The following is a 48,299-nucleotide window of genomic DNA, read 5'->3' as shown; positions in this document are numbered from 1 at the left end:
GTTAGCTCAGTCGGTAGAGCAGTTGGCTTTTAACCAATTGGTCGAAGGTTCGAATCCTTCACGACCCACCACTTTTCTGCCAGTGGCTAAACAAGTAGAAGCAAAACCAGATGGGTCGTTAGCTCAGTCGGTAGAGCAGTTGGCTTTTAACCAATTGGTCGAAGGTTCGAATCCTTCACGACCCACCACTTTTCTGCCAGTGGCTAAACAAGTAGAAGCAAAACCAGATGGGTCGTTAGCTCAGTCGGTAGAGCAGTTGGCTTTTAACCAATTGGTCGAAGGTTCGAATCCTTCACGACCCACCACTTTTCTACCAGTGGCTAAACAAGTAGAAGCAAAACCAGATGGGTCGTTAGCTCAGTCGGTAGAGCAGTTGGCTTTTAACCAATTGGTCGAAGGTTCGAATCCTTCACGACCCACCACTTTCCTGCCAGTGGCTAAACAAGTAGAAGCAAAACCAGATGGGTCGTTAGCTCAGTCGGTAGAGCAGTTGGCTTTTAACCAATTGGTCGAAGGTTCGAATCCTTCACGACCCACCACTTTTCTGCCAGTGGTTAAACAAGTAGAAGTAAAACCAGATGGGTCGTTAGCTCAGTCGGTAGAGCAGTTGGCTTTTAACCAATTGGTCGAAGGTTCGAATCCTTCACGACCCACCACTTTTTGTTCTATTCTTGAAATACTCCCTCCCTCATCTTAAAAATATCCGGTTAACTTACATTCATTAGTCAGTTCAGTCGCGTTTGTTATAGATCATGCAGTTGGCTTTACTCTTAACCTCCACATTGGTCGAAGGTTCGAATCCTTCACGACCCACCACTTGTTGTTCTATTCTTGAAATACTCCCTCCCTCATCTCAAAAATATCCGGTTAACTTACATTCATTAGTCAGTTCAGTCGCGTTTGTTATAGATCATGCAGTTGGCTTTACTCTTAACATCCACATTGGTCGAAGGTTCGAGCTCTTCATAATCCATCGCTTTTTAAACTCCATTTAGTTTCTAACAGACTTTTAGTAAGCTATTTCTGTAACTGGTAATCGATAATCAAATAAATATAGATTCAGTCACGTTAGTTTAAAATGGTGGTGTAGTTGTATTAGTCTAAATTACCAATTGCTAGAAAGTTTGTGGTCTTTATGAACCGCTAATTCTTAGTTAAAACGCTTAATCTCTTATCCTGCTGATGCAGTCGCTACTCCATTGTTTCTTAGTCGAGCAGCGAGTTTGTATATACATAGGCGGATTTTTAGCGGCAAAAATTCTATTGGATAGGTTTAAAGAGATCTTAAATTCTCTCTAATGAACTTCTTTTAAAGAGTTAACAGGGGAGCTTGATTTAGCTAACTCAGATATCATTATTGCTATAAGGGGGATGGTCTAGCAGTTTGGTGCGGCAATCCTCTAAAATTACGATTCTTTCGTTGTAACTATTTGTTTTTTAGGGTTATAGCGTCTTACTGGTAACTCGGTGTTAAATGTTGTTATTAGCCTACTGTTACTGCCTCAGCTTCTGTTTTAAATAGATTCCAACCTAGGACTTCCAGCGGTATAAATTTCAACTTAACTAATTATCTTTTAGAAAATTAACACTTTGCATAATTATTGACTAGTATTTGATTCGTTAAATGCGGATATGATTAATTAGCTGTAAGTGTTCTACCTTTGTCTGATAGACCTATTGCTAATGTTGTCGGGTTGTTAACTCGGTCATATTTTGTAGGGATAATAAAAATATCTGGGAGAAAGGGAATGAAACAAACAAAATTAACAGTGTTGGCCGCTGCAACAATTGCAGCGATGAGTTTTAGTGCTCAAGCTGATACAGAGTTTAAGTTTGGTGGATATGTTAAGGCCGATGTGATGTTCAGTGACTACAGCAACGGTGCACCAGGCTCAGGTAGTCTATCTCGCCAATTCTATGTGCCCGGCACGATATACGGTGATGCGAGCAACGGTACGCAAGTTGTCGATTTTCAGGCGAGAGAGTCACGTTTTAATTTTAAAACGTCAACTGATCTTGATGGGCATAAACTGACTGGCTTTATTGAGCTTGATTTTATGACCCATACCGATGGTAATGAACGCGTGTCGAATAGTTATTCTCCACGTATTCGTCAGGCATTTGTCAGTTTCGATAATTGGGCTGCGGGCCAAATGTGGACAACGTTCCAAAATCCAGGTGCGTTACCAGAGAACTTAGATTTCGTTGGGGCAGCTGATGGTACCCCTTTTGTACGTCAAACCATGATTCGTTACACCAATGGTGGCTTCCAGTTCTCAGTTGAGAACCCTGAAACAACCGTAAATGGTTATCGAGACCCAACCGGAAGCCGTATTACGAGCGGCAGTGGCATGGTGCCAGATTTTGTTGCGCGTTATAACATGAAGACTGAGGGCGGAATGGCGTTTACGTTTGCAGGTATCGCGCGTCAGTTAAATGTTGAAATGGATAAGGATACAGCGAACCCTGTCGATGCTTCTGAGCTTGGCTATGGTGTGAGCTTTACAGGTGTCATTCCTGTTGGGCAGGACGATATTAAGATGTCTGCGACCTACGGTGAAGGCCTGGGACGTTACATGGCACTTAATTATGTAAATGCTGGTGTACTTGATGCTAACGGAGACATTGAGACTATCGAGTCCTATGGTGGCTTTATCTCTTATCGTCATTGGTGGAATGATAAGTGGAGAACAAGTATTACAGGTTCGGGTTTTAAAGCTGAGAACAATGTTGACTTAATAGGTAATAACGTCAACAAAGACTCCTACTCTGGTTATATTAACTTGCTTTACTCACCAGTTAAGCCGTTAACGGTCGGTGTAGAGTATATGTATGCAAAAAACACGAAAGAAAATGGAATGGATGGTGAGTTAAATCGAGTGATATTTTCGATGAAGTACGTGCTCTAGCTTAGCAGAGGTCAATAAAAAGGAGGCAGTAGCCTCCTTTCTATATGCTTGCAACTTATGATTAGGCAGCAGGCATTAATTCGTTATCTCTTACATACTGCTCAAACTCAGTGCATCCGCCAACATGTTCTTTGTCTACAAAGATTTGTGGGACTGTTTCAACTGGCTTGCCTACGGTTTTTTCAAGATCCGCCTTGCTGATGCCTTCTGCGTGAATATCTACGTATTTGAATTTAAAATCATCACGTTTTTCAGTTAGTTGCTCTGCAACTTGTACTGCACGCACACAATAAGGACAACCTGGACGACCGAAAATAACTACAAACATAATAACTTCCTCAAATTTAGCTTGTGCACTTTATATCATAGCCATTGCAATAGTTCTAATCGATATTAGAGGTCATGTTAATCGTTTAACTCAAAATGAGAATTTTCGGTTTGGTAACGTCCTTTGTAATCAAAAATGGTTTCCATCAGATCCCAGCCTTTTTTTCCTTTCTTCAGTAACAATAAATCTGGTTTCCTGAAGAGGGGGGCGTCATCACAGAGTTGTTGTGGTGTTTTATATTTCTTATGTTTTATTCCTGGAGTGCGGCTATGTGGAAACACAAACAGCGCAAATACTGCGCGGACCTGTGCAGGTGTTTGCATCTTAAAATAGCGGCAGAAATCGTTGCCATCGAGATCGATATAACGCACGGTTAAGCGATCCTCTTGTGCTTCGAGGAGCATACTCTGGCACTTAAACAGGTGGTGATGTTTCTGCTGTAGAACTTCTTTTAAACGTTTATCAGGGTCGACTAAAATAGCTTGGCAATGGTGACAGACTTTGGCTGCAATATCATTTTCTTCACCGCAATTAGGGCAGGCTTTAGATCGAAAGCGAAAATCACATTGTTCCTTGTGTCCATCTCTTTCTACTAGTGCCTGACATCGACGGCCAAAGTGCTCAATAATATCGCCATCATTATCGGTGAGTCCCCAGAAGATATTGGCGAAATCGCATACAGGGCAGTGAACTTGCACAGGTTTACACTTGCTATTGGGTTTAGGTTGGCCAACTTCAGGGTAAAACAGATCATAGCCGTTGGCGGCATAATCAATAACAAGACACTCAGCCTTATTTTTATCGATTCTAAGCCCTCGTCCTACCATTTGCTGAAATAAGCTGACAGAGGCTGTAGGGCGTAATATGGCGATAAGATCCACATGGGGGGCATCAAAACCTGTGGTCAATACTGCAACGTTAACTAGATACTTAATTTGCTTTGCTTTGAAGGCATCGATTAAGGAGTCTCTGTCATCGCGAGAAGTTTTTGCTGTAATGAGCGCAACGGCTTCACCTGCAAGCTTAGTGACAATCTCCTCGGCGTGCTTGACCGTGGCCGCGAAAATAATAATACCCTGCCGATGTTCTCCAAGAGCGATTAATTGCTTCACGATAGCTGTGGTTGCGCGGCCGCAATGATTGAGAATCGAGTTAACCTCTTTTTCATTATATTCGCCAGTGGCTGATGCGGTTAGCTCACTAAAATCATATTGGGCACTAAGTCCGTCAAACATCTTGGGTTGACTTAAGTATCCTCGCTTAATTAAAGGGCGCATCGGCAGCTCGAATATACACTTCTCAAAAACAGGCTTTTCAGTGTCGCCTATCTTGCCGTGATAGTGGTGGCGATAGATCCAACCTAAATCTAAGCGGTAAGGAGTCGCTGTTAAGCCTAGCAACCTGATCTTACTGTTTTTTGATTTAAGGTGAGTGAGCAGTTGTTGATACTGACTACCTTTATCCGGACTAACACGGTGACACTCGTCAATAATCACTAAGCTGTATGGTTCATCGAATTGCCCGGGTTGTTTTGTTGCAGACTGAATGCTGGCAACCACGGTTTTGCCGTCTGTGGATTTTTGGTTGAGGCCTGCCGAATAGATCTCTGCCTTTGTGGTGAGTAAACCGACCTTTTCGGCATTTTGGGCAACGAGCTCTTTGACGTGGGTGAGAATGAGTACACGGCCTTTCGCTATTCGTGCAAGCTCGGCGATGACAATACTCTTTCCCGCACCAGTCGGTAGCACGAGAACCGCAGAGTCAGAACTTGCTCTAAAATGGCTAATGGCCGCGTCTACAGATTGCTGTTGATAATCTCTCAGTTGCACTAAACGAACCCAATTAAAAACGATGTTATTGCCGAAATGATCCCATATTTGGTTCAATGCGATAAGCAAAATCTTGGCAGATTTTAATATTGTTGTCCTTGAGGTGAAAAGGGGATAAAAAAAGCCCCTCAATGAGGGGCTAGGGAGTCGAACAATAGAAATTGTTAACTGGCTGAGTGTTTATTCACTGCGGTTTAGACGGGTCTCAATCAATGTGTCGATAACGGCAGGATCTGCTAGTGTCGATGAGTCACCTAAATTGCTCACCTCATTAGCCGCAATCTTGCGAAGGAAGCGACGCATGATCTTGCCTGAACGAGTCTTTGGTAGGCCGCCAGCCCATTGAATAAGATCTGGCGTTGCTAGCGCGCCAATCTCTTTTCTAACCCATTGGCGCAGCTCTTGACGCAGCTCTTCGGTTTCAACTGTGCCTTTGGTTAAGGTTACATAGGCGTAGATCCCTTGTCCCTTAATGTCATGTGGGTAACCTACTACTGCTGCTTCGGCGACAAGCTCATGAGCAACTAATGCACTTTCGACTTCTGCTGTACCTAAGCGGTGGCCCGATACGTTAATCACGTCATCGACGCGACCAGTGATCCAGTAATAACCATCTTCGTCACGTTTTGCACCGTCACCGGTAAAGTACATGCCTCTAAAGGTTTTAAAGTAAGTCAATACAAAGCGATCATGATCGCCAAACACGGTGCGCATCTGTCCCGGCCAAGAATCGAGGATAACTAAGTTTCCTTCGTTAGCGCCTTCGACGATATTCCCCATGTTGTCGACAAGAGCGGGTTGAACCCCAAAGAATGGGCGAGTTGCCGAACCTGGTTTGGTATCAGTGGCACCCGGCAGCGGGCTGATCAAGATGCCGCCGGTTTCTGTTTGCCACCAAGTATCAACAATAGGGCACTTCTCATGGCCGATAACATCGTTGTACCAGCGCCATGCTTCAGGATTAATCGGTTCACCCACCGAGCCCATAATACGTAATGAGCTACCGTCAAAGCCTGCAAATTGCTCTTTTCCTTCAGCCATTAAGGCGCGAATAAGCGTAGGCGCCGTATAAAGAATATTCACTTTATGGCGGTCAATCATCTCCCCCAAACGGGCTGGACTTGGGTAGTTTGGTACGCCTTCATGGATAAGCACTGTCGCGCCGTTGGCTAAAGGCCCATAAACCATATAAGAGTGACCGGTGATCCAACCTACATCCGCTGTACACCAATAAACTTCATTTTCTTTATAGTCGAACACATACTCGTGGGTCATAGCGGCATAAACCATGTAACCACCCGTGGTGTGTAACACACCTTTAGGGTTACCTGTAGAGCCCGAGGTATAGAGAAGGAACAGTGGATCTTCCGCCCCCATCTCTTCGGCAATACAGTGCTCTGATGCAGTCTCCATTAATGATTCCCACCAGATATCACGACCTTCAACCCAGTTGATATCGCCGCCGGTTCGCTTCATCACGATAACCTTTTCGATGCAGTTAACATCTGGATGCGAAAGGGCTTCGTCGATATTGGCTTTTAATGGAATGATCCGGCCACCGCGTACGCCTTCGTCAGCAGTGATAACGACTCGTGAATTTCCGTCGATAACACGAGAGGCGATAGAATCAGGTGAAAAGCCACCAAAAACAACAGAATGGATAGCACCGATACGAGCACAGGCAAGCATGGCAATTGCAGCTTCAGGTACCATAGGCATGTAAATGGTGACCACATCGCCACGGCGTACGCCCTGACTGCGCAGCGCATTAGCGAACTTACAGACTTGGGTGTGCAATTCGCCATAGGTCAGTGTGCGTTGATCGTTTGCATCATCGCCTTCCCAGATAATTGCCAGTTTGTCGGCATTGTTTTCAAGGTGCCTATCTAAACAGTTGGCTGATGCGTTGAGCGTGCCGTCATAGAACCACTTGATAAAGAGGTTGTGGTCATCGAAAGAGGTTTTCTTTACCTTAGTAAAAGGTTTTATCCAGTCGATTCGGTTACCGTGTTCTCTCCAGAAACCTTCAGGGTTTACAATCGACTCCTGATACATTTTTTTATATTGTTCATCGTTTACAAGTGCGTTTGCAGCGATTTCACTTGGTACTTTATAGAGAGACTGCGTGCTCATTGGGCTTCCCTTATCTAATAATGCGTAAGCTGAGTATGGATTGGGAGAGGGCTCTTTCTCTATTAGACCTTGGTCTAGTAATTAAATATCCTTATTTTTTAGTTGCTTGTAATTTTAATTCGGCTGGATTTCATTCGTTTTTTACCGCAAAATAGGTTAAAAAAAAAGAGAACTCTATGAACTTGACCGTGTTGGTTGGCTCCATTGCCATCGTTTATGTGTTGCTGTTGTTTCTTCTCGCTTGGGGCGCGGAGCGATGGTTTGGCGGGATCACAAAGCGGATCCAGACCTGGGTCTACGGTTTGAGTCTAGCCGTATACTGCTCTTCATGGAGTTTTCTCGGTACCGTTGGTCAGTCGGCGCAAGACTTATGGTCATTTCTCCCTATCTTTATCGGCCCCATCCTAATTTTTACATTTGGCTTTAGCTTGCTACGCAAGATGGTGATTGTGTCAAAAGCGCAAAATATCACCTCAGTCGCCGACTTTATCGCGGCCCGTTATGGCAAGTCTCAGCTTCTAGCTGCGATTGTGACGCTTATTGCCCTGTTTGGGATCATGCCTTATATCGCACTGCAGCTAAAAGCCATGGTGTTTAGTCTTAACCTTTTCCAGCCCGATGGTGCCTTGTTTGATGGCGGGGTTGTCTCACTGATTATTACCGCTATCTTGGCTGTTTTTGCCATTTTATTTGGTACTCGCAAGCTTGATGCGACCGAGCATAACCCCGGTATGATGCTGGCTATTGCCTTTGAGTCGCTTGTAAAACTTGGGGCATTCTTACTTGTAGGAATAGTGATTAGTTTTGGTGTGTTTGATGGCTTTGGCGATATTTGGCAGCAGGCCAACGAGCGAGAGTTAATTAATGCCCCCAATATCCGCATTGAATCGCTGATGCCAGAACTGTTAGTGGGAATGGCTGCTTTTTTGTGTATGCCACGCCAGTTTCACGTGATGATGGTGGAGTGTGAGAATGAGAAAACCATCTTAAAGGCGCGTTGGTTATTTCCTCTCTATCTGCTGTTGTTTGGCATATTTGTCGCCCCTTTGGCTCTGGCTGGCAAGTTATTGCTGGGCGATGCAGTGGCTGCTGACACTTATGTGATTAACTTGCCACTTGCGCTTAATCAGCCTTGGCTTGCCGTTGTCGCGCTCTTAGGTACACTCTCGGCGGCAACTGGCATGGTGATAGTCGCGGTGGTGACCATTAGTGTCATGGTGAGTAATGAATGGCTGGTGCCATTGATGCTGCGCACAGGGCAAATAAAAGAGAAAAATTTTAGCCAATTTTCGCAGCTACTATTAAATGCGCGGCGCCTAGCGATTATGTTAATTCTGGGCTTTGGTTACTTCAGTTATCTCTCCTTTATGGATAACGATTCCTTGTCATCGTTAGGAATGTTGTCTTTTGGTGCCTTTGCACAGCTTGCCCCTGCGCTGATAGGGGGGATGTATTGGAAACATGGCAATCGAGGTGGCGTATTTTTGGGTCTTGGTGTTGGCTTTAGTTTGTGGTGTTATATTCTGTTGCAGGGGGCTATCGATTCTCCAGCAATTGTTACCACAGATTTTGCACTGCTTGAATCAATTACTCCTAATGTGCGTGACATTTTAATTGCACTACTGGCAAATTGTGCTTGCTATATGTTGGGCTCAGTTTGGTTTAGAGCAGGAGTTGCCGAGCGTATGCAAGCGAGTGCTTTTGTGACGCCAGGTCAGCTAAAAAAAGATACCAATCGTAAAAGTGCGCCTGTTTCACAACAGGATTTACTTATTTTAGCCAGTCGCTTTGTTAGCCCAACACGAGCTTATGAAAGCTTTTCTGCGTTTTCCGAAGAAGCGGTAAAAAGTGATAGTTGGCATAAGGCTGCATCGCCAGAACTTATCGCTCATACCGAACATATGTTAGCCGGTGTCTTGGGCGCATCTAGCGCCTCTCTCGTTCTAGACTCCGTACTTCAGGGCCGTGACTTGGCCCTAGATGAAGTGTTTAGCCTTGTTGATGAAGCTTCATCGAAAATTATCTTAAGTCAAGATATGCTGCGCGGCGCGATTGAACATGCCTATGAAGGCATGAGTGTGGTCGATAAAGATCTAAACCTCGTCGCATGGAACTATAAATATGCCGAGCTATATGACTACCCTGAAAACTTCCTTCAGGCGGGAATGCCTATCAGTGATGTGGTGCGCTTTAATGCTACCCGAGGTTTTTGTGGTGAGGGAGAGATAGAGGAGCAGGTGGAAAAACGCGTACAACATATGCGTAATGGCACACCTCATGTCTCTGAGCGACAACGTAAAGATGGCAAGGTGATCAAAATTCAAGGTAACCCTATGCCTAGCGGTGGTTTTGTGATGACCTTTACCGATATTACTCAGTACCGTCAGCAAGCAAAGGCACTCCAGCAAGCCAATGAGACATTAGAAGCTAGAGTTAAAGAGCGTACTTATGAGCTATCTATGCTCAACAGCCAACTTTTAGAGGCAAAGGCGCAAGAAGAAAACGCCAATGCTTCTAAAAGTCGATTCTTGGCTGCAGTGGGTCATGATCTAATGCAACCTTTAAATGCGGCTAGGCTGTTTACCGCTTCTTTATCTCAGTACCCAAATCTGGATCAGGAGGGAAAAACGACTCTTAACCATGTCAATAGCTCGCTGAAAATCGCGGGAGAGTTACTTACCGACTTACTTGATATCTCTAAGCTTGATTCCGATATGGTGGAAGTTAATCGGCGTGATTTTGCCATTGCCGATTTAATCGATGGATTAGCCGTCGAGTTTGATGCTATGTCCAAGGATTGTTTGATTAAATTCAGTTTTGTTTCTAGTTCGGTAACCATCAACTCAGATCCGAGCCTGCTGCGAAGAGTGCTGCAAAACTTTCTCACTAATGCCTATCGTTACGCCAAGGGAAATAGAGTCCTGCTAGGCTGTCGTCGCCGTGGTGAAGAGCTTGAAATTCAAGTCATAGATACCGGTTGCGGTATCGATGAAAGTGAAACGTCAGAGATCTTTAAAGAGTTTAAGAGACTGGATAATCCAGAGAGTAAGAGCGTCAGTGGATTAGGACTTGGGCTAGCTATTGCCGACAGAATTAGTCGGGTGTTATCCCATGAGATAAATGTGAGTTCGGAGCTTGGCAAAGGATCAATTTTTTCAATACGTGTCCCCATTGGTAAAAAGAATACCGCTCCTAAGCCTAAAAAAGTGCCTTCGCTATTACAGCCTCTTGCTGGGGTAAAGGTGCTGTGTATCGATAACGAGGAGGCTATTTTAGCAGGCCTTGAAAGCCTATTGAGTCGCTGGCAATGCGAGGTGATTTGCGCAAGCGATCTGGCCGATGCACGTATTAAGCTCGGCTTAAAAGGCGTCGCCCCCGATATCGTGCTTGCCGATTATCATTTAGATCATGGGCAAAATGGTGTTGATGCCATGGATGGAATAAGAAACCTTTATGGAGAACACTTACCCGGAATTCTAATTACCGCGAACACCCAAAAAGAGTTAATCGATGACATGCAACGCCGAGGGTATCATTACATGGCGAAGATGGTGAAGCCTGCAGCATTGAGAGCCTTGATCTCAAGTTTAGTGAAAAGAGGCTAGGGTAAAACTCAAAGCGCGGCATAATAAAGACACGGTTTAAAGCGTCTTTATTATGCCGGCTAGGAACTATTCAACTTTCACCGGAGTAAGACCTTTATCCCGTGCTTCAACTGCAGATTCGACATCGAAGCCACCGGTTTTCCAACTCTTTGCTTCTTCAGGGTTAAAAGATTGATTTTTCCAACTTTGAGCACTTTCTAAATTAAAGCCAGCATTGGCCCATCCGCTAGATTGCTCCGCGTTAAACCCTGCACCTTTCCATGCTTGTGCTTGTTCAGCGTTAAAACCAATCTCCTTCCAATCAGCAATGTCTCTTTCTGACATACCTTTCCATGTGGCAGGTGAAGATGCGCAAGCACTTAGGGCTAAAGCAATGAGTGCGATACCGAGTTTTTTCATGTCGCTTTCCTTTGTTTTTAAATGATTTTATCTATCTTTGTAAACTGAAATATAACTGCTCGCTGACTGTCCAAAACACATTATTTAACGTTTGATAACTTAGACATTCACTATTGAAGATAGTAGGTGAACATAGACTCGACAAGTTACTGACACCAAGGCAGGAAATAGAGAAAGCCCAAACTGGCATGGCGATAACCTGGTAAAAACATCAATTTCTACTTGGTATTTTTCAAACCTTGACCCGCTTAGTTTTTGATGGATATACTGAACAAATTATTTTTTTTGTAAAAAATATAAAACAAGAAGTAACCGATTACTCAAAAGGAATGAAGATGTCTGAGCCACGCTGCAACTCTTATTACAACGCAACGATTAATAATGAAACGGATTATCCTGAGTTAGAGGGGGCGCTTCGGGTTGATGTAGTGATTATTGGTGGGGGTTTTACTGGTGTGGCTACGGCGTTAGAGCTTAGTGAAAAAGGCTACAAAGTCGCGCTACTTGAGGCCAATAAAATTGGTTGGGGCGCAACCGGACGCAATGGCGGACAGGTAACCGGAAGCCTATCTGGTGACGAGGCGATGACTAAGCAGCTTCGTAAGCGTATTGGTAGCGATGCAGAACAGTATGTTTGGAATATGCGTTGGCGTGGGCATGAGATCATTAAACAACGAGTAAAAAAGTATGATATCGATTGTGACTTAAAGTTTGGTCACCTTCATACGGCGTACAAGGTCAGCCATTTAAGAGAGCTTGAGAAAACCTATGCCGAAGCTTGCCTTAGAGGTATGGAAAGCGATTTAGCTATGCTCACTAAAGCTGAGCTAGCTGAGTATATCGGCACGCCTCTGTATCACGGTGGACTGCTTAATAAACGTAATATGCATCTGCACTCAGTTAATCTCTGTATTGGTGAGGCGAGAGCCGCAGCAGGTCTTGGAACACAGATCTTTGAACACTCAGCGGTGCTTGATATTGACGATGGCGCCCTAGCAACAGTAACAACGGCCAAAGGCAAAGTGGTCGCCAATCGTGTGGTCATAGCTGGTAACGCGTACCATAGGCTGGCCCGTAAAAAATTACGTGGGATGCTATTTCCTGCGTCCTTGGGGAACTGCGCCACGGCGCAACTAGATCCTGAGTTAGCACAAAGCCTGATCCCAAGAGATGTAGCTGTTTATGATACACGTTTTGTCCTCGACTATTATCGCTTAACGGCAGATAACCGCCTGATGTTTGGGGGAGGGACCAATTACTCCGGACGCGACTCAAAAGATGTTGCCGGAGAGCTAAGGCCAGCGATTGAACGCACTTTTCCGCAATTGAAAGGTGTCGACATTGAATTTGGTTGGACAGGAATGGCGGGCATCGTACTTAATCGTATTCCTCAGTTGGGTAAAGTGTCGCCAAATGTCTATTACTGCCAAGGTTATTCAGGCCATGGTGTGGCTACATCTCATATTATGGGCGAAATTGTGGCAAATGCCGTAGCTGGGGAGTTGCAAGAGTTTGATTTATTTGCACAGATGTCTCATTACCGTATTCCACTTAATGAGTGGTTTGGTAATCAAGCATTGGCGCTGGGTATGATGTACTACAAGGTGATGGAAAACTTTCGATAAAGTGACATAGATAAAGCTGATGTAAATGTCAGTCATAAAAAATCCGCTGCAATAATTTGTCAGCGGATTTTTTACAGTCGAAGCTAGCAAAGTAAGGGGGACGCCGACTTAGAGGTCGACCTTCTCCATCTCCAGTTGTTGCAGGGCTATTACTGCTTGGGTGCGGTTTCTGACCCCAAGCTTTCTAAATATCGCGGTTGCATGGGCTTTAATGGTCGCTTCCGAGACCTCTAGGTCATAAGCGATCTGCTTATTAAGCAGGCCTTCGGCAAACATCTGTAGCACTTTATATTGCTGTGGCGTGAGATCTGCAAGTTTACTGGCCATCAAGTTAGTTTCATCTTCATTTATCTCTTGAAGTTCAACGCCTTGAGGTAACCAAACATCACCAAATAAAACGGCTTCTAGAGCTTCTGCTAAAGTTTCCATCGAAGACGACTTTGGAATGAAGCCGGAGCTACCGTAATGGATTGCGCGACTGATGGTGAGGTTATCTTCATGAGCTGAGATTACAACCACAGGTAAGTCTTGAAAATGAGTTCTTAGGTGGATCAGCGTAGAGTAACCATGGGAGCCAGGCATCTGCAGATCTAATAACACCACATCATATTCAATGTCGCTTATTTCGAGTAGGGCTTGCAGCGCATCGGCGCTATCGGCTTCAAACCATTGGGTATTTTTAAACTCAGACGATAAAGCTTGTCTTAGAGCATTTCTAAATAACGGGTGGTCATCGGCAATAATAATATTTAAATTTTCAGGCTTCATGGCTTTATAAGGTTGTGTTGGTTGCGCGTGAAGATAGTTCAATGTAACAGATAAATGACAAGGGATTCTATGGCTTTAAGCTTGAAAACTTACTATTTGTTAAAATAAGTGCAGAAGTTAGACTTTAGTCTAAAGTGGTAGTGATGAGCTTTTTAGAGATGATTGCTACGGAATGACAGCGGCAGTTATATAGCAAAGGGCTAAGGTGATAGCCCTCTGTTCTGCTTGCGCTTATCGAGAGTGATACCTGTTAATTATGGGGGGGCCAAACAGCGGTTGGCTTTCTTTGTTCATCAACGGCAACAAAGGTAAATACACCACGAATAGCATGCTCTCTCAGATCTTGATACATATCCTCCACGAAAATATTGACTTCAACTTTAATTGAAGTATTACCAACATGGATCACGCGGGCAATGAGCTCGGCTAGAGTACCTGCAGGGATAGGCTTGTTAAAATCGATTCTGTCTGAGCTTACTGTTACTAGGGTTTTGCGGCAAAATCGGGTCGCAGCGATAAATGCGGTCTCATCCATCCAAGCTAACGCTTCTCCACCAAATAGGGTGTTGTGATGATTAGTAATAGAGGGGAATACAGCTTTAATGACACGGGCTTCAGACTGTTCGATTCGAAGGGCTACGTCTTCGGGAAATTGCGAAGGAGTTTGAGTTAAAGGCATACGGCAACCTATGGTTATGCATTTGGAGGCGAGATTATAGTCGATTTTGTAATTTTATAACAGGTTGTCTTGGAGGACTGTCTGAGACGACCGTAAAGAATGGAGTTCTCTGCTGTAAAACACGGTAGGTGTAATGTGATATCTCTTGGTTTTACGGATCAACGAGTTTTGTCTACTCGATAAAATAACGGCATAAAAAAACGTACCGACTGATTGAGAGGGTACGTTTTTCTTCGAGTTTTTAAGTACTATTTTTGCTGTAAGCGCTGCATACGAGTACGTGAAGCCTTCGCCAGATCACTTAATAGCTTTTCTGAGTCTTCCCAGTGAATGCAGGCATCGGTGATGCTCTTACCGTAGGTTAGCTCTTCACCAGGTATGACTTTCTGGTTACCTTCTTCGATAAAGCTTTCTGCCATAATACCCGCGATGGCAGTTTCACCATTAACCATCTGCTGAATAATAGACTCGGCTACGTTGAGTTGCTCTTTATGCATCTTGCGGCTGTTACCGTGGCTAAAGTCAACAACCATACGCTGAGTCACACCGACGCTATCGAGTTGCGCTGCGGCTTTTCGAATATCTTCAGCGTGGTAGTTTGGCTCTTTACCACCACGTAAGATGATGTGACCAAATGGGTTACCGTGAGTGCGGTACACAGCCATTGCACCATCTTTATCTGGTGAGTAGAAAATATGTGGTGCCTGCGCGGCGCGCACAGCATCAACAGCAATATCGATATTGCCATCGGTACCGTTTTTAAAGCCCACCGGGCAAGAAAGCGCTGACGCCATCTCACGGTGAATTTGACTTTCTGTGGTACGGGCTCCAATTGCGCCCCATGTGATCAGGTCGGCAATATATTGGCCGTTGACCATATCGAGAAACTCAGTCGCGATAGGCAACTTAAGTTCAGTAATTTGCTGTAATAGGTGACGTGCTTTACGTAAGCCTTTGTTCGGGCTAAAGCTGCCATCTAAGTCTGGATCGGAAATCAACCCTTTCCAACCAACCGTGGTGCGAGGCTTCTCAAAGTAGACACGCATCAAGATACACAAATCATCTTTATATTGCTGGTGGAGCTTGGCTAAGCGCTGTGCATAGTCTAAAGCTGCTTCAGTGTCATGGATTGAGCAAGGGCCAATAATCACAAGTAAGCGTTGGTCTTCACCATTAATAATGGCTTCAACTTCATGACGTTGCTGAACTAGGTAGTCAGCGGCATCTTGTGTTAAAGGATATTCAGAAGCGAGTTGTGCAGGTGAAATTACCTTACATAAAAGGGAAGTGCGGAGTTCGTCTGTTTTAATGGTCATTCAAAATACCGAGCGTTCGTATGGGCTATCGCCTGATTACCTCGGATTATAACTAATAGTTTGGCTATGCACAGTGGCAATTGCCTTAAAAGTGAGGCTAATTTTCATAATCGCGAAAATTACTTGGTATGAAATCAAGGCTTTTTTAAAAAAGCCTTGATTCCTTGACGAGATAAAATGGTTATCGAGATTAGAACATATGGCGCTTTAATCCTGTTTCTTCGAGAATTTTTGTGGCGATCTCTTCTACCGAATGATTTGTGGTGTTCACAAAAGGTATGCGTTCTTTCTTATACATCATTTCGACCTCTTTAACTTCCACACGGCATTGACGTAGAGATGAGTAACGACTATTAGACATGCGGCTGTGGCGAATTTCGTGGAGGCGTTCAGGATCGATAGTCAGGCCGAATAGCTTATGTTTATTACGTTTCAGAGCTTCAGGCAGTTTAAGGTTATCCATGTCATCTTCGGTAAATGGATAGTTTGCCGCCTTGATACCAAATTGCATCGAAAGATAGAGACTCGATGGGGTTTTACCGCAACGGGATACCCCCAACAAAATAAGGTCAGCTTTATCCATATGCTTCATGGTTTGGCCGTCATCATTTTCCATGGCGTAGTTGATAGCATCGATACGCGCTTCATAACTTTCATTGGCTTTACCATGGGTACGGTGCAGGGCTGGTGCAGCAGCAACACCTAGTTGCTTCTCTAATGGCGCGACAAAAGTGTTCAAAAAGTCATAATCTAAGCCTTCACTGCTATAGATGATGTCTCTGATCTCAGGTTTTACGATGGAGTGGAAAACTAGTGGTCTTTCACCTGTTGTAATAAAACAATCATTTATTTGTGCTTTAACAGCTTCCGCTTTCATTTCTGTTTCTACAAATGGAATTGTAAGTGCATCAAACTCAAGTGGAAATTGAGAAAGCACTGCATGCCCAAATACCTCTGCTGTGATCGCTGTCCCATCTGAGATATAAAATACTTTACGTAACATTTCGGCCTCTTGTAGTAATAAAATTACAAATAAAATTATACATTTACGGTTCTTGCCGTGGAGTGTAAGATGCTGCTGCTCTCGTGTGAAGAGCCACACTAAAATATACTTGCGGAGATAAAAACTGTGCAGCAATACGTACTCTGGTATCAAGAATTAGGCATGGGTGACGTCAACAAGGTCGGCGGTAAGAACGCTTCTCTTGGTGAGATGATTAGCAATCTTTCAAATGCAGGTGTTCAAGTGCCTGGTGGATTTGCGACAACATCTTTTGCGTTCAATGAATTTCTTGAACAAAGTGGACTTAACCAGAAGATATACGAAATTCTAGAAGCTCTAGATGTAGATGACGTGAACGCACTCGCTACAGCAGGTGCACAGATCAGACAGTGGGTTATCGATACCCCATTCCATCCAGAATTTGAGCAAGCGGTTCGCGAAGCGTACGAAAAGCTTAGCTCTGAAACAAATGATGCATCTTTCGCAGTTCGCTCTTCAGCGACAGCAGAAGATATGCCAGACGCATCATTTGCTGGCCAACAAGAAACTTTCCTAAACGTTAAGGGTTATGACGCCGTTTTAGAAGCAACTAAGCATGTATTTGCTTCTTTGTTTAATGATCGCGCCATCTCATACCGTGTTCACCAAGGTTATGACCACAAAGGTGTCGCACTATCTGCTGGTATTCAGCGTATGGTGCGTTCAGACAAAGCTGCTTCTGGTGTTATGTTCACCATGGACACTGAGTCTGGTAACAATGACGTAGTATTCATTACTTCATCATTTGGCCTAGGTGAAATGGTTGTTCAAGGCGCGGTTAACCCTGACGAGTTTTACGTTCATAAACCAACACTAGTTGCAGGCCATAAAGCGGTTGTACGTCGTAATATTGGTAGCAAGCTTATCCAGATGGTTTACTCAGACGATGAGTCTCATGGTAAGCAAGTTAAGATTGAAGATATTGCAGCAGATAAGCGCCGCGAGTTCTCAATCAATGATGCAGAAGTACAAGAGCTTGCGAAGCAGGCGATGACTATCGAGAAGCACTACGGTCGTCCAATGGACATCGAATGGGCTAAAGATGGTAACGATGGTAAGTTGTACATCGTTCAGGCGCGTCCTGAAACTGTTCGCTCACGTGAAGATGTGCAGTTAATCGAGCGCTACCACCTAAAAACACAAGGTGACGTGGTTTCTGAAGGTCGCGCAATCGGCCACAAGATTGGTAAAGGTGTCGCTAAGGTACTTAAGTCAATCGACGATATGGACCAAATTCAACCAGGTGATGTATTAGTTACTGACATGACTGACCCAGACTGGGAACCAATCATGAAGCGTGCAAGCGCGATTGTAACTAACCGTGGTGGCCGTACTTGTCACGCTGCGATTATTGCACGTGAGCTAGGTGTTCCAGCAGTTGTTGGTTGTGGCGATGTCACTGAGCGCATTCAAAATGGTCAAGAAGTTACCGTTTCTTGTGCCGAAGGCGATACCGGTTACATCTACAGTGGCCTACAAGATTTTGAAGTGATTTCATCACGTGTAGATTCAATGCCAGAACTGCCGATGAAGATTATGATGAACGTGGGTAACCCAGACCGCGCATTTGACTTCGCTCGTCTTCCTAACGAAGGTGTCGGCCTTGCACGTCTTGAATTCATCATTAACCGTATGATCGGTATTCACCCTAAAGCCCTGCTTGAATTCAATGATCAGACTGCTGAACTTCAGCAAGAGATCCACGAGATGATCGCAGGTTATGAGTCTCCAGTTGAATTCTATGTTGAGCGTCTAGTTGAAGGTATCGCGACTATTGCATCGGCATTCCATCCAAAGAAAGTGATTGTTCGTATGTCTGACTTTAAGTCAAACGAATACGCTAACTTGGTAGGTGGTGACCGTTACGAGCCAGAAGAAGAAAACCCAATGTTGGGCTTCCGTGGTGCAAGCCGTTACATCTCTGAATCGTTCCGTGATTGTTTTGCGCTAGAGTGTGAAGCGATTAAGCGTGTTCGCAATGAGATGGGTCTTAAGAATGTTGAAATCATGATCCCATTCGTTCGTACATTGAGCGAAGCAGAGCAGGTGATTGAGCTTCTTAAAGAGCAAGGTCTTGAGCGTGGTAAAGATGGCTTACGCGTTATCATGATGTGTGAACTACCATCTAACGCACTACTAGCGGATCAGTTCCTAGAGCACTTCGATGGTTTCTCTATCGGTTCAAACGACTTAACTCAGCTGACTCTTGGTCTAGACCGTGATTCAGGGATCATCAGCCACCTATTCGATGAACGTAACGACGCGGTTAAGGCTCTACTTGCCATGGCAATTAAAGCGGCAAAAGCTAAGGGCGCATACGTAGGTATTTGTGGCCAAGGCCCATCAGATCACGCTGATTTTGCGGCTTGGTTAGTTGAGCAGGGCATCGATACTGTATCGCTAAACCCTGATACTGTTATCGATACTTGGTTATATCTAGCTGAAGCTCACGGTTAATATTATCGTGTAGTTTTTTGGCCTAAATGAAGTGTTAAATCTGCGCGATTTAACATTTTGTTAAAAACATTAAAAAAGCCGCTATTTAGCGGCTTTTTTTTGTTTATAATGAGCCACAAACTTAAGAATAACAACTGACAGAAGTAATCATGTTACCCAAGTTATCGCATCAGCAGACCCTAGAACCGACCTATCTTTCTTTTTTAACGACCCTTGAAGAGGGGGCTTTTACAGGAGATATCGATACTCGCTACAGTGCTCGCCTCGCACAGGCGACCGATAACTCTGTGTATCAGTTTTTACCTCAGGCGGTGATCTATCCAAAAACGACTCAAGATGTTCAGATAGCACTAAAGCTTGCTAGCCAAGATGAGTTTGCACAGGTGGTCTTTAGTGCAAGAGGTGGTGGTACAGGCACCAATGGCCAGTCGTTAACCCATGGCATTATTGTTGATATGTCACGCTACATGAATCAAGTCCTAGAGGTGAATGCGACAGAAGGCTGGGTAAGGGTGCAAGCGGGAGTCATTAAAGATGCTCTCAATGATGTGCTTCGTCCCCATGGTTTTTTCTTTAGTCCTGACTTATCGACATCAAATCGTGCCACATTGGGCGGCATGATCAACACTGATGCGTCAGGAGCGGGGTCATTGGTTTATGGTAAAACTTCTGACCATGTACTTGGCTTAAGCAGCATCTTGTTTGATGGCAGTGAGCTTAAAACTCAGCCATTAAATCATGAACAGCTAGGTAATATTGCTTCAGTTACAGATAACCCCTTGGGTCAGCAGTTAATTTCTAGTATTGCCGAGATCTGTAAAGATAATCGTCAACAGATCGAACAACGCTTCCCTAAATTAAATCGTTTTTTGACCGGATACGACCTGAAAAATGTTTGGGATGACACCTTAGGGCATTTCGACCTTTCGCGAATTTTAACCGGTTCAGAAGGCACGCTTGCGGTGATCACTGAGGCAAAGCTTAATATCACGCCTTTGCCCACGTGTCGCATGATGGTTAACATCAAGTATGACTCATTTGAGTCGGCTTTACGTCACGCTCCCGATTTGGTTAAAGCCAATGCCACTGTGGTTGAAACTATCGACTCTAAGGTGCTTAACCTTGCTAAAGAAGACATCATTTGGCATTCGGTATCCTCGCTGATCACCGATGTGCCGGGCAAAGAAATTGATGGCCTTAATATGGTGGAGTTTGCAGGCTCGCAAGCTGATGTCGAGCAGCGAGTCGCTAAACTTGAGGCTATGTTGACGGCTCAAATAGCTCAAAGCGAAGCGGGCTTGCTTGGCTATCAAGTTACATCCGATAAGGCCAGCATCAATACCATCTATGCCATGCGCAAGAAAGCCGTGGGCTTGTTAGGCGCTGCAAAGGGGGCGCGTAAGCCGATCGCGTTTGCCGAAGACACAGCTGTGCCTCCAGAGAAGTTAGCCGACTTTATTTTAGAGTTTAGAGCGCTGCTTGATAGTCACCAGTTACAATACGGCATGTTCGGTCATGTGGATGCGGGTGTACTGCACGTGCGACCAGCACTGGACATGTGTGATGAGCAAGATGAAATACTCCTTAAAACGCTTTCCGATCAAGTGGCTGAGCTAACTCTCAAATATGGCGGCTTAATGTGGGGTGAGCATGGTAAAGGCGTGCGCGGCGAATATGGTCCAGCGGTGTTCGGTGAGCAACTATATGGCATATTAGAAGAGGTTAAGGGATTATTTGACCCCAATAATAAGCTCAATCCGGGGAAGCTGGTGGCACCGAAAAACAGCGGTCCTATGCTCTATAATGTCGACAGCGTTAAACGCGGCGCATTTGATAGACAAATTCCAGTTAAAACCCGTGAAGCGTTTCCCGATGTGATGAACTGTAACGGCAATGGTCTGTGTTTTAACTACAGTGTTTATTCGCCTATGTGTCCGTCATTTAAAGTCACTGGCGATCGAGTACAGTCTCCTAAAGGTCGTGCAGGCTTAATGCGTGAATGGTTAAGGTTGCTTGAGGCAGAAGGTATAGATGTTAATGAACTCAGCCGCAGTAAGCCTTTAGGCTGGCTACAGCGTGCGCAAAACTCCTTAAAAATTGACAAGGAGTATGATTACTCACATGAAATGATGGAGTCTCTAAAGGGATGCTTAGCTTGTAAGGCCTGTTCGAGCCAGTGCCCAGTTAAAGTCGATGTGCCAAAGTTTAGAGCACAGTTCTTTGACCTTTATTATCGCCGTTACCTGCGCCCAGCAAAAGATTACTTAGTTGCAGGGATCGAGGACTCTCTACCATTGATGGCCTCTGCGCCAAGGTTAGTCAATGCGGTTTCTCAAAACAGCCTAAGCAAGTGGGTCATCAAGAAATCCCTTGGCTATGTTGACGCACCAGCGTTGTCGGTACCCACTTTAAAGCAACGACTCGAAGGACATGCAAGTCGTGGCTATGATTTAACGGCGCTACAGCAAATTCCAGGGTCTGAGCGCAGTCAATACGTGTTAGTCGTGCAGGACCCATTTAACACCTTTTATGAGGCTGGAACGGTTTATCACTTTGTGCAGTTAATCGAAAAGCTAGGCTTAAAGCCTGTGTTACTGCCATTTAAACCTAATGGCAAGCCTATCCATATTAAAGGCTTCTTAGATAAGTTTGCGCGCACGGCAAAGTCGACTGCCGATTTTCTTAATCAGGTGGCCAAGCTCGATATACCAATGGTCGGCATTGATCCTGCTCTGGTGCTCTGTTATCGCGATGAATATGCAGAAGTTTTAGGTGGCGCCCGTGGAGATTTCCACGTCAAACTTGCCAATGAATGGTTACTAGAGGTATTTGAGGGTAAAGCACCTCAGGAGCGAAAATCTGATTTCCCTAAGACGGAGTTTACCTGGTTTAGTCACTGTACAGAATCCACGGCAAAACCCAATACAGCAAACGAGTGGAAAGGGATTTTTGAACACTTTGGTGCAACGCTGCACACGGTGAATCTAGGCTGCTGCGGTATGGCGGGAACTTATGGCCATGAAGCGGAAAATCTTGAACGCTCTAAAGCGCTTTATGAAATGTCATGGGAGAAAACGCTTACCAAGTTACCTCAATCTCAGGTATTGATCTCGGGTTATTCCTGTCGAAGTCAGGTTAAGCGATTTAGTGGCTTTAAGCCGAAACACCCGCTTGAAGCCTTGTTGTCTTTACTGTAATTGTATGATGTAAAAAACTAGCCACTGGCTAGTTTTTTACTATTAAATACAGCAACATTATGACTCAAATGCTGAAATAGAAGAGATTTTGATGACATCGAAAAACGTACAGTTAACGCAAGCGACCGATGCAATATCTTCGCTAACCAACGATACGTCTTTATGTAGCGAGGAGGCGATATTTGAAATTAATGCCAATGGCGACTGGTTTTATAAAGATGAGAAGTTGCCAGTTAAATTCTGTAAGTTATTTAGCAGCATTTTAAATCGAATAGATAATCAATATTTCCTCATTACGCCGGCTGAAAAACTGCGGGTCGCTGTGGCGCAGCAGGCTTTAGTGATAGTGGATTATGAACGCCGATGCGATGGGTTATTTTCGATTAAATCGAGTATTAATACCGAGCACCTTATTGCAAGCTATGAGAAGTTTATTATCGGCGAAGACAGTGTTACCTTGACGCTAGATAGAGGTATTGAGGCCAAACTAAACCGTGCTTGTTTTTACCGTTTTATTGGTGAGTTTGTTGTCTGATTAGAACAAAATTGAACTAGCTAAATAGTTGAGTGTTAAGCCTGTGATTTATAGGCCATTTGGTTGAAACTAAGCAATAAACCCTCTCTAAAACTAGTTTCTTTTGGCGTAAGTGATAAGATTAGATGAAGCCCGAAAGAGCCTTGGAGGTGCTGATTGAATCGTTTGGAGAGCCTAGGTTACTTGGTGTCTCATCTTAATGTCGATCTACAAAACTTGTTAGATCAACGTCTTAAAAGATACCAATTAGATATTAAGCTGTGGCCAGTGCTGTTTTCACTCTGGCAAGAGGAGGGCGTCACTCAAACCACCCTATCTAAGCGTTGTGATGTGGCTAATTACACTATGACTCGTCTTCTCGACCAGTTGCAGCAGCAGGGATTAATTACCCGTCATCAGGATGCCGAGAATCGCCGTGCCTTTCAAATATACCTTACCGACAGTGGTAAAGCGCTTGAACAGGACTTGGTTAGAGAGGCTGAGCGAGTCAATGAAGCCTTTTTAGATAACTTGGCCGTGGATGAGCGCACAACCTTTTTGAAGCTCCTCAACAAGATAAATCGTTTTTAGCCACTTCCCTGACAATTTATTCGTAACGCTTGCACACTTGCTTTGCCTAGGCTCTAATAATGTGAACCTTTCAAAGGAGTCGTTATGAGAACGCTACTCGTTGCATTATGTGTTATTCCGCTATTAAGCGCCTGCTCGGTTAATATCAATAAATCAAAACCTAAGCCTCAACAGACTGCATCTCCTCAAGAATGTGATGCCAGTGGTAGCTTTATTCAGTCTATTAAGCTCGCAAGCGGTGCCAGCTTAGTGATCGAAGAGGGACGCCTAGAGCCGCGTTCCATAGGCAGTGTGACAGTTAAACTCTATCGTGACTTAAATGTTGGGGACTTTGCTGGCGCGGTGAGCTTTGTCCGTGATGGCACGGTCTTGAAAGCACTCTTAATTGAAAACGGCAGTAATAAGCAAAAGTTATCAATTACCACTGTGACAGCGGGTAGCGGAAATTATCAAGCAAGTCACTTAGTTTGCATCGAAGCTGATACTATCAAGCTGTGCTAGCTTTCTCTGCCCTATAAGAGAGCTAGCTGTCATTAACCAAGGGTGAGCAAGAACACAATGACGACGCCAATGGCTAACATGCTTTGTTGGATCTGCTGGCGGCTGCGGTAGAGTTCTTTCTTTCCTTGCTTTAGGCTCGCGACCAAGTTGTTTTGTTTATAAATCCGACAGATGAGTTGTTCCGTCATCGGGTCGAGCAACAGTTGTAATTTGGCGGGTTTTCCATCGTTTAACATCAGAGAATGTTCACTCTGCTGACCAAAATTAAGCTTACTCGAAACACGTTTACCGTTGATAAAAATTTGTTCTAATCCGCACCAATCACTGGCTTGCAACTCGATGTCGTCTTGGTTGAGGGCATACTTAAAAGTCACCATGGCGCGGCCTCTTTGTTTTTGTTAAGGCCTTAATTCAAGCAGAGGAAAGTGAACTTCGCCAGTGTGGTTGAGTTGATTGTGACAGGCTACTTTTTATCTATTTGTTGAACTTGATAATTGTGGTGACATAATTTTTAAAAGGTAAAAAATACCCAGCGACATAAGCTGGGTATTGATTAGTGTTTCGCTTATCTATTTTGCCGAATTTATAATGGCTCTTGCCATTTCATCGGCAACGTCACCTGTAGTACGGTTTTGTTCGTCAGATTGAGCAAATATGGTAAGCAAGGTGTTGTAGATCTCTTCAACTTTTGCCGTTGCGGCACTGGCATCGTAGTCTTTTTCAAATGAAACGTTGATGATGCCGCCAGCATTGATGACGTAGTCAGGAGCATACAAAATACCGAGATCTTTTAGCATTTCACCGTGACGCACTTCAGCAAGCTGATTGTTGGCACAACCTGCAACAATTGTTGCCTTGAGTAGCGGGATGGTGATGTCATTGATTGTTGCACCTAAGGCACAAGGAGCGTAAACATCAACATCTTGGTGGTAGATTTCCTGAGGTGCCACTACCGTTGCACCAAACTCGCTAGCCACTCTGTCTAGTGATGACTGATGAATATCGGTGACAATCAACTCCGCGCCTTCAGCATGTAGGTGACGGCATAGGTAATAACCCACATGGCCAACCCCTTGAACGGAGATCTTAAGGCCTTTTAAGCTGTCTAGGCCACGCTGATGCTTAACAGCCGCTTTAATCCCTAAATAGGTACCTAGCGCAGTAAATGGAGATGGATCGCCGCTCTTACCCTCTAAACCTGCCATATAAGGCGTTTCTTGATGGGCAATCATGATGTCAGCGGTTGAAACTCCCACATCTTCGGCTGAGTAGTACTTACCGCCTAAGGTATGAATACAACGACCAAAGGCTCTAAAGAGCGCCTCTCTATCTTGTACTTTTGGATCGGCGATAATCACTGATTTACCACCGCCCATGGCTAATCCAGCTAGGGCGTTCTTATAAGTCATACCACGTGATAAGCGTAATACATCGGTGATGGCTTCGTCGTCAGACTCATAGTTCCACATCCTACAGCCGCCAACGGCAGGGCCAAGATTGGTGTTGTGGATGGCGATAATGGCTTTTAAGCCGCTTTCTTTATCATGACAAAATACGACCTGTTCATGGTCGTCAAAAGAGATGTGATTAAAAACTGCCACTTGTTGATCTCCGCTGTGAGCATCGAATTACCACGACTATATTAATACAGTGTGGTCTGCTTGTTATATTTATTGCAGAACGATAGCATTTAGGGATACTCTCAACAAAGTAAAGATTCGGAATATTTGAGACCTATCTGGCAATTTTGCTTTCCACTTTACGTTAACGTAAAGTATTAGCTTGATTTGAACGTGATAGCTGTGCAAGGTTTTTGACTGTCTGATAGACAGGAGCAAAAATAACAATAAGAAAGGAAGTTTAAATGGCTGAACAAGCAGTAGACCAAGAACAACTAAGACAAGAATGGATTAGAACTCAGTTCCAAAAGGCAAATAAGTTTTTGGCTGAAAAAGGCATCATGCCCGATAAAGTTCACCCTGAGGAAAGCCGCTATTTAGCGCCTTATGTTGCAATCTGGAAAATCGACTCTAAAAAGCCAAACAAGAAAACATTTTGGGTGATGTCAGGCGACCTACCATCTGATTACGTTGATATTAGTGTTGCGACTACCGCTCGTGACGCAGTGCGTCATTTCTCTATGATGTGGCAGATGAAGGCTGAAAATATTCAGCGCTCAGGTTTAACCAAAGATCCTGCTCAAGCTAAATTTGCTCAGTTATTAGTGTCACGAGCCGAGAGCTTATATAAGATGCAGGCCGATGATTCTATCTGGGAACCAAGCGCTTAGCTCGGCATAGCAGTCAACTGCGATTGATAAGAGGCATCATTAAGATGCCTTTTTTGATCTCGAGATTTTGCCTGCATTACTCACCGAAATAGAAATAGCCTCGATTAAGCAGAGTTAACATGAACTCTTTTGTTGTTGAGCATTGAAATAAGAGGGCGGCTTGTTGGTTATCAAAACTCAACTTTTGAGCTAATTGAGTGACATTTTCTTCGATATCCTCTGGATATTCAAATGCTTCTCCATTGATAAATACTCGTGATGTGCAGTCGCCCTCAAGTTGTAATAACTTGAGCCCACCAATTCGGTACAAAAGCGCGCCTTGACTGATGTAATCATCAAGCTCTTCTGCGCTGTATTCCTCTTCGGGTTCACATAGATCGAGTTCAAAGCGGTTTTGGCTTAACATTTTCCCGAGCACAGCCTGATAGCTGTTTGGGCAAGAAGCAAACTCTGCAATTAATGCCATCATATGCTGTTGATGCTGGGTACTTACCTGACTCGCTTGTGTGGGTTCGCTCTCGGAGGTGAAGCGTTTTAGCCCTGTAGCGTTATCGATTAGATTATCGGCGATTTCACTAAATAGCTCTTGCTGACTCGGGGCGCGAAACCCCATGGAGTAACTCATGGCTGTGGTTATCGTTTGACCTTGATGGGGGAAGCCAGGAGGAATATACAGCAGGTCGCCTTTTTCCAATACCACATCGATAATCGGCTCAAAGCCTTCGATTAGCGGCGTAGTGGGGTCATTATTTTTAGGGGCGTATAGGCCTTTGTTACCGACGGTCCAGTGGCGCTCACCTTCACCTTGAATAATAAACACATCGTAGTTATCGATATGGGCACCGACACCACCACCTGGGGTTGCAAAAGAGACCATTAAGTCATCGAAGCGCCAGTCTGGCAGAAAACGAAAAGCATTGATGAAACCTGCTGAGTCTGGGTGCCAATGATTAAGTGCTTGGACGAGTAATTGCCAATTCTTATCGCCAAATTGATCGTAGTCCTCGAAGGGACCTTCGATGATCTGCCAGTCGTTGTCTTTGGTTATGACAACCCGCGATGACACACTGTCTTCACAAGCAAGTCCTGCGAGTTCATCAGGAGTAATAATATCTTCAAAATTTTCAAAGGCGTTTTTAATTAATAGCGGTTTTTTTTGCCAATACTGTTCGATAAAGGTTTTTGGATCGAAATTGAGATGATACATAGATGCTATGGTGCCAGAAGTTGATGAAACAGATAAAAGAAAGGCGTTAAGCCTAAGCTTAACGCCTTATTTGCCCTATTTATAGTCAATGGGCTAACTAATCGCGCGATAGCGCGTTAGTTTAATTCGTCAACAAAGGCTTCAGCACGGCCAATATAGTTAGCTGGCGTCATCTTCTTAAGCTCAACTTTCACTTCTTCTGGTAGCTCAAGACCATCAATAAAGACAGCTAGTTGTTCACCATCGATACGCTTACCGCGAGTTAGCTCTTTTAGCTTCTCGTATGGCTTCTCGATGCCGTAACGGCGCATTACCGTTTGTACTGGTTCTGCTAGGACTTCCCAGTTGCCATCAAGCTCTTTGCGCAGCTGCTCTTCATTAACTTGTAGCTTGCTGATCCCTTTCAATGTTGATTGATAGGCGATCAGTGAGTGAGCCATACCAACACCTAGGTTACGTAGCACTGTCGAGTCAGTAAGGTCTCGCTGCCAGCGAGATACCGGAAGTTTAGCCGCTAGGTGCTGCATTAATGCGTTAGCAATACCTAAGTTACCTTCAGAGTTTTCAAAATCGATAGGGTTAACTTTATGAGGCATGGTTGAAGAACCAATTTCACCAGCAATGGTCTTTTGCTTAAAGTGGCCCAGTGCGATGTAACCCCAAATATCACGGTCGAAATCGATCAAAATTGTGTTGAAGCGCGCTAGAGCATCAAACAGTTCTGCGATGTAATCGTGTGGCTCGATTTGAGTGGTGTATGGGTTCCAGTTGATGCCTAGGCTTGTTACGAAGCGCTGTGATAGTGCGTGCCAGTCAACTTCAGGATAAGCCGAAAGGTGAGCGTTGTAGTTACCTACTGCACCATTGATTTTACCCATGATTTCAACATTTGAAACCTGAGTTAGCTGGCGCTCTAAACGTACAGCAACGTTAGCCATCTCTTTACCAAGAGTTGAAGGTGAAGCTGGCTGGCCGTGAGTACGAGACATCAGTGGTACTGACTTGTAATCTCTTGCTAATGTCTTGATAGCATCAACAATCTTCTGGCAATAAGGCACAACCACTTGGTCACGTGCTTCTGTTAACATTAATGCGTGAGAAAGGTTGTTAATATCTTCAGAGGTACAAGCAAAGTGTACAAACTCGTCAATAGCAACTAACTCTGCATTATCGGCGATGCGTTCTTTAATAAAGTATTCAACCGCTTTAACGTCGTGGTTGGTGGTCGCTTCAATTTCTTTAACGCGCAGTGCGTCTGCTTCGCTAAAGTTATCTTTGATTTGATCGAGCAAAGCCAATGCAGCTTCGCTAAAAGGTGGAACTTCTTCAATTTCTGGGCAGCTTGAAAGCAGCTTTAGCCAGTTAATTTCGACTTGAACACGGTATTTGGTCAGGCCGTACTCGCTGAAAATCCCTCTTAATGAGGCGGTTTTACTACCATAACGACCGTCTACCGGAGAGATAGCAGTTAGTGCGGAAAGTTCCATTAGAAGCTCCTTGGATGAACTTAGCTTAAAATTATAGGGTGAGGCTTTTCATAGCTGTATCTACTATTGTTTTTCTAGCGAAGACAAGGTGCCTACGCTTGCCTCCTAATTGGCGCCATAGCACTGCACTGCGCATAGCCGACAGCAATAGGGCACGAATTTTTTGTTGTGTTTGGGTACGTTTTAGAAACTCTGGATTGCCAGAGATCTGTAACTTAGGACCAAGCTCACTAATGATGTCGCTATAAATACCGGCAAAATTGGCAATCACTTGCTCGTCGGTGATCTCAAAGTGACTGAGTTGACGATGGATTTGGTTGATACGCTCGCTAAGCATACCCATGGCATTAGAAGAGCGCGTCAGTTTGCGCTCCAATGCTAAAATACCCACGAGGTAGCGAGTGACCTCAACATCCTTCTGTTTTGCATCGCCAAGCTGGCTCACAATCAACTCATAGCCTTTGCGCAAAGCATATTTATCAGGATAAACATCGCTAGTGCTTTCTGGGTTGGTGACCAAAATTGATTGCAGGCTGGCTGCTAATGCCTCTTTATCCGAGTCACCATGTCTTGCAATATACTGAACTTGGGCCACAGCTTGTAAAATACCCGCAAAGGCCATCGTACGTTCAAACAGCTGATCACTCATTGATTAATCTCTTATTAGTGCGTCAATAATGCCGCCACCAAGACAAATTTCACCATCATAAAATACAGCCGACTGCCCTGGCGTTACAGCCGCAACCGGGTTATCAAACATGACACGTAACACATCATCGCTGTCATAGGTTACGCGGCAAGGCACATCTTGCTGGCGATAACGGGTTTTAACGGTGATTTGAGCGCCGTCAGCGGGGCCTTTTCTATCAACCCAATGTAATTGGTTGGCAATTAAACCATCAGACATCAGGCGAGGGTGGTTGCCACCTTGACCTACGATTAGCACATTGCGTACAAGATCTTTCTCGACAACATACCAAGGGTCTTCGTTGCTGTTCTTTAAGCCACCAATACCTAAACCTTTGCGCTGACCAAGTGTGTGATACATCAAACCTTGGTGAGTACCGATCACTTCGCCTTCGCTGGTTTCGATATTACCTGGTTGAGCTGGTAAGAAAGTTTGTAGGAAATCGGTAAATTTACGCTCACCGATGAAACAGATCCCGGTGCTGTCTTTCTTATCGTGGGTGATTAGGCCCATCTCTTTGGCGATCTCACGTACTTCGCTCTTTTCTAATTCACCTACAGGAAATAGCGAACGAGCAACTTGTTCGTGGCTTAAGGTGTAGAGGAAGTAGCTTTGATCTTTATTGCCATCGATACCACGTAGCATCTGGCTAGTACCATCGACATCGCGTCGGCGAACATAGTGACCCATAGCGATATAGTCGGCATCTAAGATCTCATCTGCAAATTCAAGGAAAGCCTTAAACTTAATCTCTTTGTTGCACATGATATCTGGATTTGGGGTACGGCCAGCTTTGTATTCGGCTAAGAAGTACTCGAACACGTTGTCCCAGTATTCAGAGGCAAAGTTAACCGTATGCAATTTAATACCAAGCTTGTCACAAACAGCTTGTGCATCTTTCAGGTCTTCGGCGGCTGCGCAATATTCATCCGTGTCATCTTCTTCCCAGTTCTTCATGAACAGGCCTTCAACCTGATAGCCCTGTTTCATTAACAGGTAGGCTGAAACTGATGAATCTACACCACCGGACATGCCGACGATGACTTTTTTACCAAGATGAGTGGGTTCGATTGACGTCATAAATCCTAAAAAAACCTTTGTGTTTACTGAATATTGCTACGAATCAACAGATCGCTGAATGGCTTATTCAGGCGAGGTGCTGGTTTCAGACCGCGGCTTTCTGCGGGGGCATATTCTATCATGCATTATGGGACTGGGCTATCTAGCAGGTCTTTATCTTTTGCCTTTATCAAGCTTCGGGACAAATATTTGGGGGGGGGACGGAGGCTGAAAGCGACATTACGGGCGGTTTTCTGGCAGAAATAACACTGATAAAGCCTAGGTTAGTCAGGCTTTAGGCGCTTGTGGCTAGCGAGGCGGTTAAGCTTAGACATATTCATCATCGATAATCTCCAATGGATAGTGCTTACCAGACAAGTAATCCTTGAGAGATTTAAGCACTAAAGGACTGCGATGAGAGTCGCTTAACTGGTCGATTTCATCAAGGCTCAACCACTTGGTCGCATTGATCGCTGGGTCCTCAGGCTTTGAGGCTAACGCTTTGTCTAATTTTACAAAAAAGGTATAGCGTACAAATGAGAGGGTGTCACTTGCACGATACTGATAGATCCCGACTAGCCCTTGTGGCTGGATAGTTAAACCTGTCTCTTCTTTAATTTCACGAATACAGGCGTCAGCTATCGATTCATCGGCTTCGATGTGCCCCGCAGGTTGATTGTATTTAAGTTGGCCATCGATCAACTCTTCTACAATAAGGTATTTCCCCTGAGCCTCGATAACGCAAGCGACAGTGGTATAGGGTCTATAACGCTCAGCCATTATGAGTACTTTTTATATCGAGCTGTTTAAACTCACCATTTCTAAGATCATCTAGACTCCATTGGCCTATTTTATAGCGGATTAATCTTAAGGTTGGAAAGCCAATGTGGGCCGTCATGCGTCGAACTTGGCGGTTACGACCTTCACAGATCTGGATCTCTAGCCAAGTAGTCGGAATATTGGCTCTTTCTCGGATAGGTGGGTTTCTTGGCCATACTTTTGGGTTGTCCATAATTTGGATTTTAGCTGGGAGAGTCATGCCATCTTTTAGTTCAACGCCTTGGCGTAGCTTCTCAAGCTCCTCATCTGTTGGCGCGCCTTCGACTTGGGCCCAATAGGTTTTATAAGTTTTCTTTTTTGGCTCAGTAAGTTGGGATTGTAACTTACCGTCGTTAGTTAGTAGAAGTAATCCTTCGCTGTCCCTATCTAAACGCCCAGCAGCATAAACACCGGGTACAGGGATAAAGTCTTTAAGGGTTTGTCTACCTTGTTCATCGGTAAACTGACACAAGACGTCAAAAGGTTTGTTAAACAGTACTATGACAGGATTGGAAACCGTTTTAGCTTTCGGCCGGCTTCTGCTGTTGGCTCTGCTCTGAGGCTTAGCGGCTGGTTTGTTGCTGGCACTACCGGAAAAGCCTGAAGGGCGAGTCTTGTTACTTTTTCTTGTCGGTGTTTTTTTTGAAAATGTCTGTGTCACGCTGCAATACTTTTCATCTTTGAATGATATTTACCTATTGTACTGTGCATTGGCTATTAGTGGAATTTGAATATTGCGTGGAATGTTTTATGATGTCGGCACCTAAAAAGTGTGATCCGCAACTAATTATTTTTATTTGTGAGAGTTGCGGCGAATAATCTTGTTGGCTTATTACGCGCAAAGTAGCATAAGTTATCATCAATAAAACAAATCGGTAGGGTTAGTTCACAACCGATTTTTTAATCTAAGAAAAACACAATAATTATTATAAAAATCATAAATTCAAATCAATGTAGGACACAAAATGAACGATAAGACATCAACGATCATCTATACCGAAACAGATGAAGCACCAGCATTAGCCACACTCTCTTTGTTACCTATTATTCAAAAGTTCACTCAAACCGCAGGCGTCGACGTAGAAACTCGCGATATTTCTCTTTCTGGGCGGGTGATTGCTAACTTCCCTGAGAAACTAACCGCTGAGCAACGCATTGGTGATGCACTGGCAGAACTGGGTGAGTTGGCGAAAAAGCCAGAGGCAAACATTATTAAGCTGCCTAACATTAGTGCATCAATCCCTCAGCTTAAGGCATGTATTCTCGAGTTACAGAACAAGGGCTATGACATCCCTAATTACCCTGACGAGCCAGCAAACGAAGCTGAAAAAGAGATCCAGGCGCGTTATGACAAGATTAAAGGCAGTGCGGTAAACCCTGTATTACGTGAAGGTAACTCTGACCGTCGTGCGCCAAGTTCGGTCAAAAAGTTTGCACAGAAGAACCCGCACTCTATGGGCCAATGGCTCCCAGAGTCTAAGTCGCATGTTGCTCACATGAGTGAAGGGGATTTTTTCGGAAGTGAAAAGTCGGTCACCGTTGCTGATGCGGGTAGTGTCTCTATTGTACTAAGCAAAGTAGATGGTTCTGAGCTTGTGCTACGAGACGGTATTGCTCTGCAAGCGGGTGAGGTTATCGACTCGGCTGTGATGAGCAAAAAAGCACTGGTTGAATTTTATGAGCGTGAAACTAATTTGGCTAAAGAGCAAGATGTATTACTGTCGCTGCACTTAAAAGCCACCATGATGAAAGTATCCGACCCAATCTTATTTGGTCATGCAGTAAAAGTTTACTACAAGGATGTGTTTGCTAAATATGGCGAGCTTTTTGAAGAGCTTGGTGTCGATGTTAACAATGGTATTGGCGATGTTTATGCAAAAATAGCCACATTACCAAGCGAACAAAAAGCTGAGATTGAAGCTGACTTGGCCGCCGTTTATGCAAATCGTGCTGAGCTTGCGATGGTGGATTCCGACCGAGGGATCACTAACTTACATGTACCAAGTGATGTCATTATTGATGCTTCTATGCCTGCAGCTATTCGTACCTCTGGTCAAATGTGGGGCCCAGATGGTCAGCTAAAAGATATGAAGGCGATGATTCCAGATCGTTGTTATGCGGGTGTTTACCAAGAGACAATTGATTTTTGCATCAATAACGGTGCGTTCGACCCAAGCACCATGGGCAGCGTGCCAAACGTTGGTCTTATGGCACAAAAAGCCGAAGAATACGGTAGCCATGACAAGACATTTGAAATTGCAGCCGCAGGTACTGTGAAGGTTGTTGACCAAACCAGTAAAGTCTTAATGTCTCACCAAGTTGAGCAAGGCGATATCTTTAGAATGTGTCAGGTTAAAGATGCGCCTATCCGTGACTGGGTGAAACTTGCGGTTAACCGTTCACGCTTGTCTGCTACTCCTGCGGTATTCTGGTTAGATGCTGCGCGTGCACATGATGCTGAAATCATCAAGAAAGTAGAGCTTTACCTTAAAGATCACGACACATCAGGTCTTGAGCTTCATATCATGTCACCAGTTAAAGCAACGCGCTTTACATTGGAGCGCGTTAAAGCCGGTAAGGATACCATTTCGGTAACCGGTAATGTTTTACGCGATTACCTAACGGATCTGTTCCCAATTTTAGAGCTAGGTACCAGTGCTAAGATGTTGTCAATCGTGCCACTGATGAATGGTGGCGGCTTATTTGAAACTGGAGCGGGTGGTAGTGCGCCTAAGCATGTTCAGCAGGTAGAGAAAGAGGGTCACTTGCGTTGGGATTCATTAGGCGAATTCCTTGCACTGGCTGCTTCGTTAGAACACCTAAGCCAAACAACGGGCAACGCAAAGGCGCAGGTTCTTGCCGACACGCTTGATGTCGCCATCGGCCAATTCCTTGACAGCAACAAGTCTCCTTCACGCCGTGTAGGTGAACTTGATAACCGAGGTAGCCATTTCTATTTGGCGATGTACTGGGCCCAAGCCGTTGCAGCACAAACACAAGATCTTCAATTACAAGCAGAGATTGCACAGTTGGCTGAAGCATTAACAAGTAACGAAGATAAGATTGTTGCTGAGTTAAATGGCGTCCAAGGACCAGCCGTTGATTTGGGGGGCTATTACCGTTTAGATGCGAGTAAAGCCAAGGCCGCGATGTGTCCGAGTGCCACACTCAATGGATTGATTACTGGCTAGTCTAGTGGAGGCCTGTTGTTACATACAGGCTTTCTTCCCTTGAAGGTGAGGCAATAAAAAAGCAGAGTAGGGTAACTACTCTGCTTTTTTTATCTCTTATCGCAATCTACACCAAGCTAAACAAGTACTTGCTCAATTTTACTTTGAACACATACTGACTTAGATAAGTATTAGTTTGTTGGCGATATTGCTGATGCGTGCATCCCTTTTGGACCTGCTTCTACTTCAAAATTGACTGGTTGGCCTGCTTTTAGAGTTCGATAGCCTTCCATTTCAATGGTAGAATAGTGCGCAAAAACGTCTTCACCGCCAGCATCAGGGCATATAAACCCGAATCCTTTGGCGTTGTTGAACCATTTAACAGTTCCGCTTGCCATACTTCCACTTCCTTCTGTTGTCTACTTCCCAGTAAGATAGTAAAACTTATCAACGAGGAAACTCCTCGCTTAATGAACAGAATGAAAGCTGAATAAGTGGTTGTCAAGGTAAAATTAACAAAAAAGCAACAAATAGTAACAAGTCGTACCTGAAAGTAATTCGATATGATTTGTTGAATAAACAGACAGAGTTACATTATCAATTGGTACAAGCCAAAACTAGAGGCTAATATTGAAATATGAGCAGAACAGAAAATATTGAGCATGTAGAAGAGAGTGTTGAATCAGAATTTAAACGTCCTTCTATGTATAAAGTGATTTTAAACAATGATGATTACACACCGATGGACTTCGTCATTGAGATTTTACAACTGTTTTTTAAGAAAGATGAGCAGCAAGCGACGGAAATCATGCTGGCAATCCATCATAAAGGAAAAGGGATCTGCGGAATTTACCCTTTTGGTATTGCCGAAACTAAGGTTGCGCAAGTAAATCAATTTGCAAGACAAAACCAACATCCGTTACTGTGTTCATTAGAGGAAGCCTGATTTGGCCGAATCTGTAGTTATTTTTTAGGGGGTGCTTATGCTAAATAAAGATCTTGAAGTCACCTTAAACCTGGCTTTTCAGCAAGCCAGAGATGCACGTCATGAATACATGACGGTTGAGCATCTGTTGTTGGCATTAATCGATAACCCAGCCGCACAAGAGGCGTTAGTTGCTTGCGGAGCAAATCTTGAGAAATTAAGAGATGAAGTCTCAAGCTTCATTGAACAAACTACACCTATTATTTCCGATCCTGAGGACGAAAAAGAGACTCAACCCACACTCGGTTTTCAACGTGTACTGCAGCGCGCCGTATTTCATGTGCAATCATCTGGCCGCAACGAGGTTACTGGTGCCAATGTTTTGGTCGCTATTTTCAGTGAGCAAGAGTCTCAGGCGGTTTACCTGCTCCGCACTGGTGATGTAACGCGTCTAGATGTGGTCAATTATATCTCCCATGGTTTTTCTAAAAACGATATCGATACTGATTCAGAACCTAACCGTATTGAAGATCAAACCGAGACCGAAGAAGAGCGTAGTATCCTGTCTCAGTTTACTGCTAATTTAAATGAGCTCGCTAAGAGCGGTAATATCGACCCGCTAATTGGGCGAACCGATGAAATTGAACGTTCTATCCAAATTCTTTGCCGCCGTCGTAAGAACAATCCCTTGCTGGTGGGTGAGGCGGGTGTTGGTAAAACCGCGATTGCCGAAGGCTTGGCTTATCGCATTGTGAAGGAAGAAGTGCCCGAGGTGATGAGCGAAGCGACCGTATACTCGCTCGATTTAGGTGCACTGCTTGCGGGTACTAAATATCGCGGTGATTTTGAGAAGCGCTTTAAAGGCCTGCTAAAAGAATTGGCTAACGATGAACACGCTATTTTGTTTATCGATGAGATCCACACCATTATCGGCGCGGGTTCTGCTTCTGGTGGCGTCATGGATGCTTCTAACTTACTTAAGCCGCTTTTATCTAGTGGTAAGTTACGCTGTATGGGCTCAACAACGTTCCAAGAGTATCAGAGCATTTTTGAGAAAGATCGTGCACTTGCCCGTCGTTTTCAAAAGGTCGATATCAACGAGCCGTCCGTCGCCGAGACCACTAAGATATTGCAGGGTCTTAAGGCAAAGTATGAAGAGCACCACAATGTGCGTTATACCTTGGCGGCTTTGAGTGTTGCGGCAAGGCTATCTGATAAACACATTAACGACAGGCATTTGCCAGACAAAGCGATAGATGTGATCGATGAAGCGGGAGCGCGTATGGCGATGCAGCCTGCGAGCAAACGTAAAAAGACCATCGGTCAGTCAGAGATCGAAGCGATTATCGCCAAGATGGCGCGTATTCCTGAGAAGTCGGTGTCGAGCTCTGATAAGGATATGCTTAAGAATCTTGAGCGTAACCTTAAGATGGTGGTATTTGGCCAGGATCCAGCGATTGAGGGGCTTAGCTCGGCCATTCGCTTGTCTCGAAGCGGACTCGGCGGGGAAAATAAACCTGTGGGTAGCTTCCTGTTTGCTGGTCCCACTGGTGTGGGTAAAACAGAAGTGACGAGTCAGCTTGCCAAATGTTTAAGTCTGAATCTGGTTAGATTCGATATGTCTGAATATATGGAAAGCCATACTGTGTCACGCTTGATTGGTGCTCCACCAGGCTATGTTGGCTACGATCAGGGAGGCTTGTTAACCGATGCGGTGATTAAGAATCCTCATTGTGTTGTCCTGCTCGATGAGATCGAGAAGGCCCACCCTGATGTGTACAACTTGCTGCTGCAGGTGATGGATCACGGTACATTGACCGATAACAACGGTCGTAAGGCTGACTTTAGGCATGTCACCCTAGTGATGACCACCAATGCGGGTGTTCAAGAAACCATTCGTAAATCGATAGGTTTTAAACAGCAAGATCATACCCAAGATGCGCTATCGGAAATCAATAAGGTGTTCTCACCAGAGTTCCGTAATCGACTCGACTCGATTATCTGGTTCAACCATCTCGATATGACCGTTATCGCTAAAGTGGTCGATAAGTTCTTAGTCGAGTTGCAAGCTCAACTTGATGATAAGTCGGTGACGCTCGAAGTCAGTGATGAAGCCCGAACGCTATTGGCGGAGAAAGGCTATGACAAGTCGATGGGCGCACGCCCAATGGCGCGAGTGGTGACAGAGCTTATTAAGCGACCTTTAGCCGATGAGATCTTATTTGGTGAGCTAGAGAAGGGCGGTGTTGCCCGTGTCGATGCCAAAGGTGATGACATTGTGATCACCACCGAGTCACTTGAGAAAGTCGCTCATTAGGCTGATATGGACTGTTAAGGGTCAATAGGTGGCATTCGCTTGTCGTTTATTGGCTCTGGTTCAAAGTGTGATAACAGTAAATTACAGACAACAAAAAGCCGGCATTGCCGGCTTTTTAATATACGTTATATAGGCTAATAACTTAGCGTGAACGGAAGACGATGCGTCCTTTGCTCAAATCGTAAGGTGTCAGCTGAACCGTTACCTTGTCACCCGTTAGAATACGGATGTAGTTTTTACGCATTTTTCCTGAAATGTGTGCCGTAACGACATGCCCATTTTCAAGTTCTACACGAAACATTGTATTTGGCAAGGTTTCAAGGATTGTGCCTTGCATTTCAATGTTGTCTTCTTTCGCCATTAATCAGTTATCCTGTTAGCCTTCAAATAATAAAAACGGGCGTATCATGCCGCAAATTCATGCTGCTGTAAAGCAAAGTTATCTAGAACACCCTCTGCTCAGCCCCGTTGTGCCTTAATTAGTAATGTTTTTTATCTCGATTTCGCTCACCCAGCCTGAATGTGTCAGAATTTGGTGAGGTCGGTAATCGCGTTTGTAGTTCATTTTTCTTGACTCATCAATCTGATAGCCAAGATATAAATATTGCTTCTTCATTATCTTAGCAATCTGGGTTTGCAGCAAAATAAGTAAACTACCTAATGAGCGTTTATGTAACTCTGGTGCAAAATAACTATAGATAGCCGACAGGCTATGAGGAAGCACATCGGTAACTGCCACACCAACAAGTTCACCATCGAGACTTAGTTCGATAAACAGTGGTTGTATCCAGGCGGCGGTGGCAAAGCTGTCGTACTGTTCAGGTGTTGCTGGGTACATAGGACCGTCACCATGTCGAGTATTAACATACCGCTCATACAGCTCATATTGCTGAGGTGTTTTATGATCGACTATCTTCCAGCTTAAATCTTGATTGTTTTTTAATGTTCTCTTCTGTCTCTTAGAGAGTTTAAATTCGTCCATATCTAGCCTAATGGGAAGGCATGCGCTGCACAGAGGACACTGAGGTTTATAGATCATGCTGCCGCTGCGTCGAAAACCGAGAGCAAGCAGTTGCTCGAACAAGCTTGGGTCGATCACATCTTCTTGTAAGACCAGTAACTGCTCTTGCTGGTTGTCTAGGTAACTACAAGGAAAAACTTTGGTTCTACCGACAGTGACGGGTCTAGATTTAGAGTTCAATGAATACCTCGGATTTGCGCCAGCAATTGGCTTTAACAGTACCATCCCTTAGATGAGCCAATAGCTTGAGAAAATCATCACGTTTAATGGATTTAGCTCCGAGGCTGTCTAGATGTGGATTCACCACCTGCGCATCGATGAGCTTAAAACCACTGCGTTGTAAATGTTGCTGTAATACGATCATAGCAGCTTTAGAGGCATTCGTTGTACGATGAAACATGGATTCACCACAAAAAACTTGGCCAATAGCCAACCCATATAGCCCGCCAATCAATTCATTGCCTTGCCAAACCTCTAGGGAGTGAGCATGGCCTTGCTGATGTAAAGCCAGATAGGCTTGTTGGATTTCGCTAGAGATCCATGTGCCATCTTGCCCAGCTCTAGGCTCGGCGCAGCCAGCTGTGACCGCGTTAAAGTCATGATTAATCGTGTAGGTCCAATCTTGTTTTTTAAGGTATTTAACTAAGCTGCGGCTGATTTTCATATTACCGGGCACAAACACCGCGCGGGGGTCGGGTGACCACCACAAAATGGGATCATCGAGGTTAAACCACGGAAAAATACCGTTGTAGTAGGCGTTGAGTAAGCGCTCGGGCCTTAAGTCTCCGCCGACGGCGAGCAAACCATTAGGCTCGCTCAAGGCTTGCTCGGGAGGTGGGAAACCTTGCTGCGTATGATTTAAATAGGACAGTGAGTTCACAATTGAGTAAGATTAATAAATATACTTATCCTTAAAGTTAGCGGAAAAAGGCTTATGTTGAAACATCATCTTATTGTTTTCACGGTTATCTGTTTATTTTTTGCTATACCGAGTTCATTCGCTGCGCCCTATGACCGTAATCAGGCGGTGCCAGTGGAAAAAGTGGAGTTCGGACAGGTCATCTCGGTGCGTAATATTACCGAGAAACAGCTGGTAGAAGATCGCAATACTGGCTGGAAAACCTTCGGCGGCGCCTTGATAGGTGGCGTTATCGGTCATCAGTTTGGTGGCGGCTCAGGTCAGGATGTGGCAACGGTTTTAGGCGCACTATTGGGCGCTGGAGTGGCTAATCGATATGGCGATAGCTCCTATTATCAAGAGCTAAGGTTAGTCGAGATGATGATTGCTCTAGATACTGGCGAGCAGGTGATGGTGCTTCAAGATTTAGATCCCGGCATGATATTTAATGTCAACGACGAGGTTAGGGTGGTTTACCTGAGAGGGTATGTCAGGGTCGATCGTCAGATGTAGCTATGACCCATCAAATCGTCTCTCAATCATAGAAAAGCCGCTAACTTAGCGGCTTTTCTATCTCTTAGGACTCATAACCAATAGCAACGTAACCATAGCTATAGCCGTAAACACACTTTAGTTGCCAATTAATCGCAAAGATTTATACGACTGAGTAGGCTGATTGATTGAGCTGGCGTATGGTGGACTCGATAATGTCTAGCTGCTCTTCAAATAGCTGCTCATCGTGGGCGCCGCCAATGCTGAGGCGAATGCAGTTATCATGGTTGTTAAAGTCATCACCATTGCGAATGAGTATGCCTTTTTGCGCTAAGGCGGTCACCACATGGTGGGCCTTGAGTGGCGCCTTGAGTTGCAGCCAGCCATTGAGGCCACGCCAATTTTGTTTGAGCCGAAGTCGCTTTCCCATATCGATGCACAGTGCTTGTCGAGCGGCTACCTGTTGCTCTCGTTGTCCCATGAAATTGCTATTTTCGATGATCCTGCAGGCAAGCTCGGTGTTGAGTGGTGACACCATCCAGCATTGACTATAAACCGCTTTTTTGATGGAACCAATAAACTTACTGGGAATGAGCATGAAGCCCTGTCGCAATCCGCCACAAAACATTTTCGATAAGCTAGACAGGTAAATTACGCACTGCTCATCCTCATTGCTAGCTTGGTCGAGTGACCACATAGGTGTATGCCATTCATCAGGCAGACAGTAGTTCACATCATCTTCGATTATCACGACTTGATAGTGTCTAGCTAAAGCGATAATCGCCTCACGTTGATGGTTACTGTATTGGATACAGGTAGGGTTTTGATTATTTGGCGTCAAATAGAGCACCTTAGGCTTAAACTGAACCATTTTTTGCTCCAGTTCCGTTAAATCTAGCCCTTCATCAGTCAATGATACGGGGTGGGCTCTTAGTCCTAACTGCTCTGCTGCGGTATGGATCCCGGGGTAGCAACTTGCTTCGCAAAGTAATGATTCTCCTGCGTGCATCAAACCGTTTAGAATCGAAAAGATCCCCTGTTGTCCACCATGGGTAAATACAATTTGCTCGCTCATTTGCTGGATATTACGCCTGTGTAACCATTGGCTGAACTTGCGCTGATGCTCCGGCAATGGCTCTGCATGATATTGCATCAATTGAGTCAAACGCAGTGGTGTCTTGGCGAGTTGAGCGAGAGCATCGCTTAAAATGGCTGTCTGGTTAGTGAAAGGCTGTTGGCAGGTGGCAAAGTTTACTCTCTGATCCGCAGCTTGATAATCGCTGGGCTTGACGAAAGTTCCGGCTCCTACTTTCGCTTGTACATATCCTCGTTGCTCGAGCAGTGCATAGGCTCGGGTAACAGTGCCGACTGTGACGCCTAATTTGTCGGCGAGCAACCTTTGAGGAGGCAACTTGGCATTTGCCATGAGAGCCCCGCTTTTTATGGCATCTTCTGCCGCCTGTGCGAGGCGTAAATACTTAGCACCTGTGTAACTTTCTAAGTCCGGACTCCAAATTGTACCCATGACAATAAAACCATTGTGTTCGAATTTGTATTGATTATTATGCAGATCTAGTTTGAATTGTGTCAACTATTGTATGCATACAAATGGTTTTATTGTTAAACGCGAACGTTAGCCGTGTTTGATACGAAATAGATGCAAGAAAGTGGTTTGAGTCAAATAGTAGAGGTGGGTGATGGATAATATGTGGGCTTTAATGATTTCAGCGGCAATATTTTGCGCAACCATGACGATGACCCCTGGGCCAAATAATATACTGCTGGCAACATCGGGTGCCAATTTTGGTGTTAGGCGTACATTGCCCCACCTAATAGGGATCCGAGTTGGCCAGACACTGCTGCATGTTGCGATACTTCTGGGCTTAGGTAGTGTCTTTGAAGCTTGGCCTGTTATGCATCAAGTGCTGCAATTTGCTTCGCTAGCTTACTTATTGTTTCTAGCTTATAAAGTATTAACTTTGCCAGTGGATGAAGAGGTTTCAGTTGCGAATCGCCAACCAATGACAATTAAAGAGGCTGCATTATTTCAATGGGTAAACCCTAAGACCTGGATGGCAACAATTACCTTGTGCAGCGCGTTCACCATTGGAGGAGAAGCTTATTGGTTGAGTGCTATCGCTGGAGTATTAATTTTTAACATTGTCGGCTTTCCGGCGTCATTTACTTGGGTGATTTTAGGGGCGGCGATTCGTAATAAGCTTAATACGTCAAGTAGAAGAAAAGGCTTTAATTGGTGTATGGGCGGGTTACTGTTGGTGACGATTCCTATGGTTATTCGCTAATGTTTTTCCATATAAGTGCAAAACATTAGCACGGTCGCCACGAACTAGCCACACGCTAGGCTGTATTTACTGCAGGAGGATGGGGGGGGCTATATACCTGTATATGGATTTATTGGCTAATCTTAAGTAGGAAGTTAAGCTGGAAATTTTAATATCGTCTAGTGAGCCTATTGAGGAAACTTAATGTTATCAAAAGAAAAGCTAAAGCAGATGCATGGCAAGGCATATGTTGCATCCTTTGAAAAAGAACAGTCTCAATTAAGATTAGCTCGCCTCATCCACTCACTAAGCGTGTCTAAAAATCATAAGGTTGCCGACTTTGGCTGTGGCAGTGGGATGCTTGTTCCCTTGCTTGCAGATAGAGTCGATAGCTATACAGGTGTCGACTTTTCGGAGCAGTTTATTGAGGCCGCTAAGCGCAAGAACCAGCACTCAGGCTCTAACATTAACTTTGTATGCGCGGATATTTTAACATTTTGCTCAGACAACCAAGCCGTTTTTGACTTGGCCTTTGCCATGGACTTTTCAGAGCATGTGTATGACAAAGAGTGGCTGGATATTTTAAAGGCGATCAACTCCTCTTTAAAAGAGGGCGGTAAGCTTTACATTCATACCCCTAACGCAGACTTCTTTCTTGAGATGATGAAGAAACATAACTTCATAGTTAAGCAGTTTCCTGAACATATAGCGGTGCGGGATCTTCAGAGCAATTGTGATTTATTGAAAAGTGCAGGCTTTGCCATAGGCAAATCTGAGTTGATTGCTCATTACAATGTTTTAAAGGTGCTACATCCCATCTCTTTTGTACCAAGAATAGGCCGATACTTTAAAGCTAGAATATTTATCGAGGCAGTCAAAGACTGTGTATCGCTAGAGAGTCGCTGAGCAGTGTGTCTTGTCGCTGCCTATTGGTATTATTCTGTTAGCCAAACTCAAAGCTCTCACCACTCTCAAGCCAAGTGGGGTATTTATGCATTATTGTTTTAAAATCATTGCTTTCAATATGCGCATTTAGCCAGCGCTGTACATTTAAATAGCCGCTATTATCAAACCAAGTTCTATCTACCGAAGCGAACTGGCGGATAAAGGGATAGATGGCGTAATCGGCGATAGAAGGGTTACTGCCTAATAGCTGTGGATGCTTTGACAATAAGCTTTCAAGTTGGCCGATAAATAACTCCCCTTGCTGACGGTAGTATTGCTCACTATGTTCTGGGTGCCTATCGGCATATTTATACTTGTCTAACCAAGGTTTAAATTGATTATCGTTGGCATGAATAAGTGCTTGAGCGATCTCCTGTTGCTGTGAATTATGACTAAGCAATAGGTCGTGAGGATCACTTTTCATTAAAGCCCAACACATGATCTCTATACTCTCTTCAATCACACTCCCATCTTGTAAAATCATAATTGGCACAGTGCCTTTGGGTGATGCGACAAGCATAGCTTCAGGCTTATGTTTTAGCACTATCTCTCTAAGATTAACTTTTTGACCAGATAATAAAATACCTAAACGAGCCCGCATTGCGTAGGGACAACGTCTGAAAGAGTAGAGTATAGGCAGAGACATAAGCAGATCTTAATTAGCTGTGGATGTGTCGCTATTTTCAACGTTTAACTGTTAAATAACAATCATTAATGTTAATGAAAATGGCAGACTGATTTGTGATTAATACTTGTTGAAACTTCCCCTGCTAAGTAACCCTACATTTTGTCCCTGTTTGTGCTTGTGTGATCCATGTAGACTTTGCGCTCTGTTTTGACGGGTTGCGCAAATTTCCCCGTCAGTATTAACCGCACTGAAGATTAAGCTTCAGCTCGCCGTAAAAAGGGAAAAAGATGTCAAAAGTCGTTGTCTGTGCCATGTATAAATTTGTGACCCTGCCAGAGTTTGAAGCGCTGCAAGCACCATTATTTAGGGTAATGGAAAGCGCTGGAGTTAAAGGGACGTTATTGTTAGCCAAAGAGGGATTTAACGGAACGATCGCAGGTTCGAAGACTGCTATTGATGCGCTTCTGGCATGGCTTGGGGAGCAACCCGGTTTAGACAATATTGTTTATAAACTCTCTTTTGATGAGCAGATGCCATTTTACCGTACTAAGGTAAAGCTCAAAAAAGAGATAGTGACTATGGGCGTCGAAGGTATTGACCCTAATAAAGTGGTTGGCACTTATGTGAAGCCAAAAGATTGGAATCAGTTGATATCCGATCCAGAGGTCATCTTGGTGGATACTCGTAATGATTACGAGGTCCAAATCGGCACCTTTAAAAACGCCATCGATCCAGAAACGGCAACTTTTAGAGAGTTTCCTGAGTATGTGAAACAAAACTTGGATCCGGCAAAGCATAAAAAAGTCGCAATGTTTTGTACTGGCGGGATCCGCTGTGAGAAATCAACGGCCTATTTAAAAGAGCAAGGTTTCGATGAGGTATATCATCTCGAAGGTGGGATCTTAAAATATCTAGAAGAAGTCAAGCAAGAAGAGAGCTTGTGGCAAGGTGAATGCTTCGTGTTTGATAACCGTGTAGCGGTTAACCACAGTCTAGAGAAAGGCCAATACAATCAATGTAATGCTTGCCGTATGCCGATCACCACAGAAGAGATGGCTCTAGAGAGTTTTGCCCAAGGTGTGAGTTGTTTACATTGCATTGATAAGATCAGTGATAAGCAGAAACAGCGATTTATGGAGCGAGAGCGTCAAGTGCAGTTATCAAAGCGGCGAGGGGAAGTTCATATTGGTAGTGATGTCAGCCAAGTGATTGAAACACGTCGTGCCAGCAAAGCACGTGTGAAGCAAGCGCAAAATCGCCAAGGTACATAAGCCGTTAGCAAATCTTTGTAATAACGCTTAATAAGAAGTCATCAATATTTAAAGGCAGCTGTATGGCTGCTTTTTTTATTTGCAAAATCTACTTTTTCCTGAGGTCTGACTGTGCTATTTTGCACGACTTTTTTACCGTTTGAGGGATAGGGAATGTTTGTAGGTTTTGACTACGGTAGTGCTAACTGCGCTATTGGTGTTATTGAAGGCGGCGAAGTGCGCTTGGTTCCCTTATCCGGTGACGCTAAATACTTAAGCTCAACCCTGTATGCAATGGATCGAGAGTTGATTGCTGAGGCTGTACTTAATCAGTTACCTCAAGCAATGCGTCCTGAATATGCAAGGGCGCGCGCCGCTCAATTAAGCCGCGCGCAAGCGGCACGTCGAGAGCTTGATTTGTTACCTAATGAACAAGCGGTATTTGTTGGCGAACAGGCAATTGAAGCCTATTTGGATATGCCTGATGAAGGGTTTTATGTTCGCTCACCAAAATCTTTTCTTGGTGCAACGGGCTTAAGAGACAACCAAATTGCCCTGTTTGAAGATATTGTCACTCTAATGATGATGCATATTAAGAAGCAAGCTGAAAGCAACTTTGCACCCACGCAGAAAATCACCCATGCAGTGATAGGACGCCCAGTTAACTTTCAAGGCATTGGTGGCGAGCAGAGTAATCAGCAGGCGGAGGCGATCTTATCACTTGCTGCCAGCCGTGCGGGTTTCACCGAAGTCGATTTTCTATTTGAACCTTTGGCTGCGGGGATGGACTATGAGGCTTCACTCGATGAAAACCTCACTGTACTGGTAGTTGACGTCGGCGGTGGTACAACGGACTGCTCTATGGTCAAAATGGGACCAAATCATATTGATAATCGTGATCGAAGCGCCGATTTCTTAGGTCATAGTGGACAGCGGATTGGTGGTAATGATTTAGATATCGCATTGTCTATGGCATCTTTTATGCCACATCTTGGCTTGGGGAGCTTGATGGTCAACCAACTGCCGGTTCCCAGCAAACCTTTTTGGAATGCGGTAGCGGTAAATGACATCAGTGCCCAGCGTGATTTTAGTGCTTTGGCATCGAAGAAGTTAATCGAAGACTTGATAAAAGATGCGCAAAAGCCAGAGCTCATCGAGCGCTTGTTAAAAGTACAAAAACAGCAGTTAGGCTATAAACTGGTGCGCAGCGCTGAGCAAAGTAAGATTGCGCTATCTAGCACGCCAGAGGTGGATACTCCGCTGGAATATATCCAAGGTGATTTACATGCTAGGGTAAGCGAAAGCGATTTTGAAACTGCGATTACGATCCCTTTGTCAAAGGTTGAGGCTTTGATGCGAGAAGCCCTTGACCAAGCGGGTGTGATGCCAGACCGTATTTATGTGACAGGCGGTACGGCGAGAAGCCCTGCTATCTATAAACGCATCTCAGGTTTGTTCCCTGAGATCCCAATCGTTGTTGGCGATCACTTCGGTAGTGTGACCGCTGGTTTAACACGTTGGGCGCAACGCGTGTTTGCTTAGCCCGGGTGTTATAACCTGAATGTTATAACTTTAGTATCGCTTCGCTTTAATTATGTAAAGCTAGGGGCGGGGAGCTCAGGTAAACTATGCATCGATTTGGTATGCGTTTAGGTTTAGAGAGTCATTGAATCATTACCTTAAGGAATTGGACATGAAAGGCTTAAGAAAAGGGCTGTTAGTCAGCTTTGGATTGTCACTCGCTGCAACGTTTGCGTTAAGTGGTTGTGGCGATGATGTGGGTAAGGTGAGTTTAGGCCTATTTACCACAAAGGATGTGATTATCGATGCTAGGCACGATCCAAAAATACCTGGGGTCACATGCCATATTAGCCGTATCGAAGCGGACTTAAGTCTTGCTGACCCATCGGATATGAGTATCTCATGTCGTCAAACAGGACCGATCACCGCAGCTGAGATTGCCAATATCGACAAGAGCAAAAATGGCGAAGTGGTGTTTAAAGAATCTTTAAGCATTTTATTTAAGTCGCTAAAAGTGCGCCGAATCTATGATGCTGAGAATCAAACCCTGTTGTATCTGTCGTATTCGACCAAAGAGACCAATGGCAGCCATAAACATGCGCTGTCGACAGTACCGCTTTATGGTACGCAGGCGTGGATTGCGGGTGGTGCAGTTAACACCCACTGAGTTGATTAACTCACAGCATGGTGAGATTAGTGATGCATTAAAAAGGGCGAATATTATTCGCCCTTTTTTTAATATTCTTATAGAAGCGTTATTCGTTAATCAGCGCCGTGGCACTGCCAGCTACTGAGTCGTACACGATCTTAATATCGGCTTGTTGCCTGTCTTTTATATCGCCAAGAGTACGTAGTACATAAGTACATTGGGTTTCCCCATCGGGGTTAACCTCTGCCTGATGACGGTAGGCTTGGAAGTCGCTATCGTTATTGACGCTCGACAGAGATACCGATGCGGGATCCTCTTGCAGTGTATTCCAAAGATCGACGCAGCCTTGTTCACCTTTACCGATATTTTTAGGTTTGCTCATCGGGTTGCCTTTATCTATTCCAAGTGGGTAACCATGGCTATTCATATCGAGCTTTCCACCTGCGTAATCCGGTAGATCATTCAACGCACCATTGCCATTGATGAGCTGCCATTTGGTATGGGAGAAGGTGATAGATTGCTGCAGTGCCGCTGCGGTTGCTTTTACCCGTGCAACTTCGGCTTCTCGCTTAAGGTCGACATATTTGGCGGCTGCGATAACAGCTAAAATACCTAGCACAATAATCACAATGACAAGCTCGATTAGGGTAAAACCTTTGGAAGTGTTAGGGCGCGGCATCAAAAATAATCTCTAGAATTAGGGCGTCTACGTCATTTAATAATAAAGTATTTACTCTAATAGCTAAAATAAATAATCT

At 44.5% G+C, this 48,299-nt stretch carries 41 protein-coding genes and 5 tRNA genes; 23 read left to right on the top strand and 23 right to left on the bottom strand.

From position 1 onward, the window contains the following. Nucleotides 1-112 precede the first annotated feature (112 nt). From L1D44_RS18195 to L1D44_RS18170, 6 genes are all read left to right on the top strand, one after another. Nucleotides 113-188: transfer RNA gene (locus L1D44_RS18195), tRNA-Lys, on the top strand. A 41-nt stretch (nt 189-229) separates the two neighbouring features. After that, nucleotides 230-305, top strand: a tRNA-Lys gene (locus L1D44_RS18190). 41 nt (nt 306-346) lie between these two features. Next, a tRNA-Lys gene (locus tag L1D44_RS18185) sits at nt 347-422 on the top strand. 41 nt (nt 423-463) lie between these two features. After that, nucleotides 464-539: transfer RNA gene (locus tag L1D44_RS18180), tRNA-Lys, on the top strand. Nucleotides 540-580: 41 nt separating this feature from the next. Continuing rightward, a tRNA-Lys gene (locus L1D44_RS18175) sits at nt 581-656 on the top strand. A 1,092-nt stretch (nt 657-1,748) separates the two neighbouring features. Next, the gene (locus L1D44_RS18170; RefSeq protein WP_239892716.1) at nt 1,749-2,909 is read left to right on the top strand and encodes a DcaP family trimeric outer membrane transporter; all 1,161 of its coding nucleotides are present in this window, start codon (nt 1,749-1,751) and stop codon (nt 2,907-2,909) included. Between the two features lie 61 nt (nt 2,910-2,970). Here the strand turns inward: L1D44_RS18170 and L1D44_RS18165 are convergent, their stop codons facing one another. From L1D44_RS18165 to acs, 3 genes are all read right to left on the bottom strand, one after another. Continuing rightward, nucleotides 2,971-3,237: a GrxA family glutaredoxin gene (locus L1D44_RS18165; protein WP_220769725.1), complete on the bottom strand. Its 267-nt coding sequence runs from the start codon at nt 3,235-3,237 to the stop codon at nt 2,971-2,973. A 77-nt stretch (nt 3,238-3,314) separates the two neighbouring features. Next, complete coding sequence (locus L1D44_RS18160) at nt 3,315-5,066, bottom strand: DEAD/DEAH box helicase (protein ID WP_239892715.1); 1,752 nt, start codon at nt 5,064-5,066, stop codon at nt 3,315-3,317. Nucleotides 5,067-5,246: 180 nt separating this feature from the next. Then, a complete protein-coding gene (gene acs, locus L1D44_RS18155) occupies nt 5,247-7,199 on the bottom strand; it encodes an acetate--CoA ligase (RefSeq protein ID WP_239892714.1) in 1,953 nt (650 codons plus the stop codon). A 176-nt stretch (nt 7,200-7,375) separates the two neighbouring features. On the opposite strand from acs, the gene L1D44_RS18150 reads away from it, so the two are divergent. Next, nucleotides 7,376-10,804: a PAS domain-containing hybrid sensor histidine kinase/response regulator gene (locus L1D44_RS18150; RefSeq protein WP_239892713.1), complete on the top strand. Its 3,429-nt coding sequence runs from the start codon at nt 7,376-7,378 to the stop codon at nt 10,802-10,804. A gap of 66 nt (nt 10,805-10,870) precedes the next feature. On the opposite strand, the gene L1D44_RS18145 is transcribed toward L1D44_RS18150, so the two are convergent. Next, nucleotides 10,871-11,203, bottom strand: coding sequence for a hypothetical protein (locus L1D44_RS18145; protein WP_239892712.1), 333 nt, complete (start codon nt 11,201-11,203; stop codon nt 10,871-10,873). Nucleotides 11,204-11,538: 335 nt separating this feature from the next. Between L1D44_RS18145 and L1D44_RS18140 the strand changes: the two genes are divergently transcribed. Beyond that, the gene (locus L1D44_RS18140; protein ID WP_275660528.1) at nt 11,539-12,828 is read left to right on the top strand and encodes an FAD-binding oxidoreductase; all 1,290 of its coding nucleotides are present in this window, start codon (nt 11,539-11,541) and stop codon (nt 12,826-12,828) included. A gap of 108 nt (nt 12,829-12,936) precedes the next feature. Here L1D44_RS18140 and L1D44_RS18135 read toward each other — a convergent pair whose 3' ends face one another. The 4 genes from L1D44_RS18135 to L1D44_RS18120 all read right to left on the bottom strand — a co-directional run bounded on the left by L1D44_RS18135 (nt 12,937) and on the right by L1D44_RS18120 (nt 16,594). Continuing rightward, on the bottom strand, nt 12,937-13,596 hold the full coding sequence (locus L1D44_RS18135; RefSeq protein ID WP_239892711.1) for a response regulator transcription factor: 660 nt from the start codon (nt 13,594-13,596) through the stop codon (nt 12,937-12,939). 250 nt (nt 13,597-13,846) lie between these two features. Then, entirely contained in the window at nt 13,847-14,275 is a 429-nt protein-coding gene (locus L1D44_RS18130) for an acyl-CoA thioesterase (RefSeq protein WP_239892710.1), read from the bottom strand. Between the two features lie 248 nt (nt 14,276-14,523). Beyond that, complete coding sequence (locus L1D44_RS18125) at nt 14,524-15,591, bottom strand: 3-deoxy-7-phosphoheptulonate synthase (RefSeq protein WP_220769733.1); 1,068 nt, start codon at nt 15,589-15,591, stop codon at nt 14,524-14,526. A gap of 190 nt (nt 15,592-15,781) precedes the next feature. Then, a complete protein-coding gene (locus L1D44_RS18120) occupies nt 15,782-16,594 on the bottom strand; it encodes a pyruvate, water dikinase regulatory protein (protein ID WP_220769734.1) in 813 nt (270 codons plus the stop codon). Nucleotides 16,595-16,720: 126 nt separating this feature from the next. Between L1D44_RS18120 and ppsA the strand changes: the two genes are divergently transcribed. The 5 genes from ppsA to L1D44_RS18095 all read left to right on the top strand — a co-directional run bounded on the left by ppsA (nt 16,721) and on the right by L1D44_RS18095 (nt 23,893). Continuing rightward, a complete protein-coding gene (gene ppsA, locus L1D44_RS18115; RefSeq protein ID WP_220769735.1) occupies nt 16,721-19,090 on the top strand; it encodes a phosphoenolpyruvate synthase in 2,370 nt (789 codons plus the stop codon). A gap of 149 nt (nt 19,091-19,239) precedes the next feature. After that, nucleotides 19,240-22,287: an FAD-binding and (Fe-S)-binding domain-containing protein gene (locus L1D44_RS18110; protein WP_239892709.1), complete on the top strand. Its 3,048-nt coding sequence runs from the start codon at nt 19,240-19,242 to the stop codon at nt 22,285-22,287. A 91-nt stretch (nt 22,288-22,378) separates the two neighbouring features. After that, a complete protein-coding gene (locus L1D44_RS18105; protein ID WP_239892708.1) occupies nt 22,379-22,822 on the top strand; it encodes a DUF1285 domain-containing protein in 444 nt (147 codons plus the stop codon). Between the two features lie 156 nt (nt 22,823-22,978). Next, entirely contained in the window at nt 22,979-23,392 is a 414-nt protein-coding gene (locus L1D44_RS18100; protein ID WP_220769738.1) for a MarR family transcriptional regulator, read from the top strand. 84 nt (nt 23,393-23,476) lie between these two features. Then, the gene (locus L1D44_RS18095; RefSeq protein ID WP_239892707.1) at nt 23,477-23,893 is read left to right on the top strand and encodes a PliI family lysozyme inhibitor of I-type lysozyme; all 417 of its coding nucleotides are present in this window, start codon (nt 23,477-23,479) and stop codon (nt 23,891-23,893) included. Between the two features lie 32 nt (nt 23,894-23,925). Here L1D44_RS18095 and L1D44_RS18090 read toward each other — a convergent pair whose 3' ends face one another. Together L1D44_RS18090 and L1D44_RS18085 are read right to left on the bottom strand one after the other, a co-directional pair. Further along, nucleotides 23,926-24,270: a hypothetical protein gene (locus tag L1D44_RS18090; protein WP_239892706.1), complete on the bottom strand. Its 345-nt coding sequence runs from the start codon at nt 24,268-24,270 to the stop codon at nt 23,926-23,928. Between the two features lie 192 nt (nt 24,271-24,462). Continuing rightward, nucleotides 24,463-25,494, bottom strand: a complete 1,032-nt coding sequence (locus tag L1D44_RS18085; RefSeq protein ID WP_239892705.1) for a Glu/Leu/Phe/Val dehydrogenase dimerization domain-containing protein — start codon at nt 25,492-25,494, stop codon at nt 24,463-24,465. 263 nt (nt 25,495-25,757) lie between these two features. Between L1D44_RS18085 and L1D44_RS18080 the strand changes: the two genes are divergently transcribed. Then, a complete protein-coding gene (locus tag L1D44_RS18080) occupies nt 25,758-26,183 on the top strand; it encodes a DUF4826 family protein (protein ID WP_239892704.1) in 426 nt (141 codons plus the stop codon). 76 nt (nt 26,184-26,259) lie between these two features. On the opposite strand, the gene L1D44_RS18075 is transcribed toward L1D44_RS18080, so the two are convergent. From L1D44_RS18075 to L1D44_RS18050, 6 genes are all read right to left on the bottom strand, one after another. Next, nucleotides 26,260-27,390: a cupin domain-containing protein gene (locus L1D44_RS18075; RefSeq protein WP_239892703.1), complete on the bottom strand. Its 1,131-nt coding sequence runs from the start codon at nt 27,388-27,390 to the stop codon at nt 26,260-26,262. A gap of 116 nt (nt 27,391-27,506) precedes the next feature. Further along, a complete protein-coding gene (purB, locus tag L1D44_RS18070; RefSeq protein ID WP_220769744.1) occupies nt 27,507-28,877 on the bottom strand; it encodes an adenylosuccinate lyase in 1,371 nt (456 codons plus the stop codon). 31 nt (nt 28,878-28,908) lie between these two features. Further along, the gene (gene hflD, locus L1D44_RS18065; protein WP_239892702.1) at nt 28,909-29,526 is read right to left on the bottom strand and encodes a high frequency lysogenization protein HflD; all 618 of its coding nucleotides are present in this window, start codon (nt 29,524-29,526) and stop codon (nt 28,909-28,911) included. A gap of 3 nt (nt 29,527-29,529) precedes the next feature. Then, on the bottom strand, nt 29,530-30,645 hold the full coding sequence (mnmA, locus tag L1D44_RS18060) for a tRNA 2-thiouridine(34) synthase MnmA (RefSeq protein ID WP_239892701.1): 1,116 nt from the start codon (nt 30,643-30,645) through the stop codon (nt 29,530-29,532). 306 nt (nt 30,646-30,951) lie between these two features. Next, on the bottom strand, nt 30,952-31,404 hold the full coding sequence (locus L1D44_RS18055; protein ID WP_239892700.1) for an NUDIX hydrolase: 453 nt from the start codon (nt 31,402-31,404) through the stop codon (nt 30,952-30,954). Further along, the gene (locus tag L1D44_RS18050) at nt 31,397-32,104 is read right to left on the bottom strand and encodes an rRNA large subunit pseudouridine synthase E (protein ID WP_239892699.1); all 708 of its coding nucleotides are present in this window, start codon (nt 32,102-32,104) and stop codon (nt 31,397-31,399) included. The genes L1D44_RS18055 and L1D44_RS18050 overlap by 8 nt, the downstream gene beginning before the upstream one ends. A 304-nt stretch (nt 32,105-32,408) precedes the next feature. Here L1D44_RS18050 and L1D44_RS18045 point away from each other — a divergent pair, with 304 nt between their 5' ends. Then, nucleotides 32,409-34,634: an NADP-dependent isocitrate dehydrogenase gene (locus L1D44_RS18045; protein WP_239892698.1), complete on the top strand. Its 2,226-nt coding sequence runs from the start codon at nt 32,409-32,411 to the stop codon at nt 34,632-34,634. Nucleotides 34,635-34,804: 170 nt separating this feature from the next. Here L1D44_RS18045 and cspD read toward each other — a convergent pair whose 3' ends face one another. Further along, complete coding sequence (gene cspD / locus L1D44_RS18040) at nt 34,805-35,011, bottom strand: cold shock domain-containing protein CspD (RefSeq protein WP_202720094.1); 207 nt, start codon at nt 35,009-35,011, stop codon at nt 34,805-34,807. Nucleotides 35,012-35,250: 239 nt separating this feature from the next. Here cspD and clpS point away from each other — a divergent pair, with 239 nt between their 5' ends. Next, nucleotides 35,251-35,559 carry an ATP-dependent Clp protease adapter ClpS gene (clpS, locus tag L1D44_RS18035; protein ID WP_220769750.1) on the top strand — a complete coding sequence of 103 codons (309 nt, stop codon included), beginning with the start codon at nt 35,251-35,253 and terminating at the stop codon, nt 35,557-35,559. Between the two features lie 37 nt (nt 35,560-35,596). Then, nucleotides 35,597-37,855 (top strand): ATP-dependent Clp protease ATP-binding subunit ClpA, encoded by a 2,259-nt coding sequence (clpA, locus tag L1D44_RS18030; RefSeq protein ID WP_239892697.1) that lies wholly within the window; start codon nt 35,597-35,599, stop codon nt 37,853-37,855. 142 nt (nt 37,856-37,997) lie between these two features. Here the strand turns inward: clpA and infA are convergent, their stop codons facing one another. The 3 genes from infA to aat form a co-directional block, all read right to left on the bottom strand. Then, nucleotides 37,998-38,216 (bottom strand): translation initiation factor IF-1, encoded by a 219-nt coding sequence (gene infA / locus L1D44_RS18025; protein ID WP_005500725.1) that lies wholly within the window; start codon nt 38,214-38,216, stop codon nt 37,998-38,000. A 114-nt stretch (nt 38,217-38,330) separates the two neighbouring features. Further along, entirely contained in the window at nt 38,331-39,056 is a 726-nt protein-coding gene (locus L1D44_RS18020) for an arginyltransferase (protein WP_239892696.1), read from the bottom strand. After that, nucleotides 39,046-39,756, bottom strand: coding sequence for a leucyl/phenylalanyl-tRNA--protein transferase (gene aat / locus L1D44_RS18015; protein WP_239892695.1), 711 nt, complete (start codon nt 39,754-39,756; stop codon nt 39,046-39,048). Before aat ends, L1D44_RS18020 begins: the two co-directional genes overlap by 11 nt. A 54-nt stretch (nt 39,757-39,810) precedes the next feature. On the opposite strand from aat, the gene L1D44_RS18010 reads away from it, so the two are divergent. Further along, the gene (locus tag L1D44_RS18010) at nt 39,811-40,287 is read left to right on the top strand and encodes a glycine zipper 2TM domain-containing protein (protein ID WP_220769754.1); all 477 of its coding nucleotides are present in this window, start codon (nt 39,811-39,813) and stop codon (nt 40,285-40,287) included. A gap of 142 nt (nt 40,288-40,429) precedes the next feature. On the opposite strand, the gene L1D44_RS18005 is transcribed toward L1D44_RS18010, so the two are convergent. Continuing rightward, a complete protein-coding gene (locus tag L1D44_RS18005) occupies nt 40,430-41,791 on the bottom strand; it encodes a PLP-dependent aminotransferase family protein (protein ID WP_239892694.1) in 1,362 nt (453 codons plus the stop codon). 172 nt (nt 41,792-41,963) lie between these two features. Between L1D44_RS18005 and L1D44_RS18000 the strand changes: the two genes are divergently transcribed. Both L1D44_RS18000 and L1D44_RS17995 read left to right on the top strand, forming a co-directional pair. Continuing rightward, on the top strand, nt 41,964-42,569 hold the full coding sequence (locus L1D44_RS18000) for a LysE family translocator (protein WP_239892693.1): 606 nt from the start codon (nt 41,964-41,966) through the stop codon (nt 42,567-42,569). 183 nt (nt 42,570-42,752) lie between these two features. After that, entirely contained in the window at nt 42,753-43,454 is a 702-nt protein-coding gene (locus L1D44_RS17995) for a class I SAM-dependent methyltransferase (protein WP_239892692.1), read from the top strand. Nucleotides 43,455-43,491: 37 nt separating this feature from the next. Here L1D44_RS17995 and L1D44_RS17990 read toward each other — a convergent pair whose 3' ends face one another. Then, nucleotides 43,492-44,139, bottom strand: coding sequence for a glutathione S-transferase (locus L1D44_RS17990; protein ID WP_239892691.1), 648 nt, complete (start codon nt 44,137-44,139; stop codon nt 43,492-43,494). Nucleotides 44,140-44,408: 269 nt separating this feature from the next. Between L1D44_RS17990 and L1D44_RS17985 the strand changes: the two genes are divergently transcribed. The 3 genes from L1D44_RS17985 to L1D44_RS17975 all read left to right on the top strand — a co-directional run bounded on the left by L1D44_RS17985 (nt 44,409) and on the right by L1D44_RS17975 (nt 47,559). Next, nucleotides 44,409-45,392, top strand: coding sequence for a rhodanese-related sulfurtransferase (locus L1D44_RS17985; protein WP_239892690.1), 984 nt, complete (start codon nt 44,409-44,411; stop codon nt 45,390-45,392). Between the two features lie 153 nt (nt 45,393-45,545). Further along, nucleotides 45,546-46,913 (top strand): molecular chaperone, encoded by a 1,368-nt coding sequence (gene yegD, locus L1D44_RS17980; RefSeq protein ID WP_239892689.1) that lies wholly within the window; start codon nt 45,546-45,548, stop codon nt 46,911-46,913. Nucleotides 46,914-47,064: 151 nt separating this feature from the next. Beyond that, nucleotides 47,065-47,559 (top strand): CreA family protein, encoded by a 495-nt coding sequence (locus L1D44_RS17975; protein ID WP_239892688.1) that lies wholly within the window; start codon nt 47,065-47,067, stop codon nt 47,557-47,559. A gap of 88 nt (nt 47,560-47,647) precedes the next feature. Here the strand turns inward: L1D44_RS17975 and L1D44_RS17970 are convergent, their stop codons facing one another. Beyond that, a complete protein-coding gene (locus L1D44_RS17970) occupies nt 47,648-48,220 on the bottom strand; it encodes a prepilin-type N-terminal cleavage/methylation domain-containing protein (protein ID WP_239892687.1) in 573 nt (190 codons plus the stop codon). Nucleotides 48,221-48,299: the final 79 nt, after the last annotated feature.

Origin of the sequence: Shewanella sp. Isolate13 (assembly GCF_022398325.1) — a bacterium.
In the GTDB taxonomy this organism is placed as follows: Bacteria; Pseudomonadota; Gammaproteobacteria; order Enterobacterales; family Shewanellaceae; genus Shewanella.
The sequence above is the reverse complement of the archived record's forward strand: the minus strand, read 5'-3'. Positions and strand labels throughout refer to the sequence as shown.

Bases quoted from the DNA above. Each gene is read 5' to 3' on its own strand.
- clpS (WP_220769750.1), top strand. From the start codon at position 35,251: ATGAGCAGAACAGAAAATATTGAGCATGTAGAAGAGAGTGTTGAATCA.
- L1D44_RS18010 (WP_220769754.1), top strand. From the start codon at position 39,811: ATGTTGAAACATCATCTTATTGTTTTCACGGTTATCTGTTTATTTTTT.
- L1D44_RS18125 (WP_220769733.1), bottom strand. From the start codon at position 15,591: ATGACCATTAAAACAGACGAACTCCGCACTTCCCTTTTATGTAAGGTA.
- L1D44_RS18080 (WP_239892704.1), top strand. From the start codon at position 25,758: ATGGCTGAACAAGCAGTAGACCAAGAACAACTAAGACAAGAATGGATT.
- yegD (WP_239892689.1), top strand. From the start codon at position 45,546: ATGTTTGTAGGTTTTGACTACGGTAGTGCTAACTGCGCTATTGGTGTT.
- clpA (WP_239892697.1), top strand. From the start codon at position 35,597: ATGCTAAATAAAGATCTTGAAGTCACCTTAAACCTGGCTTTTCAGCAA.
- purB (WP_220769744.1), bottom strand. From the start codon at position 28,877: ATGGAACTTTCCGCACTAACTGCTATCTCTCCGGTAGACGGTCGTTAT.
- cspD (WP_202720094.1), bottom strand. From the start codon at position 35,011: ATGGCAAGCGGAACTGTTAAATGGTTCAACAACGCCAAAGGATTCGGG.
- L1D44_RS18165 (WP_220769725.1), bottom strand. From the start codon at position 3,237: ATGTTTGTAGTTATTTTCGGTCGTCCAGGTTGTCCTTATTGTGTGCGT.
- L1D44_RS18000 (WP_239892693.1), top strand. From the start codon at position 41,964: ATGGATAATATGTGGGCTTTAATGATTTCAGCGGCAATATTTTGCGCA.
- L1D44_RS18075 (WP_239892703.1), bottom strand. From the start codon at position 27,390: ATGTATCATCTCAATTTCGATCCAAAAACCTTTATCGAACAGTATTGG.
- L1D44_RS17990 (WP_239892691.1), bottom strand. From the start codon at position 44,139: ATGTCTCTGCCTATACTCTACTCTTTCAGACGTTGTCCCTACGCAATG.
- L1D44_RS18005 (WP_239892694.1), bottom strand. From the start codon at position 41,791: ATGGGTACAATTTGGAGTCCGGACTTAGAAAGTTACACAGGTGCTAAG.
- mnmA (WP_239892701.1), bottom strand. From the start codon at position 30,645: ATGACGTCAATCGAACCCACTCATCTTGGTAAAAAAGTCATCGTCGGC.
- L1D44_RS18145 (WP_239892712.1), bottom strand. From the start codon at position 11,203: ATGAAAAAACTCGGTATCGCACTCATTGCTTTAGCCCTAAGTGCTTGC.
- L1D44_RS18170 (WP_239892716.1), top strand. From the start codon at position 1,749: ATGAAACAAACAAAATTAACAGTGTTGGCCGCTGCAACAATTGCAGCG.
- L1D44_RS18095 (WP_239892707.1), top strand. From the start codon at position 23,477: ATGAGAACGCTACTCGTTGCATTATGTGTTATTCCGCTATTAAGCGCC.
- infA (WP_005500725.1), bottom strand. From the start codon at position 38,216: ATGGCGAAAGAAGACAACATTGAAATGCAAGGCACAATCCTTGAAACC.
- L1D44_RS18090 (WP_239892706.1), bottom strand. From the start codon at position 24,270: ATGGTGACTTTTAAGTATGCCCTCAACCAAGACGACATCGAGTTGCAA.
- L1D44_RS18110 (WP_239892709.1), top strand. From the start codon at position 19,240: ATGTTACCCAAGTTATCGCATCAGCAGACCCTAGAACCGACCTATCTT.
- acs (WP_239892714.1), bottom strand. From the start codon at position 7,199: ATGAGCACGCAGTCTCTCTATAAAGTACCAAGTGAAATCGCTGCAAAC.
- L1D44_RS18055 (WP_239892700.1), bottom strand. From the start codon at position 31,404: ATGGCTGAGCGTTATAGACCCTATACCACTGTCGCTTGCGTTATCGAG.
- L1D44_RS18140 (WP_275660528.1), top strand. From the start codon at position 11,539: ATGTCTGAGCCACGCTGCAACTCTTATTACAACGCAACGATTAATAAT.
- L1D44_RS17995 (WP_239892692.1), top strand. From the start codon at position 42,753: ATGTTATCAAAAGAAAAGCTAAAGCAGATGCATGGCAAGGCATATGTT.
- hflD (WP_239892702.1), bottom strand. From the start codon at position 29,526: ATGAGTGATCAGCTGTTTGAACGTACGATGGCCTTTGCGGGTATTTTA.
- L1D44_RS17985 (WP_239892690.1), top strand. From the start codon at position 44,409: ATGTCAAAAGTCGTTGTCTGTGCCATGTATAAATTTGTGACCCTGCCA.
- L1D44_RS18130 (WP_239892710.1), bottom strand. From the start codon at position 14,275: ATGCCTTTAACTCAAACTCCTTCGCAATTTCCCGAAGACGTAGCCCTT.
- L1D44_RS18135 (WP_239892711.1), bottom strand. From the start codon at position 13,596: ATGAAGCCTGAAAATTTAAATATTATTATTGCCGATGACCACCCGTTA.
- L1D44_RS17975 (WP_239892688.1), top strand. From the start codon at position 47,065: ATGAAAGGCTTAAGAAAAGGGCTGTTAGTCAGCTTTGGATTGTCACTC.
- L1D44_RS17970 (WP_239892687.1), bottom strand. From the start codon at position 48,220: ATGCCGCGCCCTAACACTTCCAAAGGTTTTACCCTAATCGAGCTTGTC.
- L1D44_RS18105 (WP_239892708.1), top strand. From the start codon at position 22,379: ATGACATCGAAAAACGTACAGTTAACGCAAGCGACCGATGCAATATCT.
- L1D44_RS18045 (WP_239892698.1), top strand. From the start codon at position 32,409: ATGAACGATAAGACATCAACGATCATCTATACCGAAACAGATGAAGCA.
- L1D44_RS18120 (WP_220769734.1), bottom strand. From the start codon at position 16,594: ATGTTACGTAAAGTATTTTATATCTCAGATGGGACAGCGATCACAGCA.
- L1D44_RS18150 (WP_239892713.1), top strand. From the start codon at position 7,376: ATGAACTTGACCGTGTTGGTTGGCTCCATTGCCATCGTTTATGTGTTG.